Here is a 57,671-nt window from a genome sequence, read left to right as displayed (position 1 = left end):
GTCACGACCCGATACCGGAAACAAGTCAGCTACCGTCATTTGCTGAGGCTTCAAGTAAGTTTCAATCGCCATAAACATGGCGCAGACCGCACGGGGAGAAATTTGATTTTCTGGACCCAGACCAGAGCCGTTGATCAGTTGAATTTCTGCCTGAGGTACTCCCGCAGCTCTAGCGGCTCGCGCGGCCACTGTAGAGGCTCCCCCCACTGAATCGGCCAACATCTCAGCCATCGCGTTGTTGCTGTAGATGTTCATCTGCTTGAGGATTTGCGCCAATGGCAGGGATTGGTGCCTTAACAAAGCAATCTGCTTGGGAATGGGTAAAGTGGCTACCTGAACATCCCCGGCGATCGCCACTTGCGGCTGAGGAGTATTCTTGGGCAAGTTGAGGTACTGCGCCTTAGCTTCGTCAGGCCAAAGTTGGGCATTGAGTCCTTGCTTCAGCAGGGCTCCTGCTACTTGTGGATCGGACTCATAGTTCATGGAGAAGTTGCCCATAATCACTAACTTGCCTGTGACTTGGCGGATGCCCATGCGATTGAGGGTATTGCCGAGGGCGATCGCTTCTTCCCAGACAAAGAAGGGGTCATTATTACCCTGAATCACCAAATCTCCCTGTAACACCCCATTCTGAATCGGTCCAGTGGCTCCAATTAAGGTGTCAAATTGGTGATCAGGCCCCCAAGTCTCCAGTGCTGCTAGAGAAGTCGCGACCTTGGTCAAAGAAGCGGCAGGGAGAGGTTGCGTTCCCTGGTGATTGGCCAAAAGATTGTAGCCCGCTTGTACCCAAACCCCTTGGTTGGTCTCAGTGAGTCCTGTGGCGCTTAGACCTTGCAAATACTGGTTGACCTTGGCTTCGCCCCCTGGGTCAGGCTGACTAGAAAAAACTAGACCAGGCGTATTCCAAGACGCAAACAAGCTGTCGGGATTGATGGGTTGGGGTACATGGGCCATTTTGAACCAAAGCGACACCAACCCAGAGCTGACTAATTCCAGCACTACTGATTTGCCTCCACACGGCTGAAGCTAAAACCAAGACGGAAACATTCTATCTATTACGATGATGAATAGATAGAATCAGGCCCTCAGGCATGGCAAAACCGGATCAAAATCAAGTTTTACGTCGTTTACCTATTGTTGTGGGTGCGTTAGCAGGGACTTTGTTATTCATCAATCGTTTGCTAACGCCTAATTTAACCGATGCCCAAGCCCGTTCTGATGCCTTAGGCGTGATTTTAAGTGCCCTATTGATTCTAACGGGGCTGCTGTGGCAACGGATTCAACCGCGATCGCCCGATGCCGTTAATTTAATGGGTGAAGAAGGACTAGAACTAGCACCAGATTTGCCAGAGGCTGTGAGGCTAGAACTAGCCTGGGCTTCCCAGATTTTGCTCACTAATACTGTGACGCGATCGCTGGTGGTGTGGTATCAGGGGCGCGTCTTGCTGCGGCGGGGAATTTTGGCAACCAACGCAGAGGTGAAACCAGGGCCAATTTTGCAACGGGTGCTAGAGAAGCAAAAACCTGTTTATTTAGTCGATGTAAAAGCTTATCCTGGACGCATCGAGTTTGACTATTTGCCCGAAAACACCCAGGGAATTATTTGCCAACCGATTGGCAATCAAGGAGCTGTCATTCTAGGAGCCAATGCTCCGCGCAGCTATACTAAGCAGGACGAAAACTGGGTGGAGGCGATCGCGGACAAATTAGACAACACCCTCAGTCACCATTTATCGATCACTATTTAGAAGTTTCTCAACCTCACGTTTAAATTATGACCGTACTCTATTGGTTGCTTGTGGCTGTAATGGTAATCGGGGTGATTGGTGCCGTGGTGCCAGCTATTCCAGGAACCAGCTTGATTGTGGTTGCTATTGTCATTTGGGGGGTTGCCCACGGGTTTGGCACGGTGACAGTCCCTTTAGCGGTAGCGGTCGGGGTGCTACTCGTGAGCATAGGCGTGGATTTTTTAGCGAGTTTCTGGGGAGCCAAACGTTTCGGAGCGAGTAAGTGGGGCCAAATTGGGGCCGTGGTAGGTTTGTTGCTCGGCTTCTTTGGCTTGTTGCCTGCACTGCCTTTTGGGGGGCCATTGTTGGGAATTCTGATTGGTCCCTTACTCGGCGCGATCGTGGGCGAATTGATTTATCGACGAGATTTTGCGATCGCCGTTAAAGCTGGCATTGGTATTGTCGTAGGTTCGTTAGTTGGGAACTTAATTCAAGGCTTGCTGGCGTTGGGAGCAGTGATTGTTTTCCTTGTCAGCACTTGGCCGCTAGGAGCAGGTGCCTAACCTCACTATCCGTATCACCCGCATTGAGAGCACCCACAAGAGGTGCCCTTACGCCAGCACTAGGTACTGTGGTGCCTAATCAACCATCCAGTAGTTAGGCGTACACTTTGCGATAGTACGCTTGATATTCCTCAGAAAGCAGGGGTTTCCACCAACTGGGATGTTCTAGATACCACTGCACAGTTTTGCGTAAGCCTGCTGCGACTGTCTGTTGCGGAGCCCAACCTAGCTCCGTCTTAATTTTGTCGGCATTAATGGCGTAACGGCGATCGTGTCCTGGACGGTCTTTGACATACGTAATCAGCTTTTGGCAAGGGCGCACGGGTAAATCGGGAGCCAGTTCGTCCATCAAGTCACATAGCATGTGAACCAGGTCAATATTTTTGACTTCATTGTTGCCGCCGATGTTGTAAGTTTCGCCAGCCTGACCCTGGTGGATTACGGTGTCTAAGGCGCGGCAATGATCTTCTACATAAAGCCAATCGCGGACGTTTTGTCCATCCCCATACACGGGTAGCGACTTGCCCAGCAGAATATTGATACACATCAAAGGAATCAACTTTTCTGGAAAGTGGTAAGGGCCATAATTGTTGGAGCAGTTGGTAATCAGCGTGGGCAGGTTGTAGGTGTGGTAGTAGGCCCGGGCGAAGTGATCGCTCCCTGCTTTGGAGGCTGAATAAGGGCTGTTTGGGGCGTAGGGCGTGGTTTCGCTAAAGGCTGGATCGTCGGAGCCTAAGCTGCCATACACTTCGTCGGTGGAGACGTGCAAGAAGCGATAGTGACCCGGTTGCTTGTGCGCTTCCCAATGTTGGCGAAACGCCTCTAAAAGCGTGAAGGTACCGACGACGTTGGTACGGACAAAGGCCCCAGGCGATAGAATCGAACGATCGACGTGGGATTCAGCGGCAAGGTGAGCGATCGTGTCTACTTTTTCTTGCTTCAACAGGGCATCCAGCAGCAGGCGATCGCAGATGTCTCCTTGAATAAAGCGAAAATTGGGTCGCTCCTCTAGAGATTCTAGGTTCCGCAGATTACCAGCGTAGGTCAGAGCATCCAGCACAATCACGCGATCTTCTGGATAGCGATCGCACCAGTAATGAACAAAATTGGAGCCAATAAATCCAGCTCCTCCCGTGATGATAATGCGGCGGGGATGACGGGACTGAGATTTTTGATCTGCCTCTGTGCCCTTGCCTGTCTCTGTCATGTCGCTCGTTGTCTCCAAGTTACTTAGTTCAGTAAATTTTGCAGGGCTACTTTAATCGCAGGTGCAGTAGTTGTAGCAGTCCCAAACTGCCGCACTACAATGCTTGCTGCTAAGTTACCCAAAACAGCGGCTTCCCACACGGATGCGCCGACACTCAGCCCTAAAGTGAAAGCGGCCACAACGGTGTCACCCGCACCAGTCACATCAAATACGTCAGTACGGTTAAACGCTGGGATATGGAATTCTTCACCTGTCTGCTCAAACAGGGTCATGCCTGCGTCTCCACGGGTGATCAAAATATTGTGGGCCTCAGTTAAGTCTAAAAGATCACGTCCCGCTCGACTCAAATCTTGGGGAGTCGCGATCGCATAACCAACGGCTTGCTCTGCCTCCGGTAGGTTGGGCGTAAACAATAGGGCACCTTGATAGCGGCTCAGCTCCTTCTGAGTGTCCACAATCGTGCAAGGATGCTGCAAAGCTGCGGCAATCACAGGTTCGGTGAGAGTGCCATCCCCATAATCTGAGCAAACAACGGCATCTACGGTATCTTGATGTTGCCGAATATACTGGGCTAGTTGGAGCTGTAACTCTAGCTCTGGTAGCTCATCGGATTTGCGATCGACTCGCACAATTTGCTGCGTTACTGACTGACGAGCATGACCCGAAATGCGCGTTTTAGTCACAGTCGGACGCTGAGCATCGACTAAGACTCCTTGAGTATCAATCCCAGCATTGGCAAAAATCTCGTGGATGACACGTCCTTGCTCATCCTTGCCAATCAGCCCCACTGCTTTGACTTGAGCACCTAAGCAAGCAAAGTTGTAGACCGCATTCGCGCCGCCTCCCGGAACTTGTCTGGTTTCTTCGTGCCGAATAATTAGCACTGGAGCTTCGCGAGAAATCCGCTCTACTTGACCTGTGAGAAACTCATCTAAGGTTAAATCCCCAACCACAAGAACTTTCGCTTGGCTAAACCGATCTAAGTACTGAAACAGTTGGTTAGCCGCAGTGGTTAATTGCTCTGCAAATGTAGGGTCCAAAGCCATATCTGCTCAAGCAGGCCTAAGTTACCTGTCACAAAGTGGCAGCTTAATCAAATAAGCCTGCGGTACCTTAGCTCCTTTAAGCTTTTCAGCATTGTCATCCCTAGCCTTTTTAAAGTCGTAAGTTTTGAATGCTTCCTCAGCCTGTTGATCCAGAATTGGTTTCTTTGTCCTCTGGAGCCAAGATGGACCGTCAATAATCTTGTCTTCTGCGTCTACTAGAACCCCAATGCTTACTTGTCGGGTTAACTCCATGGGGCAATCTTCCATTGGATAGCTAGGCGGGATAGTGACGTTGTTCCAGAGATCTCCCTGAGGGTAAGCAGCCACCATGATTTTTGAGATTCTTTGAACCCATGCATCGGTATTGCTATGAATTTCCTCTGTGCTAGTGCCTGCTTGATCGCGAGCGTAGGACTCTTGCTGGCGGAGTTGAGCTTCTCGCTGTTGGGCTTTATGGAGTCCCGCGATCCCCTCTAGGGGGATTTTATCGGGTCTAGTTCTAGGGGGTGGGGGAGGCGTAGCTGGGGTGGCTGTTTGTTCCGTTTCTGTAGGACTGGCTTGGGTTGGGGCTGGAGAGTTGCTTGGCTCAGATGGGTTGGCAGGAGGTTCAAATGGTGAGTTTGTTGTTTCTTCTGTATTAGCGTTTGGCGTATTAGCGTCTGGTGTAGGTAGAGCGATCGAATCGAGAGATGCCCCTTCCAACGGAGGTAAATTTTGGGATTGCAAGGCTTGAGAATTCTGCTGAATCGAATCTAGACCAGGCCGCTCCTGAAATTCACCAGAGAGCGGAGGACGCTGGGCTGCTTGAGGAGTTCTAGGGGTCGGAATTTGGGTAGTAGGCAATCCCAACGGCGTTGGCAGCGGCATTGGCGGCGAAAACGAAAAACCTGTGGGGGGTGGGGGAAACAGCGGCAAGCTGTAGGGCGACGAATTGGAGGAAGGTAGCTGGTTGGATGACTGTAAGGAGGGTAGGGAGGGAAACAGGTTAGTTGTTTGAGGCAGTGGCGGCAAAGATAACTGGGGTGTGGCGAAACTAGGCAAGCGACTTTGTTCGGCTGGCGTCAGCTCAACTACTTGTACAGATCTCTGAGCTTCGGATTCTGTGGTTTTTGAAGCCAGAGGCAAAATAGGTAAAACGATCCAAAGCAAGCCGTGGAGCCCTACGGAAGCAATACCGGCAATTCCGGTGGGCTGACGCAACGCTTGGGGCAGAGACTTAATGAAGGACCCGTAAGACATAACCGTTACAATCTGCTCCGCTCAGGCATCAACAACCGATCTCTCATTTCGCACTTTTATACCAATCACTCAACGACACAATCACTTAACTAATGGATTGCCAGAACTAGTTTCTCAAGACTGGTTTAGCGCAGCGATAAGCTGTATACCGAAGACAGTCTCCTGGGGCTAAAAGTTGCCGATGTTGTCAAAGTCAACTTGCTACAATGTTAGGCTCTTTAACTTGCACAATCAGCAGCGAAAAATAAGACAGCTTCAGGTCAGGGCGATCGCTCAAATCTTCATAAACTACCTGTTCTGGTAGCGTGGCTCGTTCAACGACATAGCTACGGCTTAAGAGTTGATGCTGCTGCAAAATGCTCCACACCTGCTCATATACAGAACTAACTTTCATTAAAACCACAACATCCGCCCATTGTAGGGCTGTTTCCAATTCTGACACATGGTACAGCGCTGGTAGTACCACGAGTCGCTGAGCCTGCATGGTTAGGGGAATGCCTAATGCAGCAGCAGCAGCAAGAGGGGAGCAAATCCCAGGAACTGCTTGAACTTGCGCCTGGGGATGTTGTTGCTGGAGCGCTTGGGCCAGATACGTAAAGGTGCTAAAAAAGCTGATATCTCCTTCTGAAACGAAGGCTACGTCTTGGCCTTGCTGTAAGTATGACCAAACTAAATCTGCTGCTTGTCGCCATGCTTGGTTCAGTACATCTGCATCTTGAACGTAGGGAAAATTAAGAGCTAACCGAACTTGCTGCGGCTGTAACCACTCAGCCACAATTTGCTCAGCCATTCCAGATTTGCCCTGAATCCCCGCAGGAAAGGCAACAACAGGCGCTTGCTTGAGTAAACGGAGTCCCTTCAGGGTGAGGAGTTCAGGATCACCTGTGCCCACCCCGATCCCATACAGCGTTCCAGTTTTGGCGATCGCAGAGTTAGTAGAGTTTGCAAATGCAACAGTCACCAATTCGTCCTTTACAACAATCCTTTTTGAGTCTGACATATTCCTTGCCAGTTACTTACGGGCACTGGAAGAGCTGTTAATCAATTCTGCGCCCTCAGATGGAGTGGCTGTTTCTTAAATGGTCTGTTAATTTAAGAGTTAATAAAACTACACATTGACGAGCCATGAAAAACGTGCAGTACGCTTTGGTTTGGCAGCGACTCGCTACGGTTTTGGCGGTAGCTGTTCTGACTCTGAGTCTTATCGCAGCGGTCACAGGAATTTTGCTCGCGTTTTATTACGAACCTACCGCAGGTGGGGCCTACAACTCATTGCGAGTGATTACCACTCAAGTGTCTAATGGTTGGTTAATTCAAAATCTGCATAGCATCGCTGGCAATGGCATCATTGCCCTTTCCTTGGTGCAAATTGTGGTGATGTTTTTAGGAGAGCGGCTGCGTCCTGCTTGGCTGACTGCTTGGATTAGTGGTATTTTGCTAACTCTAACAGCGATCGCTTTAGGTTGGACCGCAATGATTTTGGGCTGGAACCAACTCGGTTACTGGCGCTTCAAGATTGAACTAGAAACCATCCAAGCCATTCCGCTGATTGGCCCTTCCTTGCGGGACGTTTTGACGGGTGGGGGTGCGGTGAACACAATCACAGTAGAGCATCTCTATACACTCCACAGCTATCTACTAGCGATCGGAGCGGTATTGCTCGCAGTGATTCACCTCGCCAGCCTACTGTTGCAAGAAAAAGAAACTCGCCAAACAGAAACCAACGGTGCTGATAGTGGTGCCAATCTAGACGCGGAATTGTCCTGACGTTGAAGTAGCTGGTTTAACTAGCAGTGGGTGGTTTTGCCACTTCTGCCTCTCTGGGTAGCACCTGAGTTTCGACCAGGGCAGGCTCTGTTTCTAAGACAGGAGTAGGAATCGGTACTTCTTCCACCTCAGCTAGCTTTTCGATCGTGAGGCGCGGTTGAATGGTCCCAGAGAGCAACTTCAGCAGCCTAGGACGGGGGTCATGGAGTAGATAAATGATGCGATCGCCTGCTTCCCACTCTTCCTGTGCAGGCATAATCTGTAAATGCTGATTTCGTTCTAGCAGTAAAGGAGCCAGCTCACCAGAACGAATTAAAGCTTGCAAGTGAGCTTCTTGGAAAGCAAACCCCTCTTCTCGCAGTACCGTTTCTCCCAGCTTCACCGCACCGCTGCTCAAGTATTCGTTCCAAGTTTTAATCGGCAGCTCTGGCACAAAGGCTTGAGTCACTTTATGGCTGTTCTGTGCAGTGCCAGCTTGAGGATCGCGTGGGAAAATGGCCAAGACGCGAGGTGGCTGAAATTCCTCGGCGGCTCGTTGCGCTAGTACTACATTCACTTCGCCATTGTTGGTCATGGCTAGGAAAGTACCCACTGAACCTAAACCCGCCTCTTCCAGCACTCCAGCATCCAAACCACTGCTGACAAACACCCGCACACCCTCCTCTGCCGCCAAACGACAAGCCTCTGCGTCTGTGTCAATTAAAACTACCACTTCCCCCCGCTCCTCAAATAAACGTGCCAGGAGCCGACTGAGAGGGCTGCACCCGATAATGACTGCGCCTGTGGCTTGGGTGGAAGTAATGCCTAACCAGCGAGCTACCCAACCTGCAGACAGCCCTTGCACAAAGACGGTCATCAGGATGGTCAGGAAGACTAAAGCTTTGATGGCATCGCCTCCGTTGATGCCTCGCTCGGTGAGCAGGATGGAAAATAGAGAAGCAACTGAAGCCGAGACAATGCCTCTTGGACCCACCCAGCAGAGGAATAGCTTTTGTCGCCAGTTCATCGTGCTGCTCCAAGAGGTGCAGAGCCAAATGTTGAGAGGGCGGACGATGAACATTAAAACTAATACCGTCAGCACTCCGCCTGAACCCAACGCGAAAATACTAGCGATCGAAAGGTCAGCTGAGAGCAGAATAAACAGAACTGAGACGGCTAGTGTGGTTAATTGGCCTTTGAAACGTCGAATTAATCGCTCCTCCGGTAGTGAGGATGCCCGCAACATCATGCCCGCAACAACCGTGGTCAGCAAACCTGACTCACTGCGGAGCATCTGAGCCAAGCCAAACAAGCCCCATAGACTCGCTAAAACGACTAAGTTTTTGAGATCATCCGATAGAAAGCGGGCTCGTTTAATCACAAAGCCGAGCAAGAGACCACCCACTAGACCAATCCCGCCGCCGATGCCTAGTCGGATCATTAACCCACTCAACACCAGAACTGGATCGGCATCCCCGCTGAGAATAATGTTGAGCACGACAACGGCCAAAATGGCTCCGACCGGATCGATCAGCACTCCCTCACCTTCTAGCAGAGCTGCCACCTGACGATCGACCTGCACTTGCTTCAGGAGAGGACTCACCACAGTGGGGCCAGTCACGACCACCAGAGATGCATAAAGAAACGCGATCGGCCAAGGAAATTCACTGAGCCAGTAAGCCGCAACACCTCCGCCCACCAAGGTAATTAAAGTGCCGATTGTCACTAGGTTTCTGAGGCTACCTGAAACACGGCCCAATTCTCCCAGTTCTAGGTTTAATCCTCCCTCAAATAAAATTAGAGCGACGAACAGGGAGACAATCACCTCTAAGCCAATGCCTAGTAAGTGTGGATGGAGAATATTTAATCCATCCGAGCCTAGCAAAATACCAAAAAGCAGCAAAAAAACAATGCTTGGCACTTTGCAGAACTCGGCAATGACTTGAGCACTGATGCCTGCGATGACTGTAATGATCATCAGCAGAGTAATTTCGAAAGATGCTTCCATAGGCGCTACTATTGCAGGCTTGAGGTCTCTGTCTAGACGCCCTATTGCTTAAAAGGGATGGTCATTCAGCAAGGGCAATTCAGAGTTTAGGTAGTTGATTGGCCTTCCATTAAAATGACACGCTTCTATAGACAGGGTACAACCTCAACCGTAGTCAGCAGAAATTGGGTGAGCACTTAAGTAGGTCAGCGCTTGAGTAATAGGTAGTAAAGTTGACCTGTAGAATTGGTGAGGCCCGCGCGATCGCCTGCCTTGACCCCTGTACCCATAAAAATATCGACTCGTCCTGGGCCTTTAATTGCGCTTCCGGTATCTTGATCCAAGACGAAACGGCTTACGGAGCGTTGTTCTAACTTTCCAGCCGCACTCTGCTTCGGAAGTTGGGTATGAATCAAGGCCAAAGCCCCCGGTGGCATGAGAGATTTGTCCGTTGCGATCGAGCGATCGGCGGTTACGGGTACGTTTAAACTGCCCGTTGCAGCGGCTCCATAGGTTTCTCGAAAGAACACAAAACTGCGATTGCGCGGTAAATAAAGATTGAGATCTTCTGGATGTTGGCGAAAGTAGTCCAGCAGATTAAGCAGCGTGAGGTCTTCCAGCCGCATCTTGCCATCTTTGACCAACTCGCGGCCAATTCCGGTGTAAGGATGCTCAGTCTTGCCAGCAAAACCAACACTCATGGTCTTGCCATCGGTCATTTGCAGACGAGCAGACCCCTGCACTTGAATTAGAAAAGCTTCTAAGCGATTGCGCAACCAAACCAGCTCCAGTCCCTTCAACGGCCCTTTGTCAAACTGCAAGCCATCATTGCCTTCCAAGCGATCGCGGGTGAGTTGAGGTTTGGGCCACTGAGCTAAACCAGGTGGCACTCGAAATAGGGGGTAGCGATATTCAGCCGTACGGACGCGGCTAGCAGCATAAGTCGGCTCAAAGTAACCCGTAAAGGCTACAGTGCCTTGGTTGTCTTTACCAATAGATTGATAAAACACAAATTCTTGTTGCACCGCTGCCTTTAGCTCTGCCGCAGATCGAGATTTTGCGACTAGCTGGCGAAATCGGATTAAACTGCGACGAACGCGATCGCGGCTAATTCCGGGTACAGCATACTTCTGATAATCTGTTGTTGCTTTGGCAGTTTGCAAGTACGCCAAACTGTAATCAATTGCAGTCAATAAAGCTGCCCGATCCCCCGGTTGGCCTAGCTGAGGCCAGAGTTTGTCATCAACTCCGAGGGAAGTCGGTAGCGAAACAGATGCAGTCACAGGTTGCAGCGGTGGAGCTGCATTAACAGATGGGGGGGCTGCTATGAGCGTTACTCCGAAACCGAAGGCAACAGCAGCCAGCATTCCCTGAGCTTTAGCAAAGCCAAACATACTCTAAATTGAGTGGGATAAAGAATCGAACGGGCTAGTATCGCTCGACGCTAGAACTGAAGACGGGTTCCACTCGAATTGCCATAATCCGGGAGGGGCGTGCCACCATATACTCGCCCTGGATGTTCTTGATGGGGACGCTAATGAAGTCATCCGAGGAAGACTTGGGCACTAGCTCGCCACTGTACCACTTTTGGAATTCCTGGATGGTGGGGAAACGGACTTCTTCCCGATGACCTCCATCAAAGAGGAGGTGAACAATAAACTCATTCGGGGTTCTAGGCATACTGTCGCAACTATCCTGAATACACCGACATTATTATGGGCTGTGAACTGACGAAAATCGACAATTTTTGCGAGAGAGTTCTAAAAAAGCTGAATTTGCTGAGTTTACGGCAGCAAGCTAAAACGCTGTAGTTGACTTTCTACCAAAGCAGGTAAGGCTTTACCTAACTCTTTGGCATCCTTAAAGAGCAAGCGATTCTGGCTAGGTAGGTCAAAGGGAAATTGCCCCGGAAAATCCGATCGCTCCATTTGGGCCAAGAGAATCTGCTCCGTCCGCTTGCTTTGGAGCGCATAGCCAACTTCGACACAGACTTTGGGGCTAGGGATTAACTGAGGAGGCTCAGCGCTGATTTGGGTGATGGGAGTACTGTCAGCAATAAAGAGCAAACTCTGACGAATTTTCCGCATCAAAGTGCTGTTGAGTCTTACAGGGCCTTCAGTGAGCCGATGGGATTCTTCTAAGGTCAGAGGCAAGCGCGATCGCCGATTTAGCTTTTCAATCAGGTTTTGGAGTGCGTCTCGCAACATGTCACTGGATTCGGTGTACTCAGTTTGGTAGCAGAGAAAGATAGTGGGCTCCAGATGAGCTATCACTTCTTGCTTAGTGAAATAAATTTCATGACTAATTAGGTCAATATTCGAGATGGCGTAGCCGCCACTCCCCTCAATGTAAAACTCAATGCTTTCCCCTTCTAGGTAGCGTTGAAACCACTCAGAGCGCTTTACGTCTTCGGAGTCTTCTAAAAAGTCAGCTCGCAACCCAGATTTCAGCAGACTGTTCTTACTGAGGCGCAAATCATGGGGACGTTTCTCCAGTTCTCGAATTGGCTCATACTGCTGGAGGTACCAGGCTTTCAGGGCAATAATGGCCATGATACGCAATTACCTATTGGCTGAATTTCTATAAAGATAATGACAATAACAGAAAGTTTAAATGACAACAACACCCAAGCTTTCACTGAGTCACTTCCTTGGGTTCATCGAGCATGGGCAGAGTTGCTTTGATTGAATTAATTGATTGGATTAATTCACAATCAAGAACAGAGCTCCCAATTAGCCAATTGATGAGGAAGTATCAGTATCACGCTTGAGTGCTGTTGTGATGATGCGAGACAGATTTAGTAAAAACAGCTCTTTTTACCTCTTGCTCAATGGACACTTGGCTGTTAAATCTGCCAGGGAAGCTGAGTCGCTTCAACTATTAATATAGCGCTCTCTATGATTGGATCAAGCTAGTGCAACCAAAGTTTACTGACCTGAGAGTGTTTGATTGCTTAGCGTGTTACAAAACCGCGATCGCATATCCTGTAGTGTTTATAGGCGATCGCGCTATTGGCGTATGGTCGAAACTTAACACTTAATGTACTAAATAAGTACCTAGATGAATTGCTTGATTAATTGTGTGGATCAACTAATTCAGCGCTATAGCTAAGAATACTGAAAGCCAAACTATTAAATCTTTGAACGTTAAGAATATAAAGTTTAGAATTACTCATTTAAGAGCTGTAGAGCCACTATTAAATGATGGAAATCCTGATGAAATGAAGTGTTTCTTGGAGCCACTCTAGCACCTTGACTCAGCTATGATTCTAATTTGCCAATTCACTGATAATACAAAACTAATGTTTGGTGGCTGCGGGCATTTTAGTAATCATTAACCCTGCTGCTTGCTTGAGCGTCTTTGTAAGCTAGTGGGAAGCTACTAGCAATAGCGGGTGACATCTTCTCCACACTGGTCTGCTAGGTAGCAAAGAGCCCGAAATCTTAGACCTACAACTTCCTCGTACAAAGGATTAAGTTTGCACATCGGAGGAATGTGAAATAAGGTACGACCAAACAGCTTAACGTCGCGCTCAAAAGGGCACTGAGCAGGAATAAGCTGGCAAAGTCGGTGAGCCAAATCTGGGGTAGCGACTTCAACTTGCTCTAGCCATTGCCGCATAGGTTGCCAAGGGTCAAATTTAGCTTTTGCAGGGGCGCGTAGTGGAGTCGCAGTTCCTTGAGAATCTTGATTGGGAGCGAGCCAAGTCCAGCTAACTAGGGCCAAATTTTCGGATGTGCATTCAGACGTATTCATAATGCCTTTCCTGTGAATTAGTAGATGGTATGGAACCCTGCTTGCAGCTACAGCCCCTCAACGGGAAATATCGGATGGAGCGGAAGAATGGTTGAGTGGACTTTGCGAAGAGTTGGGAAGCGCTTAACTGAAGTTGGGCCTTCATCTATTTCAACACTGTCATTGTGCCTAGAATCCGGACGATCTTGAGTGAGCGATTTCACGGAAGTTTTGTGAATCTTCTCTCTGTAGTTCAGTGACATCCGTAGTGATGACCCATGATGGTTGTCACTCCTCTGCCGCCGTATAGGGCTGCTCATCAAGGTTTGAAGCTTTTGCGCTCGTTCTTGCCGATGACTGTTGCTGATGGGTGCTATATGGGAAAAACCCATAAAAAAAGAGATAAGGGCAGAAATACTCCGCACTTATCTCTAATTAGGTTTGCAATTCTAGTGTTACGTAGGCTTAGTCAAGCTGGCAACAAAAGAATATTTGGACAATAGTTGATGTCTAAGAAGCTACTTTGGCAGTAGAACGCCGACGAGTGCTACTGACTTTAGCGGGTGGCTTCTCAGGATTTTGCATCAAGAAGACCAAGAGGGGCTTGCTTTGCAGTTCACGGCGCAGCAATCGTTGTACTGCCGATTCAATCTGTGCCTGTAACCCAACCCAATCAACTTCAATTTGATCGTCTTCTGGTGACTGCACAAACTCACGCCAGCGATCGCTCAAGACACTCTCAATCGCTCGGTTAATGAGCTTTTGCAGCAGCGATCGCTCTAGGGTGGTGACCACTCCACGCAGATGTACTTCTGGCTGAGTTAACAACTTGCCATCCCAACCGACGGTAGCAGCCACGGTTATTACACCATCTTCAGCGAGGTGCTGACGCTCTTGGAGGACGTTCGCGTTGACGACTCCAGCCCGATCTACTAGCTCAATGCCAGAAGGTACCTTACCCGCAACTTGAATGCTCTCCAGAGATACTTCAACCACGTCGCCGTTGTTAATGAGAACCATGTTTTCGGCAGGGATGCCCATGCTTTGAGCCGTTTGAGAATGCTTGACTAGCATGCGGTGCTCACCATGTACGGGCAAGAAAAACTTAGGCCGAGTCAGGGCGATCATTAATTTCTGATCTTCCTGGCAACCGTGACCAGAGACGTGGATGCCTTGCTCACGGCCATAGATCACTTTTGCACCCTGGATCATCAACTTATCAATCGTGTTAACCACGGCGATCGTATTACCAGGAATGGGGTTGGCAGAGAACACGATGGTGTCGCCAGGGCGTACCTTGATTTGGTTATGCTCGCCATTGGCAATCCGGGTCATGGCAGACATGGGCTCGCCTTGAGATCCGGTTGTCAGGATCAGCACTTGCTCTGGAGGCAAATGTCGGATTTCTTGTAGTGGCTTGAACAAACTATCTTCACACTTGATGTAGCCCAAGTTCCTGGCATGAGCAATCACATTCAGCATAGAACGGCCAATCACAGACACAAAGCGTTTGTGTTTCTTGGCTAGCTCCAAAATCATGTTGATGCGATGCACAGACGAAGCAAAGGTGGTAACGAGTAATCGTCCTTCTGCTTGGCTGATGACGCGGTCTAAATTTGGGAAGACAGAGCGCTCAGAGGGAGTGAATCCGGGCACCTCGGAGTTGGTAGAGTCGCTGATTAGGCAAAGAACCCCTTTCTCGCCATGCTCAGCCAGCTTCTGGATATCAAAATGTTCACCGTCTACAGGCGTGTGGTCGAACTTAAAGTCACCTGTGTGGATCACCACGCCTACAGGTGTGTGCAGGGCAACGGTATAGCTATCTGCAATCGAGTGAGTATTGCGAATAAATTCTACGAAGAACGACGTACCGATCCGCACCATATCTCTAGGACGAACGGTACGCAATTCAGTTCTATCGGCAACTCCTGCCTCTTCTAGCTTGCCTTCTAAGAGAGCCATGGCTAGGCGGGGGCCATAAATGACGGGAATATCAAACTGCTTCAGGTGAAAAGCAATACCGCCAATATGGTCTTCGTGACCGTGAGTCACGATCATGCCTTTGATTTTGTGGCGATTTTCCCGCAGGTAAGTAGTGTCAGGCAGAACGATATTGACGCCGTGCATACCATCAGTAGGGAATGCCAATCCAGCATCTAGCAGCAGAATTTCATCATTGATTTCAAAAACACAGGTGTTTTTGCCAATTTCGTGGAGGCCACCTAAAGGAATAACTTTGAGAGCAGGAGCAGATTGATTTTGAGTCATGTGTATCCTTAGTTACGATTTTTTACGAGTATGCAGTGAAGGCAAAGAAGTTAATGGATAAGCCAGGGAAGCGGTGCACAAATAAGAGATGGCTCATTGCACGTCAGGCTTGTGGCGGGTCAAAAACTTTTCTAGAAGTCAGATATTTATCAGACGGAAACTTGGCTCAAGGGGAATCAAGAAATGTCAGGATATTAGGCGCTTGCTAGAACTACAACGGTCTGTCCAGAAAGAAAATTGTCTAGAAAGAGACATAGCTGAAATATTTAGTTGTCTGGAAAACTTGAGCGATCGCCTGACTAACCTGGCATCGCGATGCTAGAACAAGGCTAACTCAGTGAAGACGGCTTCCAGAGCAGCAACAACATCGGCAGGTGGGTCACAGAGGGGAAGCCGAGAAGGGCCGACATCCCAACCTCGAAGTTTCATCGCTGCTTTGACAGGAATTGGATTTGTTGTCAAAAACAAAGCCTTGAATAAAGGGAAGAGGCGCAGGTGAATTTCGGTAGCTGCCTGGACTTGTCCTTGTTCGAACGCTTGGATCATTTGTTGCAGTTCTGGGCCAACGATATGGCTGGCAACACTGACCACACCTTTAGCTCCTACAGCTAGCAAAGGTAATGTTAAGGAATCGTCCCCTGCATAGATTGTAAATTCGGAAGGGGTCGATCGTCGAATTTGACTGGCTTGATCTACGTTACCACTAGCTTCCTTAATCGCCACAATATTAGGAATTTCGGCTAACCGAGAGACGGTTTCGGGTTGTAGGTTTTGCCCCGTCCGACCTGGCACGTTATAGAGCATCAAAGGTAGATCAGGACTAGCTTGTGCGATCGCCTTAAAATGCTGATACAGCCCTTCTTGGGGAGGCTTGTTGTAGTAAGGCACAACCTGCAAGGACCCATCTAAGCCTAGCTTCTCGGCCTTTTGAGTGGCAGCGATCGCTTCTTGGGAAGAATTGGACCCAGTGCCTGCCATTACCTTGGCTTTGCCTGCGACGGCTTTTTGCACTACCTGAAACAGCTCATACTCCTCATCCCAACTGAGCGTAGGAGATTCGCCTGTAGTGCCACAGACAACCAGCGTATCTGTTCCATTATCAGCTAGATAAGCGGCTAGTTGCTCAGCAACAGAATAATTAACAGTGCCATCTGCTTTAAATGGCGTGAGCATCGCAGTGAGAACGCGTCCAAAATCTACCACGCTCTTTCAACTTCTCCTCATGATGAATAGGCCAAAGATTTTTTAGCTGTGAGTTAGCAATAACTTTCGTCAAGTTGTCAGCGCCACAGCTGCCGACTGGAGTAGGTTTTTCGCAACCAGTAATTCGGCAATCTGTACTGCGTTGAGAGCCGCGCCCTTGCGAATCTGGTCACCACTCAACCAAAGCTCCAAACCACAAGGATGAGACAGGTCTTGACGAATTCGACCCACTAAAACTTCGTCACGGCCACTTGCTTCAGTTGGCATCGGGAAGTAATTGGCTTGCCAATCTTCAACTAACTTGACCCCAGGCGCTTGGCTCAGTAACTCTCTAGCTTGAGCTACATCAAAAGGCGCATCAAACTCTAGGTTAATCGCTTCTGAATGAGCCCGGAGTACGGGAACCCGTATGCAAGTTGCCGTAATTCTGAGGTCAGGGGCTCCAAAGATTTTGCGAGTTTCATTCACCATCTTCAACTCTTCTTCGCAGTAACCCTGTTCGGTCAACTTAGAGTTGTGTGGGAACAAGTTAAAAGCGAGTGGATAGGGAAAAACCTTGGTGGTGGGAGTCTCACCGTTAAGAATAGCTTGAGCTTGAGCCTTGACTTCCTCCATTGCTCTCGCACCCGCACCACTAGCAGATTGGTATGTAGCTGCCACAATCCGCTTGATGGGTTGAATTTGATGTAAGGGCCAAACTGCAACTGACATCAAAATTGTAGTGCAGTTGGGGTTAGCAATGATGCCTTGGTGTTTAGCGGCAGCGTCTGGATTGACCTCTGGAACGACCAAGGGTACTTGAGGGTCCATGCGAAAAGCGCTGGAGTTATCAATGACCACTGCCCCTGCTGCCACTGCCTTGGGTGCCCAAGCTTTGGAGATTGAACCTCCAGCTGAGGCCAAAACTAAATCGACATTGGCAAACGAGTCTTCGCCGACAGCCTCGATAGGTAATTCTTCACCTTGAAAGGTAAGAGTGCGCCCAGCCGAGCGTGGAGAAGCCAGTAACTTCAGCTCAGAAACTGGAAATTGGCGACTTTGCAATAGCTCAATGAGTTCTGTGCCAACTGCGCCCGTTGCTCCCAAAATGGCAACTCGATAAGACTGACCCAAATTGATAGCCTCCCTGGTATGGATAATTTTGCGATCGAATTAAAATATCTGCAAGAAATATAAGGTTAGAGCTGGATAAGAATCATCTAGAACTGTGACTTTACAGGTGACTTTTTAGCTGTTTTTTCTGGCTGACAAGGCATTTATAGGATTTTCTCTGATTACTTTTGATTCCTATAGAATTTCATCGAATAAGATTGAACCCTAATTTGGGTGTTTTTGGCTAGCAAGTCTCAAAAACGGAGGTTTCAACATCTTAACGGATTTTGTTCGTACTGAAAAATGGCTCACATTGTCTAAGTAGTTAGGAGTCTCAGCGCTCCTTAATTAGGATCTTCGCATAAGACTGGGTTTCATCCGCTTAGCTTTGTGGTTTGGGGTGCGTCGCTGCTGGTTAGAGCTAGCTGTAGTAGCCCTGAGACTAGATGGAGGGGCAAGAGCACTAAAGTCATTGGGTGCATTTGAGTGCTACTCTGCCAAAGAACAGCCTAGATGAACTTAGATCAAATTTAATTCATTGCGTTCATGGCTGGTTAGGATCGGTTAGGATAGCTAATTGCAGTTAAGCGAAATTTCCCCGAATTGCTGAACTGAGCTTTGTCACCCTGACCTTTGGTTAAGTGATAGAGCAGGTAATTAGCCCTGTAAAAGCTAAGTCATACCGATTGCCCTGAGTATGCCCTGAGTACTTAATGCCTACAGTAATCAAGGTGTTGCTGGGCCAGGGGTTGACCTCAATATCAGGGATTGCTCAAGGAAACCCGTGCTTTAGGGCACTGTATCACAAACCTCAATCCCTGTTGAACCAGAAAGTTTAGTTGTCTAAAAACTGCAGAGCCAATGAAAGTTACCCAGGAAAAACTTCCCGCCAGCCAGATTGGTTTGGAAATCGAAATTCCGCCAGACATGTCTAAGAAAGCCTACGAGCAGGTCCTGCAAGAGTTTACTCGCTCGGCTAATATCCCTGGGTTTCGGAAAGGCAAAGTTCCCCGTCAAGTATTGCTTCAGCGCTTTGGTTCTACTCGAGTGAAGGCTGCGGCGCTAGAAGAGTTGGTTCAGAGTGGTGTCCGTCAAGCCATTGAACAAGAAAAAATCGATGCGATCGGTAACTTCCAGTTGCGCTCTTCGTTCGAGGATTTAGTTCAACAGTATGAACCTGGTTCTGTCCTCACTTTCTCTGCTGCTGTAGATATTCAACCAGAAGTGAAGCTAGACCAATACACTGGCTTTCAGGTTCAGGCAGAAAAAGTAGAGTACGACCCCCAACAGGTCGATAAAGTTTTAGAAGAGCGTCGGGCTGAGCTGGCGACTCTAATTCCGGTCGAAGGTCGTGCTGCCCAGATGGGTGATACGGCTGTGGTGGACTTTTCTGGTCGCATCGTTGCCGAAGAAGGTGCTGAGGGAGAAGCCGCTGAAATTCCTGGTGGCCAAGCTGAAGACTTCCAAGTCGAGTTGTCGGAAGGCCGATTTATTCCTGGTTTTATCGACGGTATGGTAGGCATGAATCCGGGGGAAACTAAGGAAGTCTCAGTTAAGTTCCCAGAGGATTATCCTCAAGCCGATTTGGCGGATCAGCCAGCCGTTTTTACCATCACGCTGAAAGAGCTAAAGGAAAAGGAACTGCCAGAACTGGATGATGATTTTGCTCAAGAGGTGAGTGAGTTTCAAACGCTGGCTGAGTTGCGGGCTTCAATTGAGTCCAATTTCCAAAAGAACGCTGATAGCAAAACTGATGCGAATAAAGAACAAGCAATCATTAGTGAGTTGCTGAAGCAAATCGAGGTGGATTTGCCCATGACCTTGATCGATCGCGAAGTTGACTATATGTTGACCCAGACTGCGATCGAGTTGCAAAACCAGGGGCTTGACATCAAGCGGCTATTCACTCAAGACATGATTCCTCAGTTGCGAGAGCGATCGCAGCCCGAAGCGATTACTCGGATCAAGCGCACGCTGGCTCTAGGTGAAGTGGCGAAGCGGGAGTCTATTCAGGTAGAACCCGAAGCGATCGCGACTCGCATCAAAGAAGTGATGGAGCAATACAGCGATCGTGATATCGATCAAGAGCGGTTGCGGAGTGTGGTTGAAGAAGACCTGTTAAAAGAAAAAATCTTAAAGTGGCTAGAAGAGCGCTCTACGATTGAACTTTTACCCGAAGGGTCTCTTGCTAAGACCGAAGATGAAGAAGAGTCAGCAGAGCTGGAAGCTGAAGTAGAAGCAACACCTTCTGCAGAAGCGACAGTGGACGTGGAAGCAAGCGTTGTTCCAGCAGATGCAGAGGCTAGTGAGTAGTACTGCACTCTGTTAGATTGCTGGGGTTGGATGAGCGGTTGAAACCCCTCATCCAACCCCAGCTAGCAAAGTTAATATGGTGAAGTCGTAGTTTCACGTAAATTTTCTTGAGGGAGCGATCGCTTTAAGCGCACTCTACGGTCCTAGCCGATACAATGACTAGTTAGCTACCTAGGCGTGATCAAGCAAGGTTTATTGTGCATTTCTCCCTCACCTACAGCCAGTCTTAGATGAGTTGAGGCATAATGGTCGCATATAACAGATTACAAGCGTTACGATTTCCTCTCAGGAGCATGTTCTCCTAAAGGATCGTAAATAAACGCTCGAACTGTTTAGTTGACATCACAGCCCTGAACTTCAGTTCTTAGCCTCTATGTTGGTATCTCAGTCCCTTTACTCCCCTATCAGCAGCCTTAACTTGCTAGACGTTGCTTCCACTGGCCCCAGCAACGTCATCCCGATGGTAGTGGAACAATCTGGTCGGGGTGAGCGGGCGTTTGACATCTACTCACGACTCTTACGGGAGCGCATTGTCTTCCTAGGCACTCCAGTGGATGACGCGGTCGCTGATTCCATCGTGGCTCAACTGCTGTTTTTGGAAGCAGATGATTCAGAGAAAGATATTCAGCTTTACATCAACTCGCCGGGTGGTTCTGTCACTGCTGGCATGGCCATCTATGACACCATGCAGCACATTGCTCCAGATGTAGTGACGATGTGCTTTGGGTTGGCTGCTAGCATGGGAGCTTTTCTCCTCTCCGGTGGAGCCCCTGGCAAGCGGATGTCACTGCCTAGTTCCCGAATTATGATTCACCAGCCCCTGGGTGGAGCGCAGGGTCAAGCTGTTGACATTGAAATTCAAGCCAAAGAAATTCTATATCACAAGCGCAAGCTGAATGAGCTATTGGCTGGTCATACTGGTCAGTCTCTAGAGAGGATTGAAGCCGATACTGAGCGCGACTTTTTTATGTCGGCGGTTGAAGCAAAAGACTACGGTTTAATTGATCAAGTTATTTCTAGGCAGAACATTCCCCTTCCGGGAGAGGCTGTCACCGCACTGAAATCATGAGGCAGTTATGTCTAAGTACGACTCCCATCTAAAATGTTCCTTCTGTGGCAAGTCTCAAGAGCAGGTTCGCAAATTGATTGCTGGGCCGGGAGTCTACATTTGCGATGAGTGTGTCGACTTGTGTAACGAAATTCTGGATGAGGAACTGTTTGACTCTAGTACAGCAGCTCCTCAGCCCACCCCTCGACGGGAGCAACCTGCGGAAAAGCGACGCACTCGCGCCTCCAGTCTCTCGTTGAATCAAATTCCTAGACCTCGGGAAATCAAAAAACATTTAGATGAGCACGTCATTGGTCAAGATGAGGCCAAGAAGGTGCTGTCAGTCGCAGTCTATAACCACTACAAACGTCTCAGCTTCATGCAGGCTAAAGGTAGTGCTAAATCGTCTGATGACCCCGTAGAGTTGCAGAAGTCTAACATCCTTTTAATTGGCCCTACGGGTTGTGGTAAGACGCTGCTCGCTCAAACCCTGGCCGAAATTTTGGATGTGCCTTTTGCCGTCGCCGATGCCACAACCTTAACTGAAGCAGGGTACGTCGGTGAGGATGTCGAAAATATTTTACTGCGCTTGCTACAAGTGGCAGATTTAGATGTAGAAGAAGCCCAGCGAGGCATTATCTACATTGACGAGATCGACAAAATTGCCCGTAAAAGTGAGAACCCTTCAATTACTCGTGACGTTTCAGGGGAGGGAGTTCAGCAGGCATTACTAAAGATGCTGGAGGGAACGGTTGCAAATGTGCCACCCCAAGGAGGTCGCAAGCATCCCTATCAAGACTGCATCCAGATTGATACCAGCAATATCTTGTTTATCTGCGGGGGTGCTTTTGTCGGTCTAGATAAAACTGTGGAGCAGCGCATCGGCAAGAAGTCGATTGGCTTTATTCAGGCAGGCGATGGACAATCGAAAGATAAGCGAACGGCAGATATTCTGCGACACTTGGAGCCAGATGACTTAGTCAAATTTGGCATGATTCCAGAATTTATTGGTCGCTTACCCATGGTGGCGGTGGTCGATCCACTGGATGAGGATGCCCTATCTGAAATTCTGACTGAACCTCGCAATGCCTTGGTGAAGCAGTACCAGAAGTTGCTGAAGATGGACAATGTGCAGCTGGAGTTCAAGCAAGAAGCGGTTCGGGCGATCGCTCAAGAAGCCTATCGGCGTAAGACTGGGGCACGGGCGCTACGAGGCATTGTGGAAGAACTCATGCTAGATGTGATGTACGAGCTACCCTCCCGTAAGGATGTGACCTGCTGCACCATTACTAAAGAGATGGTTGAGAAACGCTCAACGGCTGAGCTATTACTGCATCCGTCATCTTTACCAAAGCCTGAGTCTGCATAATGGTGCTAAAGCATCTCGAAGCTTGAGTAGTAGGTTTTTTAGCCAAAAACCTGTAATCTCAATCTGAAGTTTAAAACCTGCTTAGCAATGCCTTATATTCCAATTCGTGGTGTTAATCACTACTATGAGTGGATTGGTACGTCGGATCGCTCTGTGCCGTCGGAGAAACCAGTCATGGTTTTCGTTCATGGCTGGGGCGGTTCAGCACGGTATTGGGAAAGTACAGCTCAAGCTTTATCAGATACATTCGATTGTCTCCTCTACGATCTGCGAGGATTTGGGCGTTCCTGTTTACGAGCAGACCAGCAACCCAGTTCTGTCGGCGAGCAGACCCAGCAGCAAAGTGTAGACAGAACAGTAGCCGCAGAGACTGAACTCCTGCAAGCGGCTGAGAGTACTGAAGATTTGATCTACGAACTAGAAAGCTATGCGGATGACTTAGCTACTTTATTGCAAAAGTTGGGATTGGAGCGGGTTTATCTGAATGCTCACTCGATGGGAGCTTCGATCGCGGTTTTTTTCCTAAATCTTTACCCCCAGTTTGTAGAGCGGGCAATTCTGACCTGTAGTGGCATCTTTGAATACGACGAAAAGGCTTTTAGTGCTTTTTATCGGTTTGGCGGCTATGTGGTGAAATTTCGCCCCCGTTGGCTGGCTAAAATTCCCTTTGCTAACCGCATGTTTATGGCTCGGTTCTTACACCGACCGTTACCTCATGCTATTAGCCAAGCTTTCCTGGAAGATTTTCTCTTAGCCGACTATAAAGCTGCCCTCGGAACCATTTTTACTTCAGTGAGCAAAAAAGCGACTGAAGTGATGCCACAAGAATTCGCTAAGCTAACGGTTCCAACTCTCTTAGTTGCTGGGGAGCATGACATCATTATCCCTGCGTCAATGGGGCAGCAAGCTGCTAACTTGAGTGAAAAAGTAGAGTTCTGCCTGATCCCCGACACGGCTCATTTTCCCATGATGGAAGACTCAGAAACCTATCTCCAGCGCGTACGGGCCTTCACCCATGTTAAGCAGCCTAGCTTGTAATGATTGGGTATAGATATTGCTGACGATCTACTGGAGCTAGCGGGGAGCAACTACATGGGTAACGAAGAAGCTTGGTATATTGTGAAACAGCCCAATGGATCTTGTGAGATCTTGCCTGCAACTGAAGTTGAGGTAAACCAATCTGGTGAGCAGTCTACGACCTCAGCAGAACGTTGGGGGCCATTTGGTTCGCACAGTCAAGCGATCGCTCGTCGCGTTGGGCTGATTCGTGCAGGTAAGTGCCAACCTGTTTAGAGCCAAAGGTAAAAACTAAATGAGGGTGAGGAACGTTCTCACCCCACTGCTGGCTTAGCGCATACTAGATTCGGCTCGCGTGCCTTTTTGGGTGGCAATCCTTTGAGTGAGCACAGACAAGGCCTTGGCATATTGTGGATCTGAAGCTGTTCCTACCTTGTCGCGATCGCGGCTCAGTTCTTCTCTCTGAGTATCACTGAGTTCTATTACCACGTCGGGAGCAATGCCGTGCTTGTTGATGTCTACCCCATTAGGAGTGAGGTATTTAGCGATCGTCACCGCTAACCCCGAACCATCGCCTAGACCTCGGACAGATTGCACTAAACCTTTGCCAAAAGTCTGAGTCCCAATTAAAACAGCTCGCTTATTGTCTTGCAAAGCGCCTGACAGAATTTCGCTGGCACTTGCAGAACCCCCATCGACCAAAACGACTAGGGGTTTATTGGTCAAGGCGCGGCGATTAGCTCTTTCACGATCTGTTTCGCCTTGTCGATCGACTGTAGAGACGATCGCGCCATCATTTAACCACATGCGAGCAATTTCAATGCTGGAGTAGAGCAGACCACCTGGGTTAGAGCGGAGATCCAGAATGTAACCATCTACCCGCTTTTCCTCTAGGTCCTGGATGGCTTTTCGCATCTCAGAGGAAGCATTGGCGCTAAATTGCGATAGACGAATATAGCCAATGTTAGCGTTGGGTGCTTGCTGAGTGGTGTACTTGACTGGATGAATTTCAATGCGATCGCGCTTCAATCGAAACTCTAATTGCTCTTTCTCTCTTAAGACGGTCAGGGTGACTTGAGAACCAACAGGACCGCGAATCAACGTCACAGCCTTATCAACATCCATCCCTTCGGTGCTCTTGCCATCAATTTTGAGAATCGTGTCTTTGGCAAGCACTCCAGCTTTAGCGGCAGGTGTATCTTCGATCGGAGCCACAACAACCAGCTTCTTGGTTTTCTCATCCTGAGACAACTGGATACCAACGCCAGTAAGTTCGCCTGACGTATCGATCTGCATATTCCGGAACTCAGTCGGGTCCATGAACCGGGTGTACGGGTCATTCAGCTGCTTGAGCATTTCCCGGATAGACTTGTAAGCTTCTTCCTTATTGCTGTAAGAACGGTTCAAATATTGGTTGCGAACTGTCTTCCAGTCAACTTGATTAAAACTGCCGTCTACATAGTTGCGATCGATAATTTGCCAAACTTCGTCAACTATTTCCTTAGGACTTTCGCGGAAAAAGGCTTGACTTTTAGATAAATGAATGCCAGCTCCAGTGATGCTGACAGCAGTGAGTGCAACTGCTGTTGCACCTAAAACAAGCGCGCGTTTTGTCATGTCCATATGCCTACAGAGCTGGAAGGGATTGGTTTGCAAAGAGTACAGCGTGCGTTTGTACCAAAGAGATTGATCTAACCAAGCACTCTTGGATAGAGCCTCACACCCTTATGACTTAGATTGAATCGCCATACACTAGCAACTGTCAGCACTCGGTTTTCAATCTAAAGTCATGCCAATAGTAAAGACTATAACAACTTTATTTCGCTAGCCTCAACTCCAGCCGGAAATCCATGCTTGATTTAAGGATCAACCCAGCGATCGTCCGCCTTAATCAGATTAATTAACTCTGTAACGCCTTGATCTTCCGGAACTTTTTTAATCTCGTCTCGCCCTCGGTACAGAGAAATGTAGCCAGGTTGCTTCCCAACATAACCATAGTCAGCATCTGCCATTTCACCGGGGCCGTTAACAATGCAGCCCATCACTGCAATATCAAGTCCTGTTAAATGCTTGGTTGCTTCACGAACTTTGTGGAGAACTTCTTCAAGATTAAAGAGGGTACGCCCGCAGGAAGGACAGGCGACATATTCCACCATCGTTTTCCGCAAACCTAGAGCTTGCAGAATGCTGTAACAAACCGGAATCTCTTTTTCGGGGGCTTCGGTGATAGATACCCGAATAGTATCGCCAATGCCATCGGCTAACAACGGCGCTATACCAGCCGTAGACTTGATGCGACCGTATTCGCCATCCCCTGCTTCAGTCACTCCTAGATGGAGGGGATAATCCATACCCAACTCATCCATCCGCTTTGCCATCAGGCGGTAAGCTGCCACCATGACAGGCACCCGCGAAGCTTTGAGAGAAACGACCAAATTGTGAAAATTCAGCGACTCGCAGATCTGAATAAACTCGATCGCAGATTCCACCATGCCTTCAGGGGTATCCCCATAGGTGAACAGCATGCGCTCAGCTAAAGAACCATGATTAACTCCAATCCGCATTGCCTTACCTTGGTCCCGTAAGGAAATAACCAATGGTTCTAGGGTTTCGCGAATTTTGGCTCCAATCTCGTCAAACTCGGCTTGGGAGTATTCAGTGCGGTCAGCCTTGGGCTTTTCAAATACATATAGCCCTGGGTTAATTCGGACTTTATCAACGTGCTTGGCAACTTCTAGGGCAATCTTCATGCCGTTGTGATGGACATCAGCCACCAAAGGCACGGGCTGATAGGTTTCTGCTAGTTTTTGCTTAATATCTTTGAGCGCGTAAGCATGGGCCAGACTGGGTACTGTCACCCGCACAATTTCACAGCCGATCTCATGGAGACGGCGAATCGCGGCAACTGATCCCTCAATATCCAGGGTGTCTTCGTTGATCATCGATTGCACGACGACTGGAGCACCTCCACCAATCGTGACATTACCGACCTGGACAGGACGGGTTTTGCGGCGTCGGATGGTGGTGTCAACGAAGGTTTGACCGGAGGCGGTGGAGGTAGTTGGCGTGGGCAGGGTTTGCATACGCTGATGGCTGGCTTCTAAACCAAGACAAGTAAGTGTTTCTCTCTATCTCTCAGATTGCCACAGTTAGGCTTCATTTAACTAAAGGAATTCAAATTTGCGTAATTCTCTCAGCAGAACTAGTAGGTACAGATTGTTGAATTAAAAATCTGTAATCAGGGAAACTACAGTGACTAATATGGGTGTTTTTAAGGTGTCAAACTTGGCTTTGTTCGGTGCTGGTGTGGGTTTGTTATTGCTGAGTACAACACCACAAAGAGTAGTGGCTGAGACAGCCGGAGATCTGTTGTGCCAGAAATCTCCTCATAACTCGCAGTGTGTGAAACAAGGTACGTCTGCGCCAAGCCCTACCAGTTATGCCGCAACCGCCAAGGCAAATTTGCGGGTTGTCCCTGTGGAGCAAGACTGGCGATCGCCAAAATCAGAGATTCCTTGGTCGGAACCTGTGATTGTACGCGATCAATTTGATGGCGAATATTTAGCTGTATTTGACAAAAGCCACTCTGGTAGCGCTTTTTGGAGCGGGCGGGAATCGGGAGTCGTCACTCAATGGACACCGACTAAAATTGCTGTGTTTGCCTATAAGAAGACCAGCTCTTGTGGATTCCTGACTTGTAAGAACATCATGGACTCGTCTTTAGTCGGCAAATCCCTCGAAATTAAATTAGGGAGCGAAATCTTCAAGCTAGATGGAGAAGATAGTACGTTTGCTGTCACTCCTGAGCTAGCCAAAGCATTGCAAAGTGCTCCTGCGGAGGAAGTTGTGATGAGAATTACTTTGGCTGGTAATGGTTCGACGATCACAAACAAAATTGGTAAAGGCACCGTTCAAGCTTGGAAAACGGTTTACCAAGCAGGAGAGCCAACTCGTTAATTCGTAGATAAAAGCGATCGCTCCTCTGCACTAAAAGCGATCGCCTCTGTAATTCTACAAATTAGCTGATCAGTCTTGAGGGAAATCGGGGAAAACCCATTGAGGCGGTTCACTCACTCTTCTGCGGGCGCGTTCCTCAGCAATTTCCAGCATCTTATCGAGTGAAGTATTGGCTACAAACTTGGTTGCTGCCTCCTTGTACTCCAAATTTGGGCATTGATCCCCAAGGACACAACCGTTCTTACAAGCTTCGGCACAGTTTATAGAGGCTGACGTCACTTCTGTTCTCCTAAAATCTCAAAATGACAGTTGGTTAAAGCAGCTTTTTAGAGTTGTTGGCAGAGGCGATGCTCTTTCAGATTTTACCTCCAGAGATCGCGCCACCCATCTGAAACTTGAAACCTTTTTCTAGTTGGGGATCAAAGCTCTTAAGTTCTGTGACTGCTGCTTGATTAGTCCTGAAGTGTTGAGTCTTGGGGCCGATAGACCCTACCCGGCGAATGATCGGCGTTAATTTCAACTACTAAATCAACATAGCGGGGATCGCGAGTCAGTGGTTGGATGAATAGCTCAGGATGCAATGCTTTCCAGAAATATTCCACAAACTGATTAATCTCGCGATCGCTCATGCCGCTCCTACCCGCTGCAATCATTCGGTGTTCCGCTTGTCGCCGCCATTGCTGACTCAGGCGGTAATCGGTTGGATGAAGCACCATGAGTCGGTCTAATTTGGCCCAAAGTGGCAGATAATCTTGCAACTTTGCGTTCATATCTTGCGCAAAGTCACGGTCTACTTCGGTTACAATTGGAGGTGGTGCGGTAGCAAATGCTGCTGGGTTAATCGGGCGAGCTCCGACAAACCAACCTTCAAACAGCACAATTGCAACACCTCTGACTACCTCTGGTACGGTTCTATCCCCTGCTCCGTTAAACACAGACTTGTCAAACCGAGGAACTTGAACCGAAGCGGACGGGTCAGCATGGCGTAGCTGGTCTAAAACCATGCAACCTAAATCCACATCGTGAGTCCCTGGTGGTCCCCGCCACACTAGGCGAGGATCGTTAGCTCTGAGGCGTAGCCGATCTGAATAAGTTTTGTACAGATCGTCGAGCGAAAAACTGAGGGTACGATACCCTAAGTGGCTAAGCAGCAAGGTTAAGATCGCGGCTAGAGTAGTCTTGCCTGTTCCCTGTCCACCTGATATTCCCTGCACGAGGGTTCGTCCTAACGCTTGATGGCGTGCTGCCAACTCTAAAGCTAAGGGCAACCACAAATTCCATAGGGGAACTAGAAGGTCAGAGTCTTGGCGAAAGGTGTGCTGACAAAACTGTTGGATTGCTGGATAAACACCTTGAAGCAGGTGCGATCGCACCTTGACAGCCTCGCTGACATTGATAGAGTTAATGCCAAAGGCTTTGGCTCTCAATGAATCTTCTAAAAGCCAAGTCTCCAGTTGCTGCTGCAAGACTGAGTTCGGTATCTGTCCTGCTACCCAATTTTGCAGGATTAGGTTCAAAGATGAATTGGATGGCTGCATGCCTTTACGCATCGCTGATTTGGTCTAACTGCCGATCTTGAATGCCTCAATGAACATGCCATAAATCAGGCCCAGTTTAACGGCATTTAAAGCTTCTAGCAGCAGTGATTGTGTTACCCCCTGACGATTGCTGTAAACAATTCGGCTAATTGCTTCTGTAAACGCCATTAAGACTGCGGCTGCAACAATGTCCCACGTGGCTGCCTGCCCAGTAGTAGTCGGAATGGCTGTCCCTGAGAAGATTCCGAAGAGCACGCTGATCACCAGCACCGATAGCCGTCGCCAAGGGTTACGCAACCACCGTCCCAACTGACCCAGCACTCCATCTACAAGGTTGTTTAGGCGGGTGTTTTGCATGAATAGCGTAGGCTCCAAATGGGTGACGCAACGGGATCACAAAAACAGATCTTAGTGACAAAGTATATAACTCCTGTGCAGGGGAAGATGACCTGTAGCAGGGGCAAAGTTGATGACATGAACTTGAAACGCATAGTGTGAATCACACAGCGGCGTAAAAATTTCACCGTACAGGTTTTCGATGACTGGGGTAGGGGGCACACCATGAAGCAGGGGCAAGTGAGCAAGCAGATGAAATCGATCGCCTATCCGATAGCTGCGATCGCTGGAACAAGTTTATTTCTCGGCACAGCGGCGTTAGCTTTAGGTTGGTTACAAGTTGGTGTTTGGATTGGTCCCGTGGAACCGAAGGCTTCTGCCATTCCAGGAGTTGTTCCGGCGAAGGAAACGGCAATGAATGTGGCCCTGCGATCGGCTACAGGTAATTCTCCTATTTTGTCTTCCACTGAGGTTGATCCCCTAGTTCAGCCAGGTAAGGCTCCAACCCAGATCGCTGCCAACAGTAGCCCTGCTCGCTTGAATGCAACCCCTAATCCTGGTGGTTTGCGGGTCAGTAACCCGACCGATTATCCAGTTCGGGTCGCTCTGTTAGCGCAACAACCTCCAATTAACTCCGCTCAAGCTTCCTTAGCTCCGACTGGTAAAGCACCTGTCTACGGCCAGCCTGCCCACTGGGATTTTGCTCCTGGCGAGGGCAGCACTCAAGGCTTAGTTTTATCTCTGCCCGAAGGAAATCTACAACTCAAAAAAGGAGATGTTCTGGTAGCGTTTGCTCAAGATGGCTCGCGCCGTTACTGGGGGCCTTACGTCATTGGAGAAACGAACCAACCTCTCTGGAATGATCAAAGCTCTGAGTGGCAACTGAATCTGCAACCTTAACCGCTTCAGAAATTAGTCCTGGATTCACGTATTCTGACGCCTAAGTTCACGGATCGGATGATAATACTGGAGAACTTAAAACTTGGTTCTCTCGTCTCTAGTATTTTGTTCAGCCTTGTTGAATTTTGGATGAAATTGAGTGTGGGCCGCCGTATTGTATATTTGCTGAAGCGTGACGAGAAGCAGCGTCCAGCGTTGATTTGGACCCTGGCGATCGCGTGGTTGCTGTTGATTGGCTGGATCGCGTTTTTTGGGCACTTAGGCAGCATTGGCTTAATTGACGAAACTGAGCCGCTGTTTGTGGAAGCTGCGCGACAGATGACAGTGACGGGTGATTGGATTACGCCCTTTTTTAATGAAGTGCCTCGCTTTGATAAGCCTCCTCTAATTTATTGGCTGATGGCGATCGCCTTTAAAGTCTTTGGGGTGAATGAATGGGCCGCTCGGCTTCCTTCGGCTTTGGCAGGATTTGCCTTGAGCTGTTTTTGCTTTTATACGTTACGTCAGTTTGGTTGGCCTCACAGATTCTCAAAAGCTACGACTCAGAAGCTACTAGCTAACTCATCAGAGCCTTCAATAGCACCCAATCAAGCTGTTGACGCTGGACAAGACTGGCAGTTGTGGCTGACGGCTGGGCTGGGAGGCACAATGGTAGCGTTGCACCCCTACACGTTCTTTTTTGGACGAACTGGCTATTCGGATATGCTACTCAGCCTCTGTATGGGCGGCTCGTTGTTAGCTTTTTTTATAGGGTATGCCCATACTGAAAACCGCAAAGTTCAAATTCGCTGGTATTTAACTTTCTATGTTTTGATTGGGCTAGCGGTGCTGACGAAAGGGCCTGTCGGAGCGGTGCTGCCTGGGCTGATCCTTAGTGCTTTCCTGCTCTATGTTGGCCACTTCAAAGCAGTTTTGCGGGAAGTACGTCTTGGTTGGGGGGCTTTGATTGTTTTAGGGTTAAGCGTCCCTTGGTTCGTGCTGGTGACGTTGGCTAACGGGCAAGCCTATATTGATTCATTCTTTGGCTACCACAATGTAGAACGCTTTACGAGTGTGGTGAATCAGCATGGTGGCCCCTGGTATTTTCACTTTTTGGTTGTGTTAGTCGGCTTTTTACCTTGGTCAGTGTTTCTGCCTGCCGCGATCGCCCGTCTGCAATTTTGGCGACGTCGAGCTTGGCAACAGCAACCCCGCTCAACTCATTTAGGATTGTTTGCTGGTGTTTGGTTTGCAGTTGTCCTAGGATTTTTTACCATTGCTGCAACCAAGTACTTCAGCTATGTGCTGCCCTCCATGCCTGCTGCTGCGATTTTGGTGGCCCTGTGGTGGAGTGAGCAAATTGCCAAAGCAGAACTTGGGCAGCAACAATCACGCAGCTTAAAGCTCAGCACGATTGCGGGGATCGCTTTATTTGCTTTGTTGGCAGCAGCTTGTCTCTATAGCCCCCAGTGGTTGAGCGATGACCCAACCATGCCTAACTTAGGGACACGTATGGAGCAGGCAGGCTTGGCAGAGTGGGGTGGAATTATTTGGGGAACTAGCGCGATCGCTGGGCTTCTCCTGTTACTAAAGCGGCAAGCACAGTGGTTTTGGGGCGTTAGCTTGATTGGGTTTGCGGCATTTCTGCTCTGGTTCGTGACTCCCATGTCTTTTCTTGTGGACGCGGAGCGGCAGTTACCCCTGAGAGAAATGGCTGCCGCTGCCGTCAAGGCAGAAAAGCCCCAAGAGCCGCTACTGATGATTGTGCGCGGATTTCACAAGCCTAGTTTGGTGTTTTATACAGAGCGACCCGTTAATTTCTTGATGAATCCGGAAACAGCCGCACCCGAAATTCAGCAAGCGATCGCCCAACCCACTGTTCCAGGTTCGGCCTTAGTGATTGCCTCGCAGAAAGCTTTAACCAGATCGGGATTACAACCCACTCAATATCAAGCGATCGCTCAATCTGGGATTTATCAATTGATTCGAGTTCCTAAAACAGGTCAGCCATAATGCAAGCAGCACAAAAGTGGCTAACTTCCCGATTGAATCAGTGGGTAGTTTTTTTGCTGGTTGGGGGATTGTTGATACGAGCTACCATTGCGGCTTGGCTATATCCCGGTTTTGACGAAGCCTACTACTATCTTTATGTGCTCCATCCAGATTGGAGCTATTTTGACCATCCGCTGCTGGTGGCTCTTAGCACTGGGTTCGGGCCTTGGCTCACAGGGATAGTTTCCCAGTTCACGATCCGAATTGGGACGTTGCTCCTGTATACCGGAGCCTTGATCTTTCTGTACTTGACCAGTGCCACCCTTTTCTCTGCACGAGTCGCAACTTTGACTCTAGCGATCGCCACTGCCATTCCCATCTTTCAGGTAGGCTTTGGCATTTTGACGGTGCCCGACACGCCGCTGATGTTTTTCTGGGCTACCACCCTCTATGTTGCCGCTGTGGAATTTTTTCGAGTTCCGCAAAGCTATCGACCCAGTTGGCGATTAGCGTTGATTAGTGTTTTGGTTGGTTTGGCCTGCTTAGGGAAATATCACGGCTTTCTGCTGGGGTTCGGGTTAGTTGGGTTTTGCTTAACCAGCGATCGCCATCGCTCGGCCCTCTTTTCTCCTTGGATGGGCCTTGGTTTAGCGTTGTTTGCGCTCACTCTCTCCCCCATGCTGCTGTGGAACTGGCAGCGAGATTGGGTCTCCTTCCGATTTCAATCTGGGCGGGCGGTTCCTAGAGATCAATACGATCTACTGGCTCTCCTTAGCACCTTTTTAGTCGGAGTTGCTTACCTATTCCCTACCTTTGGCTTTCCTTTGTGGTGGGTAACGCTGCGTCAGGCAGGCAAACAAATTATGCAGCCTTGGCGAAGCAAATCTGGAATTGATCTCAATTTGCATAGCAAACAGCGATTCATCCTCTGGATGTCTTTGCCCGTCATCTTAGTCTTTACCCTGATTGGCGGTTATCAACAGATTTTGCCAACTTGGCCCATGCCAGGATTTTGGGGGGCTACTTTACTGTTGGGTTATCAAGCCGCCTTGTGGCAAAAGCAAGCTCCGCGCGCCGTTCAGCGTTGGCTAGTTGGGTCTGGAACCACCATCATTGTTTTGATGTTGATTGCGCTGCTGCATGTGGCGTTTGGCATTGCTCAAACCACCAGCAATTATGCGTTCTTGGGCGGTATGTGGTCTCCTAAGGAAGACTCCTCTACACAACTAGTAGATGTGCAGCAGTTACGTCGGGGCTTTGCCGACAACCCCACATTGCAAGCAGCCCTGCAAGAGACTGATTTTATCTTTACCAATCGCTATTTCTTAGGTGGACAGATTGCAATGGCTTTGGAGCCTCTAGAACCTAAGCCGATTGGCTGCTTGTGTGAAGATCTGCGCGGCTTTGCGTTCTGGTCTAAGCCGAATCAATGGGTCGGGAAAGATGCCCTGTACATCACCTCTGAGCAATTTAAGGGTAAAACTGGTTTAGCTCCGTACCAAGGCTACTTCAGTAGTATCGATAAGATTGCAGATGTCCCAATTCGCCGGGGTGGCGCGATCGTGCAAGTCTTTTACGTTTACCGAGCCAAGAATCTGCTACAGCCTTATCCTCGACCCTACGGAAATTGATAGTTCTAAATTCGAGTAGGAGTTCGCACTGCTCCCAAACTAATCAAAGTTATTACTGTAAACCGCTTAAGACTTAACACCAAGGAGCTATTGGGATGGGTTTAAAGCTTTCCATTATGGACCGCTATCTAATCACAGAACTGCTGCCTCCTTTTTTGTTTGGAGTCGCCGCTTTCTCAGCGATCGGTTTAGCAGTCGGGGTCTTCTTCGACTTGGTGCAGAAGATTACGGATGCGGGAATTCCCTTCTCAACGGCTATACAGATTTTTTTGCTCCAAGTGCCAAACTTTGTCACCCTCTCGCTTCCCATGTCAATCTTGCTCGCTACCTTAATGGTTTATAGCCGCCTATCGGGAGATAGCGAAATTGTGGCGTTGCGGGGCTGTGGAGTGAGCATTTATCGGCTGATCGTTCCTGCGTTGATTGTCAGCTTGATTGCAACAGGTATAACTTTTTTCCTCAACGAGTTGGTAGTTCCCAGCAGTAATTATCAGGGAGAAACTTTACTAGAAAAGGCGTTGAGTCAAGATAAGCTGGCATTTCAAGAGAAAAATATTTTCTATCAAGAGTTTTCTGGAAAAAAACTAGCTCGCATTTTTTATGCTCATGATTTTAATGGTCAACGCATGCAGAATTTGACCATTCTTGACTTCTCGAAAGAAGAGCTGAATCAAATTGTAGAAGCAGAATCAGCAGTTTGGAATGTGGAGCAGAGCACTTGGGATTTTGCCAATGGCACTATTTATATTGTTGCGCCAGATGGTTCGTCTCAAAATTTGCTCAAGTTTGAGCGCCACCAACTCCGCTTACCCCGTGCGCCTCTAGATCTAGCGAATAAAAAGCGTAAGACAGATCAAATGAACATTGCTCAGGTGCGAGAACGTTTGACGCTTTTGGAGCAGAAAGGGGATGAGAAAAAGGAGATCCGCAAATATAGGATGCGAATTCAACAGAAACTAGCCCTCCCTTTTATCTGTGTAGCTTTGGGACTAGTTGGGGCGGCTCTGGGCACCACAAGTCGCCGTACCAACACTTCTACTGGCTTTGGCATTAGTATCTTGATTATTTTTGGTTATTACTTAATTGCGTTTATTAGTAATGCTCTAGGAGAAACGGGAGCATTTTCCCCTTTCCTCGCGGGGTGGTTGCCGATTCTTGTAGGAGTAACGGCAGGTGGAGCACTGCTGTTTCGGGCGACTCGCTAGCTCCCCCAAACTTAAATTTCGCTCAATCACCTAAATCTCATCATGATTCACTGGGCTGGGTTGGCGTTAAGGTTTGATAAATCTGCTCTAACAACTCTTCTACAGGTAAACCAGGGGGCAGGATATGAGTGGCGATCGCGGCTAAACCAGCCGTAAGATCTAGCATGGCGATTCCTGCTTGCACCTCTAGGTCTCTAGGGGCAGTGTTTGGTAGTTCGTGATCCCAATCCCGCCGTTGATCGAGCACCAAGATAGGAATTTGTAGCTCTAATTGCTGGAGTGTTTTTACAGCGTCCAGTACGGCTGGAGAGGTGTGGTTTCCTCGTAAGCAAATTAATACTAGGTCAGGACTTTGGTGTTGTAGCTGACGGAGTACTCCGGCCCAAGAGCGAGTTTGCAACCCACGTAAGCCTGCTGTTTGCAAATACTGGGCTAAAGCTTGTAACCAATCAGCGTCTCTCAGAGTGGCTGAGAATTGTGCGTTTGGTGCTGCGATTGTAGGGGCAGTCTCTGCGACTAGATCGGGTAAGTGCAATAAGTCAACCACCAGAACACCTGGCTGCCAGTTGAGACCCACGGCCACTTGAATCGCTTGCATTAAAGCTGCGGCTTCGGAATTGTTCTGCTCAGGTTTGGTAAAACTAGGACTGGCTTTGGCTAGACAAGGAAAGATAGACAACCCTGGAACTTGGTTTGCGGCTTGGGTGGCTGCTTTGGTGAGTGTGATGATGGGGAGAGACGCTAAAAAAGTATGCTGGGCTAGGTCTTGAAAATAATTAGACAAGTTGGGAATTGCCCGATCGATCAAGAGGACATCCGGTCGCCAAACGCGGGCCAACAGTTCTGCTTGTTCTAAATCGTCTGCTTCTAAGATGCGATGGTGATGTTGCTGGAGTAAGTTACTTAAGCTATTGATCACTCCGGCGGTTAGCTCTGTGTTGGTTTCTATCGCTAAGGTGGTTGTAGGTGCAGTCGGTTGCCTAAGGTCCTCTTGGATTAAGTCAGGTAGAGTAGCCGCTTCAAAGTTATTCAGGTATAGCACCGTTAAGCTGCGAGCTGGGTTGGCGATCGCCTCTGATCTCCCTTCTAAAGCAGTTAAGTGAGCTAAGTGATGTTGTAAGGGTTGGCTTTGGATGGGTAAGCAGAGAAAACCATCGGCATGATAACGGGCAGCTTGAGCTTGCTCAGCTTTGGTGGCAGTAATGACTGCTGGAATATGGTGAGTTTCTGCGTCTGACTTTAGTAAGGTGAGTACGTCCCAGCCTGAGAGGAGGGGAAGTAAAGGGTTGAGGAAAACGATACAGGGTTGCAAGCGTCTGGCTTTCTCTAGCGCTTCTGTCCCAGAACGGGCGATCGCCACTCGGTAGCCTAAACTGGTGAGCTCGTCTGTCAGATGCTCAATAAACTGGGCAACTGACTCCACAATCAACACCAAACGGTTGTGACTGAGGTTTTCTAGAGGAGGGGCCACACCCAGGCTGGGTTGAGGGGGACTCGGCGGCAAGAGGAGGGTAAACTGACTCCCTTGGCCTTCTTTAGAAATGAAGGTGACATCTCCCCCGTGCAACCGCGCTAGGCGCTGGGTAATGGCTAGCCCCAATCCAGTTCCTTCAAAACGGCGAGTGAGCGGATTTTCTAGTTGTTGAAACTTTTGAAAAATCAGGTGCTGTTTGTCTGCGGCAATGCCAATGCCCGTATCTGTGACGGTAAAGACAACCCAGCCTTCCCACCGGGTCACTTTCAAATTAATGTGGCCGCTGGCTTCGGTAAATTTGATGGCATTGGACAGGAGGTTGACGAGCATCTGCCGCAAGCGCACCTCATCTGCCACAATGCTGTCTACATCTGGGGCAATTTCTATACTGTAGGGTACGGTTGAGGGGGCTTCGACCATATTCTCAACCAAAGCTTTTTCTTCAGGGAATTGGAGTTGGTAAGCTTGCTCAAGGGCGCAATCGCACACTGATTGGAGGTGAACAGGACCCAGCACCAGCTCCAGTTGCCCTGTTTCCATGCGCGTCAAATCTAAAATGTTATTGACCACCGTCATCAGATGCCGCCCACTTTGGTAGATGAGGCTGGCATAACGGGCCTGACGCTCATTTAGAGAGCCTAATACCTGATCTTTCAACAGATTAGAGAGGCCTAAAACAGCAGTGAGTGGGGTTTTTAGCTCATGACTGATACAAGCCAAAAATTCATCTTTTAGTAAATTAAGTTGAACTAAGTCGGCATTCTTGGCAGCTAAAGTGCGATTGACCTGTTGCTGCTCTGTGTAGTCTTGGGCCAGCACCAACCATATTTCTTGAGGAAAAGCCACATCTGAAGCCTGAGGCAATTTGGAGAAAGGGCTAGTAGGACTGACTCCTAGGTCGGCTAGCTGGAAAGTCGTAGTAAAGTCTGGCGATGTAGCCCGAGCCAACTGAAGCGGTTGATCGCTTGGGTTTTCTGTTGCCCAAGCAGAAAAGTCTAGTAAGCTTTTACTAAATTGCCAAATTCGCTCCTGCCCGTTATCGGTAGGGCAAGTACAGATGCAAGTATCTGCTGCGGACCCGACCTGGCATTGATACGGCGCGATCGAGGAAGCGAAAAATGAAAGTAGGCCAGCTTGCTGTTCTGAGGACGTGTTAGTAGCGGAAGTCTGGGGACCCTTAGTGAAAGATGCCTGCTGTAAGTTGAGAGAGGTTCCTAAGCGAGCTTTTGCAGATAGCAGCTGTTGATTGAGTAAGGCGACACCTGGATGGGCTTGCCGGAGCTTCGAGCCACCCAGCCGTGGGCGGGCCATTTGTTGCTTCAGACCTGTAGAGAGCGATCGCTCGGCTTCGTTGTGACTTTTGGCCGGATTCGTCCAACTGGCAACCTCACTGGTCACCTCAGGAGATTGGGAAGTACGCGATCGCTGTCCATCAGAGGTGGAGTCTTTGTGGCTAGTTTGAGGTACTGGATGCAGCAAGACTTCGGTATTGAGAATTGTTCCCGCAGCCTGCTTTAGCCTAGGTAGTTCTGACAACTCCCCAATTTGTTGTTGCCAGCACTGATTTTGATACAAAACTTGTCCAGTGCTAGTCTGCACCATCAAAGGTAAAGAAATTTGCTCTAGGAGTTGAATTAAGAGGGAAATCGGTTGAACTTTAGCTGCATCCGTGGCTCTGCCATCTACCCCTCCCCTCGCTAAGTTAGCTCTGCTCGTCTTTGGTGTAGGGGGTGTGGACACTTCTGAAGCCGTCTCAGCGAGCGTAGTTTCAGTGGATGCTAGCAGAGGAGACAACGCCTGTAAAAGGCGGGAGTAATCTAGCAGCCCCAAAAATTCTCCGGTTGGATTCACCACTGCCCAAGCTCCAACTGGCTGCTTCAACTCCTGTAGGTAAGACCAGAATTGACTCAAGCTCCAAGCAGCAGGTAATGTTAATAATGGCGTAACAATAGGTAAATCAACTGCTGATAGAGGTTGTTGCAAGTTTGGCGCTGCGATCGCACCTTGAGGAGCATCTACTTGACCGCTTGGTTGCTCCAAGCCTAGGCAGGAGACCAAAACAGGCCAGTTGAGCAAGCCAATGGGTTGTTTTTTTGCATCCACGACAACTAATCGCTCACAGTTAGCCTGACTTAACAGGTGTAAAACCGCTGCTACAGTAGCAGACTGAGAACAGATTGAAACGGATTCAATGAACGAGCTGAGAAGAGTCGTGTGCATTAATTAATGGAGACTCGCTCCAATGGGTTGGCTTAGTAGCAAGGGCAGTGAGCTGAAGCGACTAATAAATATTTGGGATCAGCTCTTAGTTATGCCTTACTAGTTTACGAGCTTTGAATCTCCTGATTTTGACAGTATTGCTTTATTATGGCTCTCCAACACAAAGCTCAGCAGCACAGCTAATTACAATTGATTACGGTTGTCACTGCATTTAGAGTTAAGATTGGTTAAGATTGATACCTGGCTCCATGGACAATTTGCCGTTTAAACTTTGTTGATTTATTGCTTGTAGGTGTCATTAATTAGACTTAGTAGTAATTCGTATCCACTTAGTTTCTTCAAGCTGCTACGGTTGTGTATCCTCAACTGTTAATTTCAATTCTGCTGAATTCTGGTGACCTAGCTCAATCTCTAACTACACTCTTAAGTGGCGATCGCTATAGAGTTACCCAATTCGGCTCCGAAAAAGAGTTGTTGGATTTTCTTGAGCTAGAACAACAACAAATTGACTGTTTAATTTTGCAATCAGGCTCCCATCTAACTTCATTAATTGAGCAGTTGCAAAAACAGGCAATTTTGTTGCCAGCCGTGGTGCTTAAATCTGAAGAGGCAATAGTTAATAGTAGCTCTCTGTCCCCTAATGAACGCCTTGAGATAGCAACTTTAGAAACTCCCAATCCGCTTGAATCGGCCCAGCCTATTGCTCAAAATACAATCCAAGACCAGGCAGATCTGACGTATCACGTGGCAACCGTAGAAGCATCAGTTGCCCAACTCAATCGAATCGCTCAACTTATTAACCAGGCGATCGTTCAATTTTTGAAGTTGTCTCCGACCCACCATACACCCAATCAGCAACCCGCTCCCGACTTGATGACGGAGTTGATCAGCCAAAACTCTCTGATGCTACAGCAGCGACGTTTGGCCGATAAACTGAAAGAACGATTGGGATATTTAGGCGTCTACTACAAAAGAGATCCTAAAAACTTTCTGCGTTACTTGCCTGCTGCTGAGAAACAAAAGTTCCTCAGAAAACTGAAGTCAGGCTACAGCGATATTGTTTTGGTTTACTTCTCAGGGGATGAGCAACTCAATCAAAAAATTGATGATTTCGTCAATACAGCTTTTTTTGCGGATGTTTCAGTCTCGCAAGTTGTAGAAACTCACATGGAACTGATGGATGACTTCTCAAAGCAATTAAAGCTAGAAGGGCGGAGCGACGAAATTTTACTTGACTATCGTCTAACCCTAATTGATACAATTGCGCACTTGTGTGAAATGTATCGTCGCTCCATCCCTAGAGATCCCTAGAGGTTTCTGGTTCCTAATAATTTTGCTTATCTCTGCTTTTGAAACCCATTAATTGAGCCTGCTAGAAGTGAGTAGATCTAATTCATGAGTTCCCTGAAAAAAACTTATATTCTTAAACTCTATGTTGCTGGCAACACGCCTAATTCAATCCGAGCTTTAAAGACTCTGAACAATATTTTGGAAACAGAATTTCAAGGAGTTTATGCTCTGAAGGTCATTGACGTACTCAAAAATCCTCAACTTGCTGAGGAAGATAAGATTTTAGCCACTCCTACTCTTGCTAAGATCTTGCCACCGCCAGTACGCAAAATCATTGGAGATTTGTCCGATCGCGAGCGAGTTTTAATCGGTCTGGATCTTTTATATGATGAATTGCGGGAGGATGATTCTAACTTCGAATAACTCTTGCGATTAGGTTTTATTGATTGGGTCTTTTCCTACATAAGTCTCACGCAAAACAGTATTTTTAGAGCTGATTCAAAAACTAAACTTAATAGAAATGATGAATCCAGACAATCAAATTAAACAGAGGGAAGACCTACAGTCAGTAGGAGTTAAAAAAATCCGGACGATGATAGAGGGCTTTGACGAAATTAGTCATGGTGGGCTTCCGGTGGGCAGAACTACTTTAGTAAGTGGTACAGCTGGTACTGGTAAAACACTACTAGCTGTACAATTTCTGTATAACGGTATTACCCAGTTTGATGAGCCTGGTATTTTTGTCACCTTTGAAGAATCACCTGCTGATATTATTAAAAATGCCTATAGTTTTGGTTGGGATTTACAAGAGCTAATCGATGATGGCAAACTTTTTATTTTGGATGCTTCACCCGATCCAGAAGGTCAAGATGTCGTCGGTAATTTTGATCTCTCAGCCTTAATTGAACGGATTCAGTACGCAATTCGCAAATATAAAGCTCGACGAGTTTCGATTGATTCTGTTACTGCTGTTTTCCAGCAATATGATGCGGCCTCTGTGGTGCGCCGAGAAATTTTTCGGTTAGTAGCACGTTTGAAGCAGGTGGGTGCAACCACTATTATGACGACCGAGCGGGTAGAAGAATATGGTCCTGTAGCTCGGTTTGGCGTGGAAGAATTTGTCTCGGACAACGTTGCCATTGTGCGTAATGTGCTAGAAGGTGAACGACGACGGCGCACCATCGAGATTTTAAAGCTGCGTGGGACTACCCATATGAAAGGGGAGTACCCCTTTACGATTACGAATCAGGGCATTAATATCTTCCCGCTGGGGGCAATGCGACTGACCCAACGCTCTTCTAATGTACGAGTCTCTTCTGGGGTTAAAACGCTAGACCAAATGTGTGGCGGAGGCTTCTTCAGAGACTCCATTATTTTGGCAACAGGCGCAACGGGTACTGGCAAAACCTTGTTAGTAAGCAAATTCTTGCAAGAAGGTTGCAGGCGGGGTGAACGGGCGATGCTCTTTGCCTATGAAGAATCACGGGCTCAACTCTCTCGCAATGCCTACTCTTGGGGCATTGACTTTGAGGAGTTGGAGCAGCAGGGCTTATTAAAGATCCGCTGTGCTTACCCAGAGTCGGCTGGCTTGGAAGACCATTTACAGATTATCAAATCAGAAATCGCGGAGTTCAAACCTAGTCGGATTGCGATCGACTCTTTGTCAGCTCTGGCCCGTGGTGTCAGTAATAATGCGTTTCGTCAGTTTGTGATTGGGGCGACGGGTTTTGCGAAGCAGGAAGAAATTACTGGCTTCTTTACCAATACGACTGATCAGTTCATGGGATCTCACTCGATTACTGACTCCCACATTTCTACAATCACCGACACAATCTTGGTGTTGCAGTACGTAGAAATTCGGGGTGAAATGGCGCGAGCGATTAACGTCTTTAAGATGCGGGGTTCTTGGCACGAGAAAGGCATTCGAGAATACACGATTAGTGAACAGGGTCCAGAAATCAGAGATTCTTTCCGCAATTACGAACGCATTATCAGTGGTTCGCCCACTCGCGTAGCCTTTGACGAAAAAACAGAGCTATCCCGGATCGTCAGAGGGGTACAGGATAAAAGTGAAGGCGACTTGGAACTGTAGGATTGAAGCTGTGGAGTTGGTTAAATTTGGGTGCGATCGCTTGCCCAACCAAAACTAAATTTTCGGTTGAGCCCCATTGATGTACTAGCGCCACAGCCTTAAGCCTGTGATCCTCTTCCACCAAACTTAAATTAAGCTTCAAAGCAAAGTCATCACCCACTAGCGATCGCCTCTCTCGTCACCAGGAGAGAGAAGAAGCGCCTAGGTAAGGTAATTGTTTTGTGCTGAGATTAAAGCGAGCATGGAGGGACTCGAACCCCCGACCCTCAGGACCGGAACCTGATGCTCTATCCACTGAGCTACATGCCCTAATTTCCTTTGTAATTGTATCACGTAATGCGATCGCAAGTCAGAAAAATTTGAAATCTATGGGCTGGCAGGATTCAATGTCTCGGTATGCACCCAGCCAAACTGTTATGGCAAACCTGATTTAAGCAATCTATAGGATTTTTAGAAACCTAGAATTCATCCTGTTATTTGAAGTTGAAATGGGGCATTTTAAGCAAAGCTGCTGTGTGCTTTCCTGCTGGTTAAAGGTCTTGCTATAGTTCGTTCTCAAGCAGCTTCGCAAGCTAGAAGTAACGCTAAAACTACTGAAATTACTTCAGAAACTAAATAACTGAGTGAGCTTGAGGGCGGAGAAGATTTCTGAAGGAATTCTTTTTCGCAAAGCTTTGCTGTGTTTGCATCTACCCTTACAAACGTAAATGATGACTCACCAAACTACTGTCGAAATTTTGCCAGTTACGTTGCCCCGAGAGATTCCAGAAGGCACTGCGGCTAATAGCCCGATTCGAGTCATTCAAAACTTGGAATCCCAGGTCAAAGTTTTAGATGAAAATCAACAGAAAATCGCTTTTGAGTATCCAGATGGGCCTCAGCGACTTAGAGGATTAGCGGGGACGGGAAAAACAGTTTTGTTCGCTAAACGAGCGGCCAAAATTCATGCGGAGCATCCAGATTGGAATATTGCTTTTGTGTTTTTTACGCGATCGCTATACCAACAAATTATTGAAGAACGCATCGGGCGCTATTATCAGGAACTCACAGGTAAAGCGCCAAACTGGGAAAAACTCAAGGTTTTACATGCTTGGGGAGCCAAAGATCAGCCAGGATTTTATCGCACTTTGGCGATCGAAGCTGGGGTAAAGCCGAAGAATGTGAAGGATGTAGAGCAAGAAATTGGCAAAGTTTCGCCTGCAAAAGCCTTCGCCTATGTTTGTAGTGGCTTGGAGCGGCAAGTGTCTCCGATTCCGTGCCTTTATGACGTGGTGTTGATTGATGAAGGTCAAGACTTACCCTTTGCCTTTTACCGACTCGCTCGCAATAGCCTAACAACGCCAAAGCGCTTGTACTGGGCTTACGACGAGGCGCAGGGAATCGGTTCCTTAACGGTGCCCGAACCCGCTCAAGTATTTGGTCGTGATGCGGATGGTGTCCCGGTGGTGGATTTAGGCTTGGGACGCAACCAATCTTTTTTCTATGAAGGAACAACAGTTCGTAAGTCGGAAAACCTAAATCGCTGCTACCGTACCCCACAATTGCTACTGATGGCAGCACAAGCCGTCAACATGGGGCTACTGAGACCGGAGGGACCCGTGCAAGGGGTGAGCAATCAGGCCGAGTGGCGGAAGCTAGGCTACGAAGTGCTGGAGGGAGACTTTACCGATGCTAGTGTTCAGGCACGACAACAGGTGACGATCGCCCGCCCTGCCGACAAAAATCTACACCCAATTGACCAAGAGGATTTTGAAGCTAGAGAAGCGATCGCCGAGTTACTCAGCCTCCAGACCTTTGAGCAGGAAGCAGAAGAACAAGAGTGGATCGCGCAGCAAATTGTGAATGATTTACGGCATGGTCTTCAGCCCACAGATATTTTAGTCACTGCGCTGTCTGGAGAGAGCGAGAAACAGTATTGGCAGAGCTTTCAGGCGAAGCTAGCTGCGTACGGTATCAAAAGCTTTATGGCAGGCGGAGAGACGCATCGCAATGAATTTATGCGGCCCGGACAGGTGACTTTAGCCAATATCCATCGCGCCAAAGGCAACGAAGCTTGGAAAGTTTATGCTTGTCGCTTTCACTGGGCTACTCGGCCTCTGGCTTGGAAGCAAGAAAGCGAACTCCACAAGCGCAATGAAGCATTTGTGGCCCTCACGCGATCGCGAGTCTGGTGCGTCGTCACGGGATTAGACGATCCGATTTTTGAGGAACTCCGTCAAGCCAAAGGGCAATATCCCCAACTGACGTTCCCTGCCTTTAACAAAGCCTCATTGCGACGAGTTCAGGATGAAGAAAGTAGTGAAGCAGAACTGGCTCCCGTGGCTGGATAGGCCTACCCTTCGATAGCTAGTCGAACTAAGTTGACCAAAATAAGTTGAATTGTTGAGCAGACGTAGTGCGGGTATCTTGCCCGCATTTTAATTGCGCTTATGACCCCAAAGCCGATAGAGCCGTCTTAATCAGTTGATAGAAGAATGGCTGTGAAACATTGACTTGTTTGGCTTCCACATCTGATTTGATCAACCAACCTAGTTTTTGTCCTTTTTGGATCACCAGCTGCTGCCCTTCCGAGTTGGTGATTCTCAACTCTTTACCACTTTGCCGCTCGTAAAGACAACAAGTGTATTGGCGATCGCGGTAATCAAACATCTGCTGACTAGTCGGAGCATCTGGAGCCTGCTGAGTCAGAGGTTCCAAAGCTTGAGAGGGAATTTCAGTGCTAGGCAACCGGACACCGACTAATTCTAGTTCTACTGTTTGATGACCTTGCCAGTCATTCACTCGCAACTTGTAGGCAATATCGACTCGATTAGGCAACGGATAATATTCTCCCCAGCGCCATGCCAAGGCCTGGATTCGAGGTTGAGCGATCGCCGCTAGGGGAGTATGAGATGAGCTGACATCTTGGCTCATAGTGACCTTGAGGTGAGCTTGGTCTTTTCCAATCGTGCGTTGCTCAATTACCCGCACATTGGGAGTCCAGAAAACCGGATCGGGGTTTTGAATGCCGCAGGGATGCAGCACGTCAATTTGCTCGTAAAGCGGCAAGTCAATTTGCTCCAAGTGAGCTTGCACATCAATCGCCAGGAGAGGCTTAAGCTGTTCGGGCTGAAGAGACGTACGGGCGAAGGTGCGGAGGCGCGATCGCAGCTCTTCCAGATTTTCGGCTAAGAGGGTAAAACCACCTGCTGCTTGGTGGCCTCCATGCTTTTCCAAAACTTCCTTGCAAAACTCCAACGCTTCAAACACATGAAAGTCGGGAATGCTACGAGCCGAACCACGAATTTTTTGGTTGTCATCCTCATAGGTGCCAATGAAAACAGGTACCCCGTAACGCTCGACCAGCCGAGAAGCCACAATCCCAATTACACCGTGATGCCAGTTGGGTTGCACTAAAACCAACACGCGATCGTCTTGCAGATCAATATCACTAGCTTCATACCAGGCGATCGCTTCCTGCTCAATTTGGGTGCAAAGTTGCTGACGTTGCTGATTAATTTGCTCACACTGCATTGCCCGCTCTAGAGCCACGCCCATGTCATCGGTAATTAACAGCTCGATTACCACTTGCGGATCAGCAATCCGCCCAACTGCATTAATTCTCGGCCCCAAACTAAATCCGATCGCCTCTGGCTTTAGGGCTTTGGAGCTACCTAACCCAGCCACTTGAATTAAAGCTTGCACCCCAGGAATCTGCGACTTGGGTAATCGCTGCAACCCTCGTTTTACCCAACGCCGATTTACCCCGGTTAAAGGCGCTAAATCCGCGATCGTTCCTAAGGTAAACAGTTCTAGCAGTAAATTGCCTAGGTCTTTCGCGTCCAGTTGCTGAGCTAGGGTTGTTGCCAAAATATAGGCCACCCCGACTCCAGCCACCCCTCGATAAGGCGAGTCTTCGTGAATCAGTTTGGGGTTGAGGATGGCATTGGCAGGTGGAATTTCTGGCGGGACTTCATGGTGATCGGTGACGATAACGGCTAAACCCAGCTCACGAGCTCTAGCGATCGGTTTGACCGCAGCAATGCCGTTATCCACTGTCAGAATCAGCCGTACCCCTTCGCGATGGAAATCCTCAACAATGCGCTCATTAATGCCATAGCCCTCACTCATGCGGCTAGGAATGGCATAATCCACCTCCGCGCCCAAAGCTCGCAAAGCCCGTAGCAACAAGGCTGTGCTAGTCATGCCATCGGCATCATAGTCGCCACAGATGGCAATTTTGTGCTGGTTGGCGATCGCCTCCTGCAATAGCTCCACACTCACCGCTAAATCTGGAAAATCTTCCAGCGGCGAAGGTAGCACCTGTAAGTCTGGGTCCAGAAAAATTTCTGCCTGCCCTGGCGTGGCTATGCCCCGGCTGATCAGCACTTGGGCTAGCAGCGGTGAAAGCTGGGTCGCCTGCACAATCGCCTCCACCCGTTCCAAATCACGCTCAGCAATATCCCACCGTTTATCGGGGAGTCGGTGCTCACGGGGAGGCAAATTAGGGGATAAAGGAACGGGTAAATCTAGCACAAATGTTTCAGTTCAAATACGCTCAGCCGATTGTACTAGCTAAAAGATGGCAACACGACCATCATTTAACAAATAAACAGAGCGATCGCCAGGGGGTCTGCCTCCGGGCCGAATTTCAATTCTGAGTGTTTTAGGATTCGGTTGAGAAATTCTAGCTTGTAGAGGCAGCGCCGTTTCGTCCCAGAAGAATACAGAAATATTCGGTTCTGTACCCCCACCTTGAGAAAACCTCAGTTCCTGTCCAGGCCGCATGGGTACCGGATCAGTCCCAAAGATTTTTTGAAACTGCACTAAACTCGCAGTCTGATTGACCACTTCCACGCTAATTCGTTGTCCTGGAGTGAACTGGATTGGCTTAGGACCACACCGAGAAGCACAGGTGCCCGCCCAAACAGGAGTAACGGCCTGAGTCTGGCTAAGAAGCAGCGTTGCAGTCATTAAAGCTGGCGCGAGTAAAACACTGGGTAAAAGTTTAACCATAGGTTTAGCGATAGAAAAATTGCAGAAATGAGTGGATCTCTGTGGTTGCTCCCATTAGCAGGATGCCGCACTTTAAGACACATCATGCCCATTGGCTGCAAAATTATTTCCGCTTGGTTCTCAACGCTGCAATCATTTGAACTCTCATAGACTGAAGCCTACGGCCATGAGAACTGAGCCTGCGCAAGCCACAAGCATTTTTACTAAGCTTGGCTCAAAGGAGGCGCAATTGGGTTTCTCCATCTAGGGCTCGGCTGGAACCTGAATGGTTAGCGATCGCAGGCTGTTCGTCAAGCCACTTTTCCTCGTCAGTGTTTAGTAAGCTTTGGGCCCCTTGCAGCAGATCGCTCTGAATATCTTGCAAATCTTCCCGATTGGCCAAGTAAGTTTTCAGAGCCGCTAAAGGATCGATGCTGCTGCCAACTCCTAATTCTGGTAAACGAGGGCGAGCCAACTGGCTGACTAGTTCTGGCTGAATCGTATAACTGTGGGCACTGTGCAGAGCGGCATGCAAAGGCGCATTGTCAATCTCGTCTAGTTGCTCAGAGCGAATTTGATAGATCAACCGCACCACAGCATTCGCCACTAACTCTGGCTTCAGTGCCTTTAGTAGCTTTGCTTGGGGGTCTTCCGCCTCCGAAACATTCACTTCAATCGTGCGAAATGCTCGTACAGGCAAGGCACAAAACTCCAGCTTCGTCGCTCCTCGCTCCACCTCAGCCAACACAAAACCCTTATCTTCCTTTTCCTCACTGAAATCTACCCGCTCAATACTGCCGGGATAGACCACAGGCGGCTCATGACACAGGATTTGATGCCGATGCACATGCCCCAGCGCTACATAGTCAAAGCAAGGCCGCGCCAACAACGCCAGTGGAATTGTAAACCCCTTCCCCACCGCGAGAAACCGCTCCGCCCCAAAGAAAGCAGTATCCACCATCAAGTGACCCAAGAGCACAGTGGGTACCTCCGGATCAAGACGGCGTACTTCCCCTTCTAACGCCACCCGCAGGCGATCGATCAACAACTGATTCACCTCCGCCATCGACAGCCCTTCCGTCTCTGGGCGGGTCAACAACGTTGAGCGTGTCAGCCAAGGCAAAGTCACCACCTGAATCGGGCCATTACGAGTAGAAATTAGGTGAGTTTCCAAGCGATCGCCCACCACAAACCCAGGCACCCCCAGCGTCCGGTAAATGCACAAACTGGCTCCACCCTGCCCCTGGGAATGCTGATCATGGTTGCCCACCAGCAACACCGTCGGAATTTGAGCGTCCACCAAACGGCGAAACTGAGTCGCAAACACCTCTTGCACAATCGGCGGCGGTGTCGCATCTGGAAACGCATCTCCACCAAACAGCAGCAAATCCACAGGCTCCGCGATCGCCCGATCAATACAACGCCCCAACGTCGCCACAAAATCTTCCAGGCGAGTATTCAACCCCGTTTCTGGATTAACCCGTCCGTGGGAAAACCCACTACCCATGTGAATATCAGAAAGATGCAGAATTTTAATTGCCACTTCAGTTCATCCGGGCACAACGAATCGACTGGGTATACAACAACTTAGCATCGACTAGGGGAAAGGATGAGGGATGAGGGAGGAAGGATGAAGGATGAGGGAGGAAAGGTGGGGGAAGAGGAGTGAGGGGAAAGGGGAAAGGGGAGAAGAGAAAAGCCAGGAGCCAGCAGTCAGCAGTGAAGAAGTAACGGCCCAGGTATCGAAACACCTGTAGTTAAACTCGTCTGGAGGAGGTCTGGAGGACGCAGCCGTCCTTCAGCGGGGGTTTGGGGGCGAGTGCCCCCAAGGTTCGGGCTTCAACTAAAAACTGCACACAAGAAATTGCCAAATCGCTGGATATAACGAAACTTTCCTGAAAAAATAAGCTTCATAGCGGATAAACAAAACAGATTTTGCAGGGGCCAAGGTAGAAAACAAAGCATGCGATTAATTTTGTACAGTAAACCTGGTTGCCACCTATGCGAAGGATTACAGGAAAAGCTAGCTCAAATTCAAAACTTAAAGATTGACCTAGAAATTCGCGACATTACCACCCGTAACGATTGGTTTCAGGCTTACCAGTACGAAATCCCTGTCCTTTTGCGAGTTAATCCCCAGCCCACAGGGGCCGTAGAAGAACTATTACCCCGTCCTTCACCCAGAGCCAGCGTCACCCAGTTGGAACAAATGCTACAGAAATATTGGTTAGCAGATCAGTCAAAATAGGCCCAGGATGAGCATGTGAGGAGTTGCTGACATGAAACTACGAGAATTACTAGCAGCAGTACCAAGCGTTACCCAACCGTCTAGTCATTCCGCCTTGGAATTCGAAGTGAAAGGGTTAACCACCAACTCTCTCGCTTGCCAACCCGGAGATTTATTTATTGGTATGCCCGGAACCCGCGTCGATGGTGGTGAATTTTGGCCCAGCGCGATCGCCTCTGGTGCCGTAGCAGCCTTGGTTTCATCCACTGCCGCCCAAAAACGATCCCACACTGAAGCGGAAGATGCTTGTGTGATTCCTGCTGCCGATATGGTACAAGCTTGTGCCCAGGTAGCCGCCGCCTTCTACGACTACCCTGCCCAAAAACTACAGCTAGTCGGTGTCACAGGAACCAACGGCAAAACCACCACTACCCATCTGATCGAATTTCTACTCAATCAAGCCACTTCCTCCACGGCCTTATTCGGCACCCTCTATGCTCGCTGGCCTGGTTATCAAAAAACCGCAGCTCATACCACCCCATTTGCTGTTGATTTGCAACAAAACCTAGCAGCAGCAGTGGCAGCAGGCTCTGAATATGGCGTGATGGAAGTCAGCTCTCATGCACTGGCTCAAGGTCGAGTCCTAGGTTGTGGATTTGAAGTCGCCGTCTTCACCAATCTCACCCAAGACCACTTAGACTACCACCGCGACTTAGAAGATTACTTCGCCGCTAAAGCCCTTCTATTTAGCCCTGGCTACCTGAAGGGCCGAGCCATTATCAATCAAGATGATGCTTACGGGCGGCGCTTAATCGATCAGCTACCAGCAGAGCAAGTGTGGAGTTACAGCACCCAAGACCCCAATGCTGACCTTTGGACAAGTGACCTCACGTACGAATCGAACGGAGTCAGCGGTACACTGCACACTCCCAAAGGAGCGATCGCCTTCCGATCGCCTTTAGTCGGTCAATTTAACTTAGCCAATTTACTCGCTGCGGTTGGTACGGCGCTTCATCTGGGTCTAGACTTACCCACCCTTGTCAATGCTCTACCCCAGTTCTCCGGGGTGCCCGGACGGATGGAGCGAGTCCAAATCAACGCTAAGCAAGACATTAGCGTGATCGTGGACTATGCTCACACCCCAGACAGCTTAGAGAACTTACTTAAAGCCGCTCGGCCCTTTATTAAAGAGCGCATGATTTGCGTGTTCGGTTGTGGTGGCGATCGCGATCGCACCAAACGGCCTCAAATGGGCAAAATTGCCGCAGATCTCGCAGATCTCGCCATCGTCACCTCCGACAACCCCCGGACTGAAGATCCAGAGCGGATTTTGCAAGACATTCTGGCTGGGATTCCAGAAACCGTTAAGCCTCTGGTTATTTGCGATCGCGCCGAAGCTATTCGTACTGCCATTCTGGAAGCCAAACCTGGAGATGGGGTGCTAATTGCAGGTAAAGGCCACGAAGATTACCAAATCTTAGGCACCGAGAAAATTCACTTTGACGATCGCGAACAAGCTAGAGCCGCTTTAGAACTGCGGTAAAAGCCGAGGTTCCAGGATCGCAATTGAGAGCGATCGCCTTAACTGGCCTGAGTGACGAATTCTTATGGGGGCGAATGGCCGTTTGCCCCTACATTGTTGTGCTCAATCTTTAACATAATTTTTAGCTCCACGCTCAGAAATGTTGCGAAAGAATGCGAGTAGGTGGCAATTTTTGCGAATAGTCAGTAGATCTGAAAGGAGACCTGGTTTCAGTCCAATCACCTAGGTTGGGTGTTAAGCTGCTGTCACTTTCTTCATACCCCATGAGCTCATCTATCACTCAAGACGTATCACTCTACGAACTTGCCCTCCAGTCTGAAGAGTCCCCCGTCCCTCTGCAAGTGAGCCCTGCGACTCTCAAATCTATTGTGAGTTCTGCGATTGACGTTCTGATCGAGCAGAAATTGCCAGCCACGCTTTGGATCAAGCTACCCCGTGATGACGTTTGGCAAGCCGAAATTAAGCGCTATTGCGAATTCGCTCAGGTACCCCACACCCTATATCTCTTCAAAACTTCTAAAGATGAAGCTCTGAGTGCCACTTCTGCGATCGCCAATGGGCAGGGGGAAGCATATCCTAACCAAGACTTGCTGAGAAATGCTGAGGAAGTCGCAGATTTTTCTGCTGTTTCCCACTCGTCTTCGGCCTTGGTTACCTTTCAGCTAGCCGCCGAAAGTCAGCTAAAACGAGAATATTTCTTATTTTTTCTATCCCCCCAATTTTCGGGTCTAGTCTTGGCTCATCGGCCTCGATCCTTGAGGTCCGGTAAAGCAGACACAGCAGCTAACCCTACCGCTAAAACTAAAGCTGCCGAAAAAGCAACTGGAGAAGAAGAGGGCTTAGAGAAAAAACAACCCCTCCTAGCCTGTTGCTCCTTTAACCCAACCACCCTGCAACAAGTTTTTGCAGGCATTAAGCAAGCCGTGACCGCGACTCAAACTCTGCATTCCGAGTCCGCGATCGCCGCCTCTCAACTAGTCGGTAGCTGGGACCAACTCTTGCAGCAAGGACTCGCTCAGCCAGCAGACCCCAATCTATTCAGCCGTTTCCTCACCAAACAAGTCCAACGCCAAGAAGAAATTTGGCATCGCTCCACAATCTACCGCAAGCAAGCCGAACTTGCTGAAGCGCTACAAGTCCAAAACGAAGAATTGCTTAACGCCTTGCGGCTCAAAGACGAATTTCTTAGCACCGTCGGTCAGGAACTACGCACCCCCCTGACCAACATGAAAACCGCCCTAACCCTGCTCAACTCCCCCAGCCTCAAGCCAGCCCAAAGACAACGCTACATGCAAGTCCTGGGTACAGAATGCGATCGCCAAGGCTCCTTAATTGCCAGCCTGCTCGACTTAGTGCAACTCGATCGCGAGATCGAAAACTCCACCATGCAATCCGTCTCGCTCGCCGAAATTGTGCCCGGAGTCGTCAGCACCTATCAGCCCCTAGCCCAAGAAAAAGGCATCATGCTAGCCTACACCGTGCCAGAAGAATTGCCCCCCGTCTCCTGCCTCAGCGCTTGGCTCAAACAAATTGTGATTAACCTGCTCCACAACGGCATCAAATTCACCCCCAAAGCAGGCCAAGTTTGGGTTCGAGCCAAACAGCAGGGAGACTACATCCAGCTAGAATTCCGCGACACAGGTATCGGCATCCCCGCCAGCGAAGTTCCCAAAATTTTCGATCGCTTCTACCGCGCCCGTCACGTCGCTGGAGAAGATCCCGGCGGCGCAGGCTTAGGCCTCACCATCGTCCAACAAATCCTCCTCCGTTGCGGCGGTTCCGTCTCAGTCAAAAGCAAACTCAGCGAAGGCTCCACCTTTAATGTTCTTTTGCCGATTTATAGAGCACCTGTGGAGGGAGGAAGGATGAGGGATGAGGGATGAAAGAGGAGTCCGGAAGTGAAGAGAGAGGAGTGAGGAGTGAGGAGTTGCGAACCAAAAGCCAATAGCTAATCACCAAAAGCTACCAAAACCCAAGGCTCGAAACACCCATACTCAGCTTCGTTTGGAGGGGGTCTGGGGGACGCAACCGTCCCTCAGCGGGGGTTTGGGGGCGAGTGCCCCCAAGGCTCGGATTCCAAGCTGGGAATCACCTACAAATGACTCACTTCCAAAGGCAAGAAAATCGTCATTACCTCCCCTTGCTGAGGCTTCTCTCGCACAATCAACTTGCCCCCCAAAGCTTGAAACAAATTCTTCGTCACACCCAAACTCAAACTTAAGCTACCCGTCTCAGGCTGAAACATCAGTAACTGTCCAATCGACTTCAAAGCCGATCGCGCCGAATGGCTCGTATGAGTGGATGGGTCAGCCTGCGGTTGCAACTCAGACTGCAACTGTAGCTTCAACTGGCTCCCCGCCAACATCACCTGCACCTGAATATGGCTACCACTGGGCAAATTCCGAGTAAACCGCTCAATTAAACTGGTCAGAGCTTGATCCAGCATCGTTGGATCACTCACCACCATCGGCATTTTCTGAGGCAGCAACACCTTCAGCGTCAGATTCCGCAAACTCGCTTGCTTTTCCCAACGTGGAATACTTTGCTGCAACACCTGGTCAATCGAAGTCGAAGCCAAAGCCACTGGCGGACGCTTCACCGCCGACGTTTCCAACTCAACTGCTCGGAAAATCAAGCCAAAGCGATCGATTTGTTCGTTACACTCGCGATCGATAATTTCTAACCGCTTTAGTACCTCAGGCGCTAAGTCTTTGCGCTTCAGCAATAAGCGAGTCAAAGTGCGGATTGTTGTCAGCGGCGTCCGTACTTCATGAGCGATCGCCTGCAACAACTCCACATCCAAATTACTCTTCGGCTCGGCCATCGTGTCAGCAGGAGCATGAGCCTCTGAAGGCATCGCTTTAGTTGTAGCGCTGGCCATTGCCAACTCAGGAAATGGCTCTACAACCAAATGACCTGTCTCCGATTTAAAGGTGTGAGTATCTAGACGGGAGGAATCTAAAGCTTCCGCCTCTAAATCGATCGGGTCTGGTAAATGTTGCAGCAGCAGCCGACTAAACTGCATCACCGTTTTGTAATCCGGGGCTGTGGGCGCAAACTGAGCTACCAAAGCATCTAAGCGTTCCACTTGGTGAGGGCTGGTAAGTAAAGCACGGGGCCGTAGCGATCGCCAAGCACTTTGCACCGCCTCTGGGTCAAAAGAAAAACTGAAAGCGGGTTCCCCCGTTGCCTTCTCCCCCAACACCATCACTAAGCTAAACGCTGAGGTTAAAACCAAACAAAATTGTTCTGTCGCCAAAGGATCACCAGGCAACACAGGCAAGGCAGGGGTGGTTTCCGGAACCTCAGATACCTCTTTACTTAGCTCTTTACTTGATGAGGCGGGTGGCAGTTGAAAAGGCATCCAAGCAAAGGCATCTAAAGCTTTAGGTGTGAACACCCAAGACGCTAGACAGGCATTGAGGCTGGGTTGCGTCAAGATACAGGATGGCCCCGCGAGAATTAATCCTTGCTTGGCTTTGAGAGTGGAACGCTGCTTGCACGAAAACTGAGCCGTTGCTACGGGTTCTGCCCATTCTGGCAAGGTCACTTCCAATAAAACGTTAAGGGCCGCGATCGCTCCCCACCACTCCCGTTCGGCCCGCACTCGTTGCCGCGCGATCGACACATGGCTTGTGTTTGTTTCAACAGCCGATGCAGCACCATTAGTGGCTCCGTTTGGGGTGCCCTGGGCTAATACTTCACTTAAGCTTGGCAGTAACCACTGATGCACAACTCTAGCCCCCCAATGCAGTCGCTCGTCATGGCATCGAGACTGCGAATACTGTTTAATTTCACTTTAATTTCATTTCATCTAGTACCAGGTTATCGGTATCAGCCAATCCAAGCTAGGCGTAGAACCGAACTCTAAGGTGTCAATCTCCGTTGCCCTTAAAATCTTGTCCCAGAGTCTTGGTTGAGCTAGGGGTTCTGGCTGCACCCAGGCAGATTGTCTAACTGGACAACTGACAAGCCGCAAGAGGGTGGCAGCCTTGCTCCAATTAACTGCAAAATGGAGTTAGTTTACCCAAACCCTGTCCATCATGCCGACCTTGCTCACAGATGCCAAAAGCTTACTTTCCGACTTGGTTGCTCGCTACCGTTCTCAGGTGGATTACCTGGCCATTCGCCTAGAAGAGGCCGAAGGCACCGACATCTTGTTGCGGGGAGACAAGATCGAAAGCTTAAGTGAGGGTATTTCGATTGGTGGACAAGTGAGAGCTTGTCACAAAGGCGGTTGGGGCTTTGCTAGCTTTAATCGACTTTCAGGACTGGCAGAGCGGATTGAAGAAGCGATCGCCGCTGCCCGGATGGTAGGAGATGAAGAAACTATCCTAGCGCCGATTACCCCCATTCAAGACACTTGCATCTTGCCGCTGACAGGCCAAGATCCACGCCACGTTTCTTTAGACCAAAAGAAAAATCTATGTGACTACTACGCAGGTCTTTTGCGCTCTGTTGATCCGCAAATTACGACGATTTCTGTGCGCTACGGAGACAGCGCTCAGCGCATCCTCTTTGCTACGTCCGAAGGCACCCTGATTGAACAGTCTTGGGTGGATATGGAGATGCGCTTTGCGGCTACAGCCCGTAATGGTGAAACTGTGCAAACTGGGCGGGAAACTACTGGTTCTCGGCGTGGCTACGAAGATTTGTTAGGGCTAGATGCTCAGGTTCGTAGTGCTGCTCAGAGGGCAGTAGATGCTTTGGTGCTGCAACCCGTCAAAGGTGGCACCTATACCGTTGTGATTGACCCAATTCTCTCAGGCTTATTTGTCCACGAAGCCTTTGGGCATCTATCTGAAGCCGACATGGCCTACGAAAATCCTGACATTTTGGAAGTCATGACCTTGGGGCGGCGGTTCGGTTCTCCAGAGCTACAAATTTTCGACGGAGCTAAGCCACCTGGACATCGGGGCAGCTACTTCTACGACGACGAAGGCACCCCAGCAACCACCACTCAATTGATTCAAGATGGTGTGTTGGTTGGGCGGTTGCACTCACGCGAAACGGCTGGCAAGTTAGGCGAAGCTCCCACAGGAAATGCCCGCTGTCTCAACTACCACTATCCCCCGATTGTCCGCATGACCAATACCTGGATTGAGCGCGGTAAAACACCCGTTGCTGACCTGTTTCAAGATATCAAAGAAGGCGTTTACGCTCGCAATTGGCTCGGTGGTATGACCAATGGAGAAATGTTTACGTTTACGGCAGGGGAAGCGTGGATGATTCGCAATGGCGCGATCGCGGAGCCTGTTAGAGATGTAACTCTTTCCGGTAACGTGTTTACAACGCTAGCCGATATTGAAGCGATCGGAGATGACTTTTACTGGGATGAGTCAGGTGGCTGCGGCAAAGGTGGCCAAGGTGGCTTACCTGTCGGTTGTGGCGGTCCTAGTCTGCGTTTACGTAATGTCGTAGTGGGTGGCGAAGCAGTAGAAGATGAGTAGTTCATCTCTATTGGTTTAACGCTCTAGGGTTTAACACTCTAGATTTTCTCTGAGCTGCTTGCTTGGAGCATTTGCGCCTACGTCTGCGTTTGCCTTAGGTTGCGCGATCGCCCGATCCACTTGGCTGAGCAAATCATCTAAAGTGGAGGCATTATCCAGCACCACATCGGCACAAGCCACTTTTTTCTCGATCGCCATTTGGCTGTCGATTCTAGCCTGCACCTGCTCCAGACTCAGCCGATCGCCTTCTGGGGCAGTTCTGGCATCTCGCTGCAACAAGCGCTCAATCTGCTGAGCTGATCCACACCGAATCACCCACACCTCAGTGACCAGATCGGTCATACGGGCTTCAAACAGCAAAGGCACCACCAATACCACGGTGGGATAAGTTGCCGCAGGTAGAGCTTGCAACTGCGACTCCATGCGATCGCGCACATAAGGATGGATTCGCTGTTCCAACCACAGCCGCTCCGAAGGGCTGTTAAAGATGATCTTGCCTAAACGCCGACGATCTAGCTCGCCATGAGCCAAGAGAATGCCAACACCATAGCGCTCAACAATTTCTGAAAATACAGTCGAGTTCGGTCCCACTGCTTCTCTGGCATACAAGTCAGCATCTAAGATCGGCAGTTGATAAGTAGAAGCTAAATAGTTAGAGACCGTCGTCTTGCCCATGCCAATTCCCCCCGTCAAACCAATCACGCGCTGAGTAGGTTTCAGGGTTTGGGAAACTTCCGGCTGTGTCCCCTCACGCTTTTTAGGGGGGCGCTGTTCACGAAGGGTATTTAAGCTTTGAGTCATGTTCGTGAACTCATCAAGTGCCTCAAACGATCGATAAAAACTGCGGCCCAGTTCATCGATACTTGAAGAAATTTTAACAAGCTGACTGACCGAAACCAATAATGCCCTGATGAATCAGCTTAAAGTTTCAGAAAGGAAATCAGCGGCGGCTTCCACCATCGCGATCGCATTTTCATACACCATCCGTGTTGGCCCCAACACCCCAACACTGCCAACAGGAACTGCACCTCGACGGTAAGTTGCAGAAATCAGGGTACAGGCGCGAATAGGCTCTAATGGGTTTTCAGCTCCGATCCGGACTGTAGCTCGCTTGCCCGGTTGGTCAGAGTCAGAGTATTCAAAAATCAAAGGCCAGAGTTGGTCTTGCTCTTCTTCCAACAGGTGGATTATGGTTTGAACTTGTTGCAATTCAGAAAATTCTGGATGGCGCAAGACCTCAGACACCCCACTCACCACGATTTGAGTGGCTCTAGGTGACTGAGTTCGTCGCATTAAATCAGCC

At 49.0% G+C, this 57,671-nt stretch carries 45 protein-coding genes and 1 tRNA gene (2 of these 46 cut by a window edge); 21 read left to right on the top strand and 25 right to left on the bottom strand.

The genetic code is table 11. The features are described 5' to 3' along the window. Window positions 1-954 carry the 5' portion of a D-alanyl-D-alanine carboxypeptidase gene (locus tag KME12_10370; GenBank protein ID MBW4488181.1) on the bottom strand. Its footprint begins 432 nt before the window's first position, so 954 of the gene's 1,386 nt are visible here — the first part of the coding sequence; it begins with the start codon at window positions 952-954; the stop codon falls past the left edge of the window. Window positions 955-1,091: 137 nt separating this feature from the next. Here KME12_10370 and KME12_10365 point away from each other — a divergent pair, with 137 nt between their 5' ends. Beyond that, window positions 1,092-1,748: a cofactor assembly of complex C subunit B gene (locus KME12_10365; protein MBW4488180.1), complete on the top strand. Its 657-nt coding sequence runs from the start codon at window positions 1,092-1,094 to the stop codon at window positions 1,746-1,748. Window positions 1,749-1,774: 26 nt separating this feature from the next. Beyond that, window positions 1,775-2,290 (top strand): DUF456 family protein, encoded by a 516-nt coding sequence (locus KME12_10360; protein MBW4488179.1) that lies wholly within the window; start codon window positions 1,775-1,777, stop codon window positions 2,288-2,290. Window positions 2,291-2,384: 94 nt separating this feature from the next. Here the strand turns inward: KME12_10360 and rfbB are convergent, their stop codons facing one another. The 4 genes from rfbB to KME12_10340 all read right to left on the bottom strand — a co-directional run bounded on the left by rfbB (window position 2,385) and on the right by KME12_10340 (window position 6,782). After that, complete coding sequence (gene rfbB / locus KME12_10355) at window positions 2,385-3,497, bottom strand: dTDP-glucose 4,6-dehydratase (protein ID MBW4488178.1); 1,113 nt, start codon at window positions 3,495-3,497, stop codon at window positions 2,385-2,387. A 23-nt stretch (window positions 3,498-3,520) separates the two neighbouring features. After that, complete coding sequence (locus KME12_10350) at window positions 3,521-4,543, bottom strand: bifunctional hydroxymethylpyrimidine kinase/phosphomethylpyrimidine kinase (protein ID MBW4488177.1); 1,023 nt, start codon at window positions 4,541-4,543, stop codon at window positions 3,521-3,523. Window positions 4,544-4,564: 21 nt separating this feature from the next. Further along, a complete protein-coding gene (locus KME12_10345; protein MBW4488176.1) occupies window positions 4,565-5,782 on the bottom strand; it encodes a hypothetical protein in 1,218 nt (405 codons plus the stop codon). Between the two features lie 193 nt (window positions 5,783-5,975). Then, window positions 5,976-6,782, bottom strand: a complete 807-nt coding sequence (locus KME12_10340; GenBank protein ID MBW4488175.1) for a precorrin-2 C(20)-methyltransferase — start codon at window positions 6,780-6,782, stop codon at window positions 5,976-5,978. 125 nt (window positions 6,783-6,907) lie between these two features. Here KME12_10340 and KME12_10335 point away from each other — a divergent pair, with 125 nt between their 5' ends. Next, window positions 6,908-7,549 carry a cytochrome b N-terminal domain-containing protein gene (locus KME12_10335; GenBank protein MBW4488174.1) on the top strand — a complete coding sequence of 214 codons (642 nt, stop codon included), beginning with the start codon at window positions 6,908-6,910 and terminating at the stop codon, window positions 7,547-7,549. A 16-nt stretch (window positions 7,550-7,565) separates the two neighbouring features. Here KME12_10335 and KME12_10330 read toward each other — a convergent pair whose 3' ends face one another. From KME12_10330 to KME12_10295, 8 genes are all read right to left on the bottom strand, one after another. Then, window positions 7,566-9,536, bottom strand: a complete 1,971-nt coding sequence (locus KME12_10330) for a cation:proton antiporter (protein MBW4488173.1) — start codon at window positions 9,534-9,536, stop codon at window positions 7,566-7,568. A gap of 185 nt (window positions 9,537-9,721) precedes the next feature. Beyond that, window positions 9,722-10,882, bottom strand: a complete 1,161-nt coding sequence (locus KME12_10325) for an MltA domain-containing protein (protein MBW4488172.1) — start codon at window positions 10,880-10,882, stop codon at window positions 9,722-9,724. A 61-nt stretch (window positions 10,883-10,943) separates the two neighbouring features. Beyond that, the gene (locus KME12_10320) at window positions 10,944-11,195 is read right to left on the bottom strand and encodes a hypothetical protein (GenBank protein MBW4488171.1); all 252 of its coding nucleotides are present in this window, start codon (window positions 11,193-11,195) and stop codon (window positions 10,944-10,946) included. A 104-nt stretch (window positions 11,196-11,299) separates the two neighbouring features. After that, window positions 11,300-12,067, bottom strand: a complete 768-nt coding sequence (locus KME12_10315) for a hypothetical protein (protein MBW4488170.1) — start codon at window positions 12,065-12,067, stop codon at window positions 11,300-11,302. Between the two features lie 829 nt (window positions 12,068-12,896). Beyond that, window positions 12,897-13,271, bottom strand: a complete 375-nt coding sequence (locus tag KME12_10310) for a Mo-dependent nitrogenase C-terminal domain-containing protein (protein MBW4488169.1) — start codon at window positions 13,269-13,271, stop codon at window positions 12,897-12,899. Window positions 13,272-13,760: 489 nt separating this feature from the next. Then, window positions 13,761-15,518 (bottom strand): ribonuclease J, encoded by a 1,758-nt coding sequence (locus KME12_10305; GenBank protein ID MBW4488168.1) that lies wholly within the window; start codon window positions 15,516-15,518, stop codon window positions 13,761-13,763. Window positions 15,519-15,836: 318 nt separating this feature from the next. Then, on the bottom strand, window positions 15,837-16,721 hold the full coding sequence (gene dapA, locus KME12_10300; protein MBW4488167.1) for a 4-hydroxy-tetrahydrodipicolinate synthase: 885 nt from the start codon (window positions 16,719-16,721) through the stop codon (window positions 15,837-15,839). A 69-nt stretch (window positions 16,722-16,790) separates the two neighbouring features. Continuing rightward, window positions 16,791-17,834: an aspartate-semialdehyde dehydrogenase gene (locus KME12_10295; protein MBW4488166.1), complete on the bottom strand. Its 1,044-nt coding sequence runs from the start codon at window positions 17,832-17,834 to the stop codon at window positions 16,791-16,793. Window positions 17,835-18,674: 840 nt separating this feature from the next. Between KME12_10295 and tig the strand changes: the two genes are divergently transcribed. The 5 genes from tig (at window position 18,675) to KME12_10270 (ending at window position 23,836) form a co-directional block, all read left to right on the top strand. Beyond that, complete coding sequence (gene tig / locus KME12_10290) at window positions 18,675-20,126, top strand: trigger factor (protein ID MBW4488165.1); 1,452 nt, start codon at window positions 18,675-18,677, stop codon at window positions 20,124-20,126. Window positions 20,127-20,499: 373 nt separating this feature from the next. Beyond that, a complete protein-coding gene (clpP, locus tag KME12_10285) occupies window positions 20,500-21,195 on the top strand; it encodes an ATP-dependent Clp endopeptidase proteolytic subunit ClpP (GenBank protein MBW4488164.1) in 696 nt (231 codons plus the stop codon). A gap of 7 nt (window positions 21,196-21,202) precedes the next feature. Then, on the top strand, window positions 21,203-22,543 hold the full coding sequence (clpX, locus tag KME12_10280; GenBank protein ID MBW4488163.1) for an ATP-dependent protease ATP-binding subunit ClpX: 1,341 nt from the start codon (window positions 21,203-21,205) through the stop codon (window positions 22,541-22,543). Between the two features lie 87 nt (window positions 22,544-22,630). Continuing rightward, window positions 22,631-23,581, top strand: coding sequence for an alpha/beta hydrolase (locus KME12_10275; GenBank protein MBW4488162.1), 951 nt, complete (start codon window positions 22,631-22,633; stop codon window positions 23,579-23,581). Between the two features lie 54 nt (window positions 23,582-23,635). Further along, window positions 23,636-23,836: a hypothetical protein gene (locus tag KME12_10270; GenBank protein MBW4488161.1), complete on the top strand. Its 201-nt coding sequence runs from the start codon at window positions 23,636-23,638 to the stop codon at window positions 23,834-23,836. Window positions 23,837-23,890: 54 nt separating this feature from the next. On the opposite strand, the gene KME12_10265 is transcribed toward KME12_10270, so the two are convergent. Both KME12_10265 and ispG read right to left on the bottom strand, forming a co-directional pair. Continuing rightward, on the bottom strand, window positions 23,891-25,183 hold the full coding sequence (locus KME12_10265; protein MBW4488160.1) for a S41 family peptidase: 1,293 nt from the start codon (window positions 25,181-25,183) through the stop codon (window positions 23,891-23,893). Between the two features lie 236 nt (window positions 25,184-25,419). Further along, a complete protein-coding gene (gene ispG / locus KME12_10260) occupies window positions 25,420-26,643 on the bottom strand; it encodes a (E)-4-hydroxy-3-methylbut-2-enyl-diphosphate synthase (GenBank protein ID MBW4488159.1) in 1,224 nt (407 codons plus the stop codon). A 169-nt stretch (window positions 26,644-26,812) separates the two neighbouring features. Between ispG and KME12_10255 the strand changes: the two genes are divergently transcribed. After that, window positions 26,813-27,517: a hypothetical protein gene (locus tag KME12_10255; protein ID MBW4488158.1), complete on the top strand. Its 705-nt coding sequence runs from the start codon at window positions 26,813-26,815 to the stop codon at window positions 27,515-27,517. A 452-nt stretch (window positions 27,518-27,969) separates the two neighbouring features. On the opposite strand, the gene KME12_10250 is transcribed toward KME12_10255, so the two are convergent. Next, window positions 27,970-29,025: a glycerate kinase gene (locus KME12_10250; GenBank protein ID MBW4488157.1), complete on the bottom strand. Its 1,056-nt coding sequence runs from the start codon at window positions 29,023-29,025 to the stop codon at window positions 27,970-27,972. 54 nt (window positions 29,026-29,079) lie between these two features. Further along, complete coding sequence (locus tag KME12_10245) at window positions 29,080-29,412, bottom strand: DUF565 domain-containing protein (protein ID MBW4488156.1); 333 nt, start codon at window positions 29,410-29,412, stop codon at window positions 29,080-29,082. A 204-nt stretch (window positions 29,413-29,616) separates the two neighbouring features. Between KME12_10245 and KME12_10240 the strand changes: the two genes are divergently transcribed. The 4 genes from KME12_10240 to KME12_10225 all read left to right on the top strand — a co-directional run bounded on the left by KME12_10240 (window position 29,617) and on the right by KME12_10225 (window position 35,098). After that, the gene (locus KME12_10240) at window positions 29,617-30,291 is read left to right on the top strand and encodes a hypothetical protein (protein ID MBW4488155.1); all 675 of its coding nucleotides are present in this window, start codon (window positions 29,617-29,619) and stop codon (window positions 30,289-30,291) included. 129 nt (window positions 30,292-30,420) lie between these two features. Then, window positions 30,421-32,283, top strand: a complete 1,863-nt coding sequence (locus KME12_10235) for a glycosyltransferase family 39 protein (protein MBW4488154.1) — start codon at window positions 30,421-30,423, stop codon at window positions 32,281-32,283. Then, window positions 32,283-33,893, top strand: a complete 1,611-nt coding sequence (locus KME12_10230; protein ID MBW4488153.1) for a glycosyltransferase family 39 protein — start codon at window positions 32,283-32,285, stop codon at window positions 33,891-33,893. Before KME12_10235 ends, KME12_10230 begins: the two co-directional genes overlap by 1 nt. Before the next feature lie 116 nt (window positions 33,894-34,009). Beyond that, window positions 34,010-35,098, top strand: coding sequence for an LptF/LptG family permease (locus tag KME12_10225; GenBank protein ID MBW4488152.1), 1,089 nt, complete (start codon window positions 34,010-34,012; stop codon window positions 35,096-35,098). 40 nt (window positions 35,099-35,138) lie between these two features. On the opposite strand, the gene KME12_10220 is transcribed toward KME12_10225, so the two are convergent. After that, window positions 35,139-38,675, bottom strand: coding sequence for a response regulator (locus tag KME12_10220; GenBank protein ID MBW4488151.1), 3,537 nt, complete (start codon window positions 38,673-38,675; stop codon window positions 35,139-35,141). Window positions 38,676-39,146: 471 nt separating this feature from the next. On the opposite strand from KME12_10220, the gene KME12_10215 reads away from it, so the two are divergent. The 3 genes from KME12_10215 (at window position 39,147) to kaiC (ending at window position 42,174) form a co-directional block, all read left to right on the top strand. Beyond that, window positions 39,147-40,103, top strand: a complete 957-nt coding sequence (locus tag KME12_10215; GenBank protein ID MBW4488150.1) for a circadian clock protein KaiA — start codon at window positions 39,147-39,149, stop codon at window positions 40,101-40,103. An 84-nt stretch (window positions 40,104-40,187) separates the two neighbouring features. Further along, window positions 40,188-40,505 carry a circadian clock protein KaiB gene (gene kaiB / locus KME12_10210; GenBank protein ID MBW4488149.1) on the top strand — a complete coding sequence of 106 codons (318 nt, stop codon included), beginning with the start codon at window positions 40,188-40,190 and terminating at the stop codon, window positions 40,503-40,505. 100 nt (window positions 40,506-40,605) lie between these two features. Beyond that, window positions 40,606-42,174, top strand: a complete 1,569-nt coding sequence (gene kaiC, locus KME12_10205; GenBank protein ID MBW4488148.1) for a circadian clock protein KaiC — start codon at window positions 40,606-40,608, stop codon at window positions 42,172-42,174. A 236-nt stretch (window positions 42,175-42,410) separates the two neighbouring features. Here the strand turns inward: kaiC and KME12_10200 are convergent. Next, window positions 42,411-42,483: transfer RNA gene (locus KME12_10200), tRNA-Arg, on the bottom strand. A 398-nt stretch (window positions 42,484-42,881) separates the two neighbouring features. On the opposite strand from KME12_10200, the gene KME12_10195 reads away from it, so the two are divergent. Then, entirely contained in the window at window positions 42,882-44,504 is a 1,623-nt protein-coding gene (locus KME12_10195; protein MBW4488147.1) for a hypothetical protein, read from the top strand. Window positions 44,505-44,601: 97 nt separating this feature from the next. Here KME12_10195 and recJ read toward each other — a convergent pair whose 3' ends face one another. The 3 genes from recJ to KME12_10180 form a co-directional block, all read right to left on the bottom strand. After that, window positions 44,602-46,581: a single-stranded-DNA-specific exonuclease RecJ gene (gene recJ, locus KME12_10190; protein MBW4488146.1), complete on the bottom strand. Its 1,980-nt coding sequence runs from the start codon at window positions 46,579-46,581 to the stop codon at window positions 44,602-44,604. A 147-nt stretch (window positions 46,582-46,728) separates the two neighbouring features. Continuing rightward, on the bottom strand, window positions 46,729-47,169 hold the full coding sequence (locus KME12_10185; GenBank protein ID MBW4488145.1) for a hypothetical protein: 441 nt from the start codon (window positions 47,167-47,169) through the stop codon (window positions 46,729-46,731). 214 nt (window positions 47,170-47,383) lie between these two features. Further along, a complete protein-coding gene (locus tag KME12_10180; GenBank protein MBW4488144.1) occupies window positions 47,384-48,655 on the bottom strand; it encodes an exonuclease SbcCD subunit D in 1,272 nt (423 codons plus the stop codon). A gap of 456 nt (window positions 48,656-49,111) precedes the next feature. Here KME12_10180 and KME12_10175 point away from each other — a divergent pair, with 456 nt between their 5' ends. The 3 genes from KME12_10175 (at window position 49,112) to KME12_10165 (ending at window position 52,801) form a co-directional block, all read left to right on the top strand. Then, window positions 49,112-49,396, top strand: a complete 285-nt coding sequence (locus KME12_10175; GenBank protein MBW4488143.1) for a glutaredoxin family protein — start codon at window positions 49,112-49,114, stop codon at window positions 49,394-49,396. 31 nt (window positions 49,397-49,427) lie between these two features. Next, on the top strand, window positions 49,428-50,918 hold the full coding sequence (locus tag KME12_10170) for a UDP-N-acetylmuramoyl-L-alanyl-D-glutamate--2,6-diaminopimelate ligase (GenBank protein ID MBW4488142.1): 1,491 nt from the start codon (window positions 49,428-49,430) through the stop codon (window positions 50,916-50,918). A 263-nt stretch (window positions 50,919-51,181) separates the two neighbouring features. Continuing rightward, complete coding sequence (locus KME12_10165; protein MBW4488141.1) at window positions 51,182-52,801, top strand: histidine kinase; 1,620 nt, start codon at window positions 51,182-51,184, stop codon at window positions 52,799-52,801. A 209-nt stretch (window positions 52,802-53,010) separates the two neighbouring features. Here KME12_10165 and KME12_10160 read toward each other — a convergent pair whose 3' ends face one another. Beyond that, window positions 53,011-54,282, bottom strand: coding sequence for a HAMP domain-containing histidine kinase (locus KME12_10160; protein MBW4488140.1), 1,272 nt, complete (start codon window positions 54,280-54,282; stop codon window positions 53,011-53,013). A gap of 679 nt (window positions 54,283-54,961) precedes the next feature. On the opposite strand from KME12_10160, the gene KME12_10155 reads away from it, so the two are divergent. Continuing rightward, entirely contained in the window at window positions 54,962-56,368 is a 1,407-nt protein-coding gene (locus KME12_10155) for a TldD/PmbA family protein (GenBank protein ID MBW4488139.1), read from the top strand. Window positions 56,369-56,398: 30 nt separating this feature from the next. Here the strand turns inward: KME12_10155 and coaE are convergent, their stop codons facing one another. Then, a complete protein-coding gene (gene coaE, locus KME12_10150; GenBank protein ID MBW4488138.1) occupies window positions 56,399-57,169 on the bottom strand; it encodes a dephospho-CoA kinase in 771 nt (256 codons plus the stop codon). A 114-nt stretch (window positions 57,170-57,283) separates the two neighbouring features. Then, window positions 57,284-57,671, bottom strand: the 3' portion of a protein-coding gene (gene hrcA / locus KME12_10145) for a heat-inducible transcriptional repressor HrcA (GenBank protein ID MBW4488137.1). The gene runs 707 nt beyond the window's last position; 388 of the gene's 1,095 nt are visible here — the last part of the coding sequence; the start codon falls outside the window, past its right edge — the gene reads right to left on this strand; its stop codon occupies window positions 57,284-57,286.

Origin of the sequence: Trichocoleus desertorum ATA4-8-CV12 (genome assembly GCA_019358975.1) — a bacterium.
In the GTDB taxonomy this organism is placed as follows: domain Bacteria; phylum Cyanobacteriota; class Cyanobacteriia; order FACHB-46; family FACHB-46; genus Trichocoleus; species Trichocoleus desertorum_A.
This window is presented reverse-complemented; position numbering and strand designations above follow the sequence as displayed.

Coding starts and splice junctions, on each gene's coding strand:
- KME12_10365 (MBW4488180.1), top strand. CDS start 1,092: ATGGCAAAACCGGATCAAAATCAAGTTTTACGTCGTTTACCTATTGTT.
- KME12_10360 (MBW4488179.1), top strand. CDS start 1,775: ATGACCGTACTCTATTGGTTGCTTGTGGCTGTAATGGTAATCGGGGTG.
- rfbB (MBW4488178.1), bottom strand. CDS start 3,497: ATGACAGAGACAGGCAAGGGCACAGAGGCAGATCAAAAATCTCAGTCC.
- KME12_10350 (MBW4488177.1), bottom strand. CDS start 4,543: ATGGCTTTGGACCCTACATTTGCAGAGCAATTAACCACTGCGGCTAAC.
- KME12_10345 (MBW4488176.1), bottom strand. CDS start 5,782: ATGTCTTACGGGTCCTTCATTAAGTCTCTGCCCCAAGCGTTGCGTCAG.
- KME12_10340 (MBW4488175.1), bottom strand. CDS start 6,782: ATGTCAGACTCAAAAAGGATTGTTGTAAAGGACGAATTGGTGACTGTT.
- KME12_10335 (MBW4488174.1), top strand. CDS start 6,908: ATGAAAAACGTGCAGTACGCTTTGGTTTGGCAGCGACTCGCTACGGTT.
- KME12_10330 (MBW4488173.1), bottom strand. CDS start 9,536: ATGGAAGCATCTTTCGAAATTACTCTGCTGATGATCATTACAGTCATC.
- KME12_10325 (MBW4488172.1), bottom strand. CDS start 10,882: ATGCTGGCTGCTGTTGCCTTCGGTTTCGGAGTAACGCTCATAGCAGCC.
- KME12_10320 (MBW4488171.1), bottom strand. CDS start 11,195: ATGCCTAGAACCCCGAATGAGTTTATTGTTCACCTCCTCTTTGATGGA.
- KME12_10315 (MBW4488170.1), bottom strand. CDS start 12,067: ATGGCCATTATTGCCCTGAAAGCCTGGTACCTCCAGCAGTATGAGCCA.
- KME12_10310 (MBW4488169.1), bottom strand. CDS start 13,271: ATGAATACGTCTGAATGCACATCCGAAAATTTGGCCCTAGTTAGCTGG.
- KME12_10305 (MBW4488168.1), bottom strand. CDS start 15,518: ATGACTCAAAATCAATCTGCTCCTGCTCTCAAAGTTATTCCTTTAGGT.
- tig (MBW4488165.1), top strand. CDS start 18,675: ATGAAAGTTACCCAGGAAAAACTTCCCGCCAGCCAGATTGGTTTGGAA.
- clpP (MBW4488164.1), top strand. CDS start 20,500: ATGTTGGTATCTCAGTCCCTTTACTCCCCTATCAGCAGCCTTAACTTG.
- clpX (MBW4488163.1), top strand. CDS start 21,203: ATGTCTAAGTACGACTCCCATCTAAAATGTTCCTTCTGTGGCAAGTCT.
- KME12_10275 (MBW4488162.1), top strand. CDS start 22,631: ATGCCTTATATTCCAATTCGTGGTGTTAATCACTACTATGAGTGGATT.
- KME12_10270 (MBW4488161.1), top strand. CDS start 23,636: ATGGGTAACGAAGAAGCTTGGTATATTGTGAAACAGCCCAATGGATCT.
- KME12_10265 (MBW4488160.1), bottom strand. CDS start 25,183: ATGGACATGACAAAACGCGCGCTTGTTTTAGGTGCAACAGCAGTTGCA.
- ispG (MBW4488159.1), bottom strand. CDS start 26,643: ATGCAAACCCTGCCCACGCCAACTACCTCCACCGCCTCCGGTCAAACC.
- KME12_10245 (MBW4488156.1), bottom strand. CDS start 29,412: ATGCAAAACACCCGCCTAAACAACCTTGTAGATGGAGTGCTGGGTCAG.
- KME12_10240 (MBW4488155.1), top strand. CDS start 29,617: ATGAAGCAGGGGCAAGTGAGCAAGCAGATGAAATCGATCGCCTATCCG.
- KME12_10235 (MBW4488154.1), top strand. CDS start 30,421: ATGAAATTGAGTGTGGGCCGCCGTATTGTATATTTGCTGAAGCGTGAC.
- KME12_10230 (MBW4488153.1), top strand. CDS start 32,283: ATGCAAGCAGCACAAAAGTGGCTAACTTCCCGATTGAATCAGTGGGTA.
- KME12_10225 (MBW4488152.1), top strand. CDS start 34,010: ATGGACCGCTATCTAATCACAGAACTGCTGCCTCCTTTTTTGTTTGGA.
- kaiB (MBW4488149.1), top strand. CDS start 40,188: ATGAGTTCCCTGAAAAAAACTTATATTCTTAAACTCTATGTTGCTGGC.
- kaiC (MBW4488148.1), top strand. CDS start 40,606: ATGAATCCAGACAATCAAATTAAACAGAGGGAAGACCTACAGTCAGTA.
- KME12_10195 (MBW4488147.1), top strand. CDS start 42,882: ATGATGACTCACCAAACTACTGTCGAAATTTTGCCAGTTACGTTGCCC.
- KME12_10185 (MBW4488145.1), bottom strand. CDS start 47,169: ATGGTTAAACTTTTACCCAGTGTTTTACTCGCGCCAGCTTTAATGACT.
- KME12_10180 (MBW4488144.1), bottom strand. CDS start 48,655: ATGGGTAGTGGGTTTTCCCACGGACGGGTTAATCCAGAAACGGGGTTG.
- KME12_10175 (MBW4488143.1), top strand. CDS start 49,112: ATGCGATTAATTTTGTACAGTAAACCTGGTTGCCACCTATGCGAAGGA.
- KME12_10170 (MBW4488142.1), top strand. CDS start 49,428: ATGAAACTACGAGAATTACTAGCAGCAGTACCAAGCGTTACCCAACCG.
- KME12_10165 (MBW4488141.1), top strand. CDS start 51,182: ATGAGCTCATCTATCACTCAAGACGTATCACTCTACGAACTTGCCCTC.
- KME12_10160 (MBW4488140.1), bottom strand. CDS start 54,282: ATGCCTTTTCAACTGCCACCCGCCTCATCAAGTAAAGAGCTAAGTAAA.
- KME12_10155 (MBW4488139.1), top strand. CDS start 54,962: ATGCCGACCTTGCTCACAGATGCCAAAAGCTTACTTTCCGACTTGGTT.
- coaE (MBW4488138.1), bottom strand. CDS start 57,169: ATGACTCAAAGCTTAAATACCCTTCGTGAACAGCGCCCCCCTAAAAAG.